Annotated in this window: 44 protein-coding genes (2 of these 44 cut by a window edge); 19 read left to right on the top strand and 25 right to left on the bottom strand. The window is 66.9% G+C overall.

Annotated elements, in window-relative coordinates; translation table 11 throughout:
* Window positions 1–145, top strand: the 3' end of a protein-coding gene (locus AC0J5J_RS06570; protein ID WP_474900041.1) for a type II restriction endonuclease. It extends 956 nt beyond the left edge of the window; 145 of the gene's 1,101 nt are visible here — the last part of the coding sequence; its start codon lies beyond the left edge, outside the window; it ends in the stop codon at window positions 143–145.
* Between the two features lie 68 nt (window positions 146–213).
* Here AC0J5J_RS06570 and AC0J5J_RS06565 read toward each other — a convergent pair whose 3' ends face one another.
* Genes AC0J5J_RS06565 through AC0J5J_RS06550 form a run of 4 tightly spaced genes read right to left on the bottom strand, consistent with a single transcriptional unit; the run spans window position 214 to window position 7,460 of the window.
* Window positions 214–2,292: an AIPR family protein gene (locus AC0J5J_RS06565; RefSeq protein WP_474900040.1), complete on the bottom strand. Its 2,079-nt coding sequence runs from the start codon at window positions 2,290–2,292 to the stop codon at window positions 214–216.
* Between the two features lie 21 nt (window positions 2,293–2,313).
* The gene (locus AC0J5J_RS06560) at window positions 2,314–3,267 is read right to left on the bottom strand and encodes a PD-(D/E)XK motif protein (protein WP_474900039.1); all 954 of its coding nucleotides are present in this window, start codon (window positions 3,265–3,267) and stop codon (window positions 2,314–2,316) included.
* Between the two features lie 10 nt (window positions 3,268–3,277).
* Window positions 3,278–5,977, bottom strand: a complete 2,700-nt coding sequence (locus AC0J5J_RS06555) for a Z1 domain-containing protein (RefSeq protein WP_474900038.1) — start codon at window positions 5,975–5,977, stop codon at window positions 3,278–3,280.
* Window positions 5,970–7,460, bottom strand: a complete 1,491-nt coding sequence (locus AC0J5J_RS06550) for an ATP-binding protein (RefSeq protein ID WP_474900037.1) — start codon at window positions 7,458–7,460, stop codon at window positions 5,970–5,972. The genes AC0J5J_RS06555 and AC0J5J_RS06550 overlap by 8 nt, the downstream gene beginning before the upstream one ends.
* A gap of 66 nt (window positions 7,461–7,526) precedes the next feature.
* Here AC0J5J_RS06550 and AC0J5J_RS06545 point away from each other — a divergent pair, with 66 nt between their 5' ends.
* From AC0J5J_RS06545 to AC0J5J_RS06535, 3 genes are all read left to right on the top strand, one after another.
* On the top strand, window positions 7,527–8,102 hold the full coding sequence (locus tag AC0J5J_RS06545) for a very short patch repair endonuclease (RefSeq protein WP_474900036.1): 576 nt from the start codon (window positions 7,527–7,529) through the stop codon (window positions 8,100–8,102).
* Window positions 8,099–9,130: an NADPH:quinone reductase gene (locus tag AC0J5J_RS06540; protein WP_474900035.1), complete on the top strand. Its 1,032-nt coding sequence runs from the start codon at window positions 8,099–8,101 to the stop codon at window positions 9,128–9,130. The genes AC0J5J_RS06545 and AC0J5J_RS06540 overlap by 4 nt, the downstream gene beginning before the upstream one ends.
* Window positions 9,131–9,372: 242 nt before the next feature.
* Entirely contained in the window at window positions 9,373–10,446 is a 1,074-nt protein-coding gene (locus AC0J5J_RS06535) for a hypothetical protein (protein WP_474900034.1), read from the top strand.
* A gap of 46 nt (window positions 10,447–10,492) precedes the next feature.
* Here AC0J5J_RS06535 and AC0J5J_RS06530 read toward each other — a convergent pair whose 3' ends face one another.
* From AC0J5J_RS06530 to AC0J5J_RS06520, 3 genes are all read right to left on the bottom strand, one after another.
* The gene (locus tag AC0J5J_RS06530; protein ID WP_474900033.1) at window positions 10,493–12,592 is read right to left on the bottom strand and encodes a nuclease-related domain-containing DEAD/DEAH box helicase; all 2,100 of its coding nucleotides are present in this window, start codon (window positions 12,590–12,592) and stop codon (window positions 10,493–10,495) included.
* A gap of 88 nt (window positions 12,593–12,680) precedes the next feature.
* On the bottom strand, window positions 12,681–13,400 hold the full coding sequence (locus tag AC0J5J_RS06525) for an esterase/lipase family protein (RefSeq protein WP_474900032.1): 720 nt from the start codon (window positions 13,398–13,400) through the stop codon (window positions 12,681–12,683).
* Window positions 13,397–14,242 (bottom strand): alpha/beta fold hydrolase, encoded by an 846-nt coding sequence (locus tag AC0J5J_RS06520; RefSeq protein ID WP_474900031.1) that lies wholly within the window; start codon window positions 14,240–14,242, stop codon window positions 13,397–13,399. Before AC0J5J_RS06520 ends, AC0J5J_RS06525 begins: the two co-directional genes overlap by 4 nt.
* 135 nt (window positions 14,243–14,377) lie before the next feature.
* Between AC0J5J_RS06520 and AC0J5J_RS06515 the strand changes: the two genes are divergently transcribed.
* The 4 genes from AC0J5J_RS06515 (at window position 14,378) to AC0J5J_RS06500 (ending at window position 18,949) form a co-directional block, all read left to right on the top strand.
* Window positions 14,378–14,788, top strand: a complete 411-nt coding sequence (locus AC0J5J_RS06515; protein ID WP_474900030.1) for a DUF3253 domain-containing protein — start codon at window positions 14,378–14,380, stop codon at window positions 14,786–14,788.
* A 377-nt stretch (window positions 14,789–15,165) separates the two neighbouring features.
* A complete protein-coding gene (locus AC0J5J_RS06510) occupies window positions 15,166–15,648 on the top strand; it encodes a hypothetical protein (protein ID WP_474900029.1) in 483 nt (160 codons plus the stop codon).
* A gap of 280 nt (window positions 15,649–15,928) precedes the next feature.
* Window positions 15,929–16,825: an aggregation-promoting factor C-terminal-like domain-containing protein gene (locus AC0J5J_RS06505; RefSeq protein WP_174722402.1), complete on the top strand. Its 897-nt coding sequence runs from the start codon at window positions 15,929–15,931 to the stop codon at window positions 16,823–16,825.
* A 201-nt stretch (window positions 16,826–17,026) separates the two neighbouring features.
* Window positions 17,027–18,949, top strand: a complete 1,923-nt coding sequence (locus AC0J5J_RS06500; protein WP_474900028.1) for a DUF2207 family protein — start codon at window positions 17,027–17,029, stop codon at window positions 18,947–18,949.
* Window positions 18,950–19,009: 60 nt separating this feature from the next.
* On the opposite strand, the gene AC0J5J_RS06495 is transcribed toward AC0J5J_RS06500, so the two are convergent.
* A complete protein-coding gene (locus tag AC0J5J_RS06495) occupies window positions 19,010–19,393 on the bottom strand; it encodes a cupin domain-containing protein (RefSeq protein ID WP_474900027.1) in 384 nt (127 codons plus the stop codon).
* A gap of 117 nt (window positions 19,394–19,510) precedes the next feature.
* Window positions 19,511–20,599 carry a diacylglycerol/lipid kinase family protein gene (locus AC0J5J_RS06490; protein ID WP_474900026.1) on the bottom strand — a complete coding sequence of 363 codons (1,089 nt, stop codon included), beginning with the start codon at window positions 20,597–20,599 and terminating at the stop codon, window positions 19,511–19,513.
* Between the two features lie 225 nt (window positions 20,600–20,824).
* On the opposite strand from AC0J5J_RS06490, the gene AC0J5J_RS06485 reads away from it, so the two are divergent.
* From AC0J5J_RS06485 to AC0J5J_RS06470, 4 genes are all read left to right on the top strand, one after another.
* Window positions 20,825–21,499, top strand: a complete 675-nt coding sequence (locus tag AC0J5J_RS06485; RefSeq protein ID WP_474900025.1) for a hypothetical protein — start codon at window positions 20,825–20,827, stop codon at window positions 21,497–21,499.
* A complete protein-coding gene (locus AC0J5J_RS06480; protein WP_474900024.1) occupies window positions 21,496–23,118 on the top strand; it encodes an FAD-dependent monooxygenase in 1,623 nt (540 codons plus the stop codon). The genes AC0J5J_RS06485 and AC0J5J_RS06480 overlap by 4 nt, the downstream gene beginning before the upstream one ends.
* 185 nt (window positions 23,119–23,303) lie before the next feature.
* On the top strand, window positions 23,304–24,188 hold the full coding sequence (locus AC0J5J_RS06475; protein WP_474900023.1) for an alpha/beta fold hydrolase: 885 nt from the start codon (window positions 23,304–23,306) through the stop codon (window positions 24,186–24,188).
* 172 nt (window positions 24,189–24,360) lie between these two features.
* Window positions 24,361–24,750: a DUF7715 family protein gene (locus AC0J5J_RS06470; RefSeq protein WP_134425848.1), complete on the top strand. Its 390-nt coding sequence runs from the start codon at window positions 24,361–24,363 to the stop codon at window positions 24,748–24,750.
* 97 nt (window positions 24,751–24,847) lie between these two features.
* Here the strand turns inward: AC0J5J_RS06470 and AC0J5J_RS06465 are convergent, their stop codons facing one another.
* The 3 genes from AC0J5J_RS06465 to AC0J5J_RS06455 all read right to left on the bottom strand — a co-directional run bounded on the left by AC0J5J_RS06465 (window position 24,848) and on the right by AC0J5J_RS06455 (window position 26,889).
* Entirely contained in the window at window positions 24,848–25,303 is a 456-nt protein-coding gene (locus AC0J5J_RS06465) for a GyrI-like domain-containing protein (RefSeq protein WP_474900022.1), read from the bottom strand.
* A gap of 137 nt (window positions 25,304–25,440) precedes the next feature.
* Window positions 25,441–26,244 (bottom strand): heliorhodopsin HeR, encoded by an 804-nt coding sequence (gene heR, locus AC0J5J_RS06460; RefSeq protein ID WP_474900021.1) that lies wholly within the window; start codon window positions 26,242–26,244, stop codon window positions 25,441–25,443.
* Window positions 26,245–26,316: 72 nt separating this feature from the next.
* Window positions 26,317–26,889 (bottom strand): MOSC domain-containing protein, encoded by a 573-nt coding sequence (locus AC0J5J_RS06455; protein ID WP_474900020.1) that lies wholly within the window; start codon window positions 26,887–26,889, stop codon window positions 26,317–26,319.
* A 118-nt stretch (window positions 26,890–27,007) separates the two neighbouring features.
* On the opposite strand from AC0J5J_RS06455, the gene AC0J5J_RS06450 reads away from it, so the two are divergent.
* Window positions 27,008–27,754, top strand: coding sequence for an endonuclease/exonuclease/phosphatase family protein (locus AC0J5J_RS06450; protein WP_134425845.1), 747 nt, complete (start codon window positions 27,008–27,010; stop codon window positions 27,752–27,754).
* Between the two features lie 33 nt (window positions 27,755–27,787).
* On the opposite strand, the gene AC0J5J_RS06445 is transcribed toward AC0J5J_RS06450, so the two are convergent.
* Complete coding sequence (locus tag AC0J5J_RS06445; RefSeq protein ID WP_474900019.1) at window positions 27,788–27,988, bottom strand: hypothetical protein; 201 nt, start codon at window positions 27,986–27,988, stop codon at window positions 27,788–27,790.
* Between the two features lie 248 nt (window positions 27,989–28,236).
* Entirely contained in the window at window positions 28,237–29,214 is a 978-nt protein-coding gene (locus tag AC0J5J_RS06440; protein ID WP_474900018.1) for an NAD(P)H-quinone oxidoreductase, read from the bottom strand.
* Between the two features lie 241 nt (window positions 29,215–29,455).
* On the opposite strand from AC0J5J_RS06440, the gene AC0J5J_RS06435 reads away from it, so the two are divergent.
* On the top strand, window positions 29,456–34,252 hold the full coding sequence (locus tag AC0J5J_RS06435) for an NAD-glutamate dehydrogenase (protein WP_474900017.1): 4,797 nt from the start codon (window positions 29,456–29,458) through the stop codon (window positions 34,250–34,252).
* A gap of 38 nt (window positions 34,253–34,290) precedes the next feature.
* Here AC0J5J_RS06435 and AC0J5J_RS06430 read toward each other — a convergent pair whose 3' ends face one another.
* Window positions 34,291–34,920, bottom strand: coding sequence for an MBL fold metallo-hydrolase (locus AC0J5J_RS06430; protein ID WP_134425841.1), 630 nt, complete (start codon window positions 34,918–34,920; stop codon window positions 34,291–34,293).
* On the bottom strand, window positions 34,920–36,014 hold the full coding sequence (locus AC0J5J_RS06425; RefSeq protein WP_474900016.1) for an S-(hydroxymethyl)mycothiol dehydrogenase: 1,095 nt from the start codon (window positions 36,012–36,014) through the stop codon (window positions 34,920–34,922). Before AC0J5J_RS06425 ends, AC0J5J_RS06430 begins: the two co-directional genes overlap by 1 nt.
* Before the next feature lie 449 nt (window positions 36,015–36,463).
* Between AC0J5J_RS06425 and AC0J5J_RS06420 the strand changes: the two genes are divergently transcribed.
* Complete coding sequence (locus AC0J5J_RS06420) at window positions 36,464–37,909, top strand: short-chain fatty acid transporter (protein WP_474900015.1); 1,446 nt, start codon at window positions 36,464–36,466, stop codon at window positions 37,907–37,909.
* Between the two features lie 38 nt (window positions 37,910–37,947).
* Here AC0J5J_RS06420 and AC0J5J_RS06415 read toward each other — a convergent pair whose 3' ends face one another.
* Window positions 37,948–40,230, bottom strand: coding sequence for an FdhF/YdeP family oxidoreductase (locus AC0J5J_RS06415; protein ID WP_474900014.1), 2,283 nt, complete (start codon window positions 40,228–40,230; stop codon window positions 37,948–37,950).
* Window positions 40,231–40,493: 263 nt separating this feature from the next.
* Here AC0J5J_RS06415 and AC0J5J_RS06410 point away from each other — a divergent pair, with 263 nt between their 5' ends.
* Together AC0J5J_RS06410 and AC0J5J_RS06405 are read left to right on the top strand one after the other, a co-directional pair.
* On the top strand, window positions 40,494–41,354 hold the full coding sequence (locus AC0J5J_RS06410) for a DarT ssDNA thymidine ADP-ribosyltransferase family protein (RefSeq protein ID WP_474900013.1): 861 nt from the start codon (window positions 40,494–40,496) through the stop codon (window positions 41,352–41,354).
* Between the two features lie 23 nt (window positions 41,355–41,377).
* Window positions 41,378–42,025: a thermonuclease family protein gene (locus AC0J5J_RS06405; protein WP_134425836.1), complete on the top strand. Its 648-nt coding sequence runs from the start codon at window positions 41,378–41,380 to the stop codon at window positions 42,023–42,025.
* 46 nt (window positions 42,026–42,071) lie between these two features.
* On the opposite strand, the gene AC0J5J_RS06400 is transcribed toward AC0J5J_RS06405, so the two are convergent.
* Together AC0J5J_RS06400 and AC0J5J_RS06395 are read right to left on the bottom strand one after the other, a co-directional pair.
* Complete coding sequence (locus AC0J5J_RS06400) at window positions 42,072–42,572, bottom strand: DUF6328 family protein (RefSeq protein ID WP_134425835.1); 501 nt, start codon at window positions 42,570–42,572, stop codon at window positions 42,072–42,074.
* A 45-nt stretch (window positions 42,573–42,617) separates the two neighbouring features.
* A complete protein-coding gene (locus AC0J5J_RS06395; protein WP_474900012.1) occupies window positions 42,618–45,449 on the bottom strand; it encodes a cation-translocating P-type ATPase in 2,832 nt (943 codons plus the stop codon).
* A gap of 391 nt (window positions 45,450–45,840) precedes the next feature.
* On the opposite strand from AC0J5J_RS06395, the gene AC0J5J_RS06390 reads away from it, so the two are divergent.
* A complete protein-coding gene (locus AC0J5J_RS06390; RefSeq protein WP_474900011.1) occupies window positions 45,841–47,322 on the top strand; it encodes a DUF222 domain-containing protein in 1,482 nt (493 codons plus the stop codon).
* A gap of 43 nt (window positions 47,323–47,365) precedes the next feature.
* Here AC0J5J_RS06390 and AC0J5J_RS06385 read toward each other — a convergent pair whose 3' ends face one another.
* From AC0J5J_RS06385 to AC0J5J_RS06370, 4 genes are all read right to left on the bottom strand, one after another.
* Entirely contained in the window at window positions 47,366–47,857 is a 492-nt protein-coding gene (locus AC0J5J_RS06385) for an AMIN-like domain-containing (lipo)protein (RefSeq protein ID WP_474900010.1), read from the bottom strand.
* 67 nt (window positions 47,858–47,924) lie between these two features.
* On the bottom strand, window positions 47,925–48,083 hold the full coding sequence (locus AC0J5J_RS06380) for a hypothetical protein (protein WP_474900009.1): 159 nt from the start codon (window positions 48,081–48,083) through the stop codon (window positions 47,925–47,927).
* A gap of 205 nt (window positions 48,084–48,288) precedes the next feature.
* Window positions 48,289–50,547, bottom strand: a complete 2,259-nt coding sequence (locus tag AC0J5J_RS06375; RefSeq protein ID WP_474900008.1) for a putative bifunctional diguanylate cyclase/phosphodiesterase — start codon at window positions 50,545–50,547, stop codon at window positions 48,289–48,291.
* Window positions 50,544–52,799 (bottom strand): putative bifunctional diguanylate cyclase/phosphodiesterase, encoded by a 2,256-nt coding sequence (locus tag AC0J5J_RS06370; RefSeq protein ID WP_474900007.1) that lies wholly within the window; start codon window positions 52,797–52,799, stop codon window positions 50,544–50,546. The genes AC0J5J_RS06375 and AC0J5J_RS06370 overlap by 4 nt, the downstream gene beginning before the upstream one ends.
* Before the next feature lie 195 nt (window positions 52,800–52,994).
* Between AC0J5J_RS06370 and AC0J5J_RS06365 the strand changes: the two genes are divergently transcribed.
* A complete protein-coding gene (locus AC0J5J_RS06365) occupies window positions 52,995–53,522 on the top strand; it encodes a flavodoxin domain-containing protein (RefSeq protein WP_134425829.1) in 528 nt (175 codons plus the stop codon).
* A 32-nt stretch (window positions 53,523–53,554) separates the two neighbouring features.
* Here AC0J5J_RS06365 and AC0J5J_RS06360 read toward each other — a convergent pair whose 3' ends face one another.
* Together AC0J5J_RS06360 and AC0J5J_RS06355 are read right to left on the bottom strand one after the other, a co-directional pair.
* A complete protein-coding gene (locus AC0J5J_RS06360) occupies window positions 53,555–56,716 on the bottom strand; it encodes a DEAD/DEAH box helicase (RefSeq protein WP_474900006.1) in 3,162 nt (1,053 codons plus the stop codon).
* Window positions 56,717–56,859: 143 nt separating this feature from the next.
* Window positions 56,860–57,671, bottom strand: partial view of a S9 family peptidase gene (locus AC0J5J_RS06355; protein WP_474900005.1) — the end only. The gene runs 1,354 nt beyond the window's last position; only the last 812 of its 2,166 coding nucleotides appear in the window; its start codon lies off the right edge, out of view; the stop codon is at window positions 56,860–56,862.

Raw genomic sequence — 57,671 nt, 5'->3', positions numbered from 1 at the left:
CATTTCGAAGAGTCAGACCGACGAGATGATGCGTCAAAATGTCCGCCTTGTTATCCCTGGGGCTCTCCAAGACACATTCACCGAGGCCCAGAGGACGCAGCTCACCACTGTCAAGCAGTTTCTGGAGCTCGTAACCACCGGCTGACCTCAAATCTCGTCTTGATTTCCTGCTCGAGACCGATACGCGAAATGTATGGAAAGAAGCTGTTCTGACTAGCTGCCGGTAAACCCGAGTAATTCCATGCTGGCGCTCATCTGCATCAGCGTGCGCGCCTGCAGTTCTGTCGGAACTCGCCCGGCTTCCCCAGTAGCGAAGGAGAGGATGCTGATGTCTTTGGGTGACAGCGACTTCATTTGCCGGCCAAAGAATCGAAGGTTCACCCAATATTTGGGGCCGAGCTTCATCACCCTCACCTGAGCGTCTATGCCTGAGTCCATGCGCTGCTCTCTTTTCGCGTCGCGCACAACAGCCCGGCGCTCCTCAGGAATCAGGATGAATTCAGCGAGTGCATCGCTTAACGGGGTTCGGTCGGCCTTAACTGCGTCCCAGCATTTCTCGCGCTTCGCCCACTCAGTCACGTTGACTACCGGGCGGTCCTCGTCTGTGAGGACGTTGAAGACGCTCCTCGCGATCGGTTCGATCTCCCGTAGGAGGGATTCCGGCACGTTCTGCGAATCCCAGATGGCCGCAAAGTCGAGGTCCCCTCCTCGGCCCGATGTCTGGATCATTGACGAAAGCTTGGCGAGGGCGTAGGTCACGATGTTCGCTAGATACCCGCTCGAGTACCAGTCTGCCTTTTGCACCATCGCTCGAACTGAGTTGAAGAGAATGCCCTTCGCAACGAGTCCGCGATAGTACTCATCGCCAAAGGCTGCGCCGTCGGCACCCCACGCTTTTGAGATCTCGTCAGCGAAGGAAAGGAAGTTCTTCTGAGCTCCCGAGCTGACGATGTGCGGCCGCTGGCTCCATGTCGTGATGAACTTTGCCGCCTCGGTCTTTGTGACGACTTGGGCTTTGGGGTTCTCCGTTTCGAAGCGACGAGCTTCCGCAATTCTCAGCTTCGATTTCTCGTTGAGGTACTGACCACGGGTGCGCTCATAGAACCACTTAGTCTGGTAGTGAGTTCCTGCCCTGGCTGGAGCCAGCATCCGCCGAGATTTCTCTTCCATCCGCACGTGGAAGGGGTGGTTGGAGAAAAAGTCGGCTTCGCTTACGCGGTTCTGCGTGTTGGCGAAGCGGCTAATCTTTGGGACGATCTCGGCAGCGTCCGACTCCTGAACGACGATCAGCTTCATCTGCACGTGAACGTCGGTTAGATCAGCCGCAGGGTCGTCCTTTTTGACGTAGAAAAGGGATGCCGTTGTCTGTCCACCGTTGACGATCTGCAGATCCTTGACGTTGGTGAGCCACAGGGCCCCATTCTCGGACCTGGTTGACACGGCGGTTGCCGTGGCGGTGATTCCGTTGTTGTACGCCAGAAAGCGTTCGGGCTGCTGCATGACAGTCCCACGGATTCCCTTGTTCACGTTACCTCGCACGCTGAGGAAGGAGCGAACGTTTGCCTCAAGAACGCGCCCGCCATACTTTCGATAGACGCCGGCCAGCAAGCTTCCCGGCAGCACCGCGAGATACGTTTCGAGATCTGCTGATTCGAACTTGGCCTGCAAGCATTGCACGCCTAGTGGCGCCCATTCGGTCAGATCTATATCGATCTCCTCGCGGCCTAACTGCGATGCCTCAACGCGGTGGAATCGCTCGATGTCCCACAGATGGAACTCGACGCTGATGCCGCCTATCTCGACCGAATCAAAGCTGCGTGCTCGAGAACTGAGCTTCGCGTTTGTGATCAGGTAGAGCCGGATTTTGAAAGTCGTGGGCTTGCGATCACGGAGTTCGACAGCCACTTGGAAAGCCTGAGAACTTTCCTCGAGGTAGTTCGAGAACGAACCGTCTAATGAGGCTTCGACGAATGCTTCTAGAGTTCCGAATTTGCGTCTGGCCTCGCTGTCGGTGAGCGTCGCGATCTCGTCACCCGCGATGTAACCAGCGACAGCGAGAACCACATGGCCAGTTTCGTCTCCGAAGTCGACGCCATCGAGCTCAAGCTTCTTGTTGCGTGCTCCAGTCCCTTCAAAATGACAGGCGATGAGGCCATCGACTTCCTCCACTGCGGACATGCGCTTCGCGATCTCGTCGACGAAGGCATTCTGGGTGAACGTGCCATCCGAGGCAGCGGCGGCCCGAACCGTGTTCTGGAGGTCGGCGTAAAACACTTGGAGATCGTCTGACATCAGGAGCATGATCCGTTTCTTCTAGCGCGCTTCAAGTGATACGGGCTGGGCGCGAATTTCGAATTCATTGAGAGAGGCCAACTTGAGTTGGTAACGAACGGCATCTATGGCCAGCGGAACGTGCTTCCGGAGGAGTCGGGGGAAGCCGACAGCCACGTCAAACGCACGGAGCCCGCCAATCATGAAGAATTGGTCCGCGTAGACCTCATCGGCAGAATCGAATCCCAGTGCCGCGAATCTGTCTTCCAAGTCTTCGAGGGGCTTCGGCATCCCGGCTAGTCGGGTTCGGAACTTGTCAACCAAGCCCATAAGGGACACGCTAGCGCCTGTCGGAATCTCGATTTCTTCAACGGTAACAAGGCACAAGGCAAGGGGCGCCCCATCGATTGGGTCGAGCTGATCGACTGAGGAAATGTCGACAAACTTCGACCCGCCGTGAACGGACTTGACTTCGTAAAGGCGCCCGTCGGGAGTTCGGTAATCCTGCGGTGCACCATAAGGCCCGTGCCATGACATGAGGATCTCGGCAGGCGAGTAGCGATCGCTGAGGTGTTCCAGCCCAAACCAGAGCTCAGCAACAAGGCCGCGAACCTGCTCCTTGGAGAGGCGCCTTGCGTATCTATGACTTAGAAGCGTCTTCCACTGGTGCAGAGTTTCGAAAAACAATTTGAGGGCACGTTCGGCATCGTCCGTTTCGCCGGAGCGACGAGCCAATTCCATGCACATCCCCATGAAGGCGTCGGAATACTCGCGGTCCTGAAGGGTCAGAACCACAGCCCAAGTCTTGTCGGCTAGTCGCTCACGCCGTTCCACCGTCACGATGGTCGACATCTCCGGTATCTGCGGTTTATTAGCCGTGATCAAGAAGAAGACTGGCTTCGACGCCGCGTCCGCGCCGAAGTACAGGTGAAGGGGATGACCATCAAGGAGGCGCTGTCGTGGACCTCCGGCGTCGAGCAGCTTCCGCCACGTCATAGTGTTCGCGTTAGCCGACATTGTTGGTGTCCTCGGCATCGTCGACAACGTCTGCTGCCAGCCAGAGGCGCTGAGCCGCCTTGGTGAGAATGTAGGTGACGCCGGGCTCTGCGACGGCACGCCCGTCTGCGTCACGAATTCCTGGGATGGCAATCTTGATGGCGACGAGCGGGTCCTTGGGAAGAGCTGCACCGGTTGATGAGGTTCCTTCCACGAAATAAAGCAAGAGCGTCGGACGCTCCAGTTCGAAGACGTACTCGGAGTCAGGAACATTGGCATTCATCGGATTCGCGTCTTTGTAACGCATATCGATCTCGACGACCCTTGCCCGATCAAGGGAAGTCGCGACATCACCGCGCCCCGCGACCCTCTGCTTGTCGCCAACCAGCCATGAGTCGACCTCGGGCCCGGGCTTTATGGCTCGGCGTGGCCTGAGGATTTCAACACCGCCCGCGAGAAGCTTCGACCCGCTGCCACCGATAACGACGACGTCCCATGTCTGCAGATCGCTGGCAGCCGCAGATCTCACAAACCTGCCCAGGGCTCCCCTCTGAAACAGGCCAAGCGACTCATGTGCTTGAAACTCGTCGAGGAACGCCGCGACCCTCTTCTTGTCCACGGCTCGCCAGATGGGTCGGTTCTGCCGAGCGAGCATCGGCGCGCCATCACTAGCAGTTAGGGAATCCATCAGGACCTGTGAGGCGACATGGTTCGCCGCGATCACAACGGGGTCAGACGAGAGCTTGAAGGACTCAATTGATCTGCCTCGGAGCGAGATACTCTTTTCACCAATCTTTGCCGCGCGCATCTTGTTACGGGCAGTTATCATCAAAGCTCCGGGATGGTTCCTCACTGCAAGCCCGTACTCCTCTGGGGTCAGCTTCTGTGCCTGCATTCGCACGAGTTCGAGTCGGAGCTCGTCCAGTGAGTCGGCCGCATGTGTGTAAGCCGACGCCATATCGTCGTCTATCCAAAGACGACAGAGATCGCCGTAGCCTTCCCTGTACCCAAACCAGCGCCCCATCTGCATGAGAGTGTCCGATGCAGCCGTGTGGCGATAGAAGTAGCTGACCATGAGGCCTTCCAAAGTGAGCCCTCGACTCAGGAGATCTCCGCCCACTGCGATGAGGCGCGGTGGCGAATCAAGGCTCAACTCGTCCTGTTCCAGTTTCTTGTCCGTCTTGGAGTTGACGAGGCGAGCCTGGATTTCCTTGACCGCTGACGGCAGTTGATCAAGAACTTCCGACCAGGTGTAACCGGAATTCTCGAATTCCCGACCAAAGGTGTCTTCAAGAGCGCGAAGCGTCTCATTTTCAACGCCTTGGCTGTACATTCTGGAGTGATGCAAGATGGCGTTCCTATGAGTTGCCAGTACTTCGGAAACAAGATCGAAAACTTTGCTCTGTACCAGATTGAACCTCGATACATTGATGAGCATCGCGCGCGGTTCACTTGTGTGCTGACGGAGATCTCTGATTGCGTTGGCGAGAAGAAAAGTTCTGACTGCCTCTGGGAGCGAATCAGGTAGACCTGTCACAGCATGCGTGCTCTTGTGCTTCACCGGGAAGAACCGCTCTGCGTCATCCAGAACATGCAGAGAGCTGGCGGCACTGTCGCGACCGAAAATGGTCTGTGGGCCCACATAGTTTGACGGCGCATCGAGACCGTATATGAAATCACGGGGGAAGAGGTCAGTGTCTTTCTCGTCATCGATGAAGATATTCGCAAACGGGGTGGCGGTGAAACCCACGTAGGAGCTTCTTGAAAACTTGCCCAGGATTTTTTGGATGGCAGCATTTATCGCTGTTGGATCTTCGTCCTCATTCGCGGTATTCACGGAGGCATAGTCTGCTTCATCGTCGATCAGGAGCAGCGGCGCGGACACCTGCCCATTGGCTTGAGCCTGTTTTCCAAGCCACTTTGCCACCTCGTCCAAAACGGTCTTGTTCTTCTTCGTGACGAACACGACGATCATTTCGGGGCCGGGATTGATATTGATCGCCTGATGACTGTTTTTCCGGAAATCGGTCGTCATAGTCGTCATGCTCACCGTGGCGTGATTGTCGGCCAGAAGCGCTCCGATGCCCACGACCTTGGGCTGGTGCGCCTGAGCTGGCCCGACCCGGTGCATAAAAAGCGAGTCGCGACCGATCACGCCCTGATCAACCCGGGACTGGGTCTGTTGGCGGAGGGACTCCGTATTGCCGGTGAGGAGAATGAAATAGCGATAACCAGCATCGGCAGCCTTATCCATCAAACCGATGTAGGTACCCGTCTTGCCCGACTGCACATCGCCAATTACGAGCCCTCGACGCGCCCAAGCACCCTTCTCGGCGGGGTTGCCCAAGTGATCCAGAATTATGTCCAGCGATTGATCGAGCTTGTCAATGACCAGTGCTGGCCTTCCTTGGTTGGTCATTAATTGCGAATAGGCATTCCAGAGCCGCCAGTCGACACTACTCCGACGCTCCTTCAGCCAAGACTTGTGATCTGCAGCATCGACGTAGCCTCCGATTTCCATGATGATGTCATTGCGTTTTGATATTTCATCGAAGATCGCGTCGAAGTGAAGGGCCTCGAGATTCGGTCCCAGGAATTTCAATCCGGCAAGAATGGTCTTCAGAATCGCCTCCGTAGGGACGATTTTGGGGATTGCCGCGTTGAAGACTTTCTTCACCGTGTCGTATTGACCCTGTTGTGCTTCATTCATAGCTAAGTGATTCCTTCGTGATTGTAGAGAGGGAGGCCACGATGCTTTCCTTCTCTGACTTGAGTCGATCGAAGGGTTCCACAGACAGCATCCGCGACACGAAAGACTCGACCGTTTCGAGGGCAGGCTGTGTGCTCGTCCAGATTTCGAGTAAGACGACTCGCAGGTCGCCAATGCCCGACTCGGTTTGAGTCGAAACGCGATCGCTCGACATCCGGTTAAAAAGGTCCTGAACAGGAAATGTGCTCTCAAGTGTTCGGATTATGGTCTCGAGGCCCGAGAGCCCCTCTGTAGTCAGTGAGCCCGTGAGCGCCTCAACAACCGGATGGCTCCTGTTGATCGAATACCGGAATGTGTCGCGGTCTTCCACGAGCTCCCAGGGGCGGATCACGGAATCGTCTGCCCGGTTCTTTCTACCTCGCCAGTTCTGCGTCCTGTGGCTCGGCTCGATCATGGTTTCCGCGAGTATCTTGAGTCGAGCGCGCACGGCTGCGGGCGGAACGGCAGAGGACTTCTTGATATCCAGACTCCAAAGGTGGTCCAGTGCATTCGGGATATCGACCTTGACCCGTGCCAACTTCCCACCTTCTCTTTTCGGCATGAGGCGGAACCATGTTCCCCAGATCACAAGCCGACCGCCGCGGTAGATATAGAAGCCCTGCGATTCCCGAAGCCCCCCTGCTACTTGCGCTCTACGTCGATCACCTGCGGTCATGTTGTTAAGGAACGGGAGAGTGAATGACTGGACCGTGATTTCCTGTCCAAGAAGATCGATGCTCTCCTTGGGAGCAATCTGGATTCCCTTTGCCCTAGTTAGGAACGGATCGGCTCCTACAACGGCAACGCGATTGATGTGCAGGGTGACTTTCGGGAAACCATCGCCAGAGAGAAAACGATGGAAGACCAGCGACAAGTGCTCCCGGGCATCCGCCATATGGCCGTCAAGAAGGGCCGATGGATTCTGGCCTTCCTCCAAGAGACGGTCGAGATTCTGCCAGACCACCAATGTTCCAGATTTTAACTTCAGCAGATCTGCAAAGTGAGGCACGTCGCCGAACTCGCTCTCACCCAGAACAATGAGGCTCCACCGCTGTGTAGCGGCGATGTGATCCAAGTCCCAGACGAGTCCCGTGATGGCGTCACCTTGCTTGCTGATGATCGTCAATCGCCGGCACTGTGAGAGCGATGCCGTCTTCAGCCCGAGCCCAAACCGCCCCAAGTCCCCTTCGTCGCGCTGTGTGACAGAACTCATGCCCGCCAGTTGCATTGCGCGTCTGGCCGACTGGGCATCCATGCCCTTGCCGTCGTCCAGGAATGCCAGGTAGGGGCGATCAGTCTCCGCCGAGAAGAAGATGTCGATATTGTGCGCGGTAGCCGCAATCGAGTTGTCGATGATGTCCGCAAGAGCGGTTCGCAGTGAGTAGCCAACGGCCCTCATCGATTCCATGAGTTGAGCGCCGGGCGCCCAGATCTCGTCCTCCAAAGCACGCCCCCCGACCGTGTGACTCGGTTCCATACCGCGTCGTTGATTCGATCCTAGCGTTCAGAAATGCTGGTCCGCGCAAAGGTTTTGCCCTCCCCGCTGGAGGTCAATCAGCGGGAGAAGTATCGACATCTGTTGTGGGCTGATCATCGGGAGCAGCCCCTCAACCGAGGTGCGTATTCTGGACGCATGATCGACGTGCTGACTCCGGAGCAAAGACGGCTGAACATGTCGAGAATCCGTTCAAAAGACACCAAGCCCGAGATGGCAGTCCGACGGCTCCTTCACGCTCGCGGCTACAGATACAGGCTCCACGTTCGAAATCTCCCGGGCTCCCCGGACCTCGTCTTTCCTGGACGGCGACGGGTCATCTTCGTGAATGGGTGTTTTTGGCACATGCATTCGTGTCGATTTGGCATGGTCGTTCCTGCAACCAACCCAGATTTTTGGGCCGAGAAGCGGCGTGCCACAGTGGCGCGTGATAGCCGAATGATGGGTGAGTTGAACTCGCTCGGGTGGGAAGTCCTGACCGTCTGGGAGTGCGAAGTCAGGGACATGAACGATCTCGAGCGGCACCTCATGAGCTTCCTCGAAGCAGGCCAAGGAAACATTCCACCCGCACCCGCGTTGCCCCTGATATGAAGTCAATTGTGTACAGCCAGACCGGTGACCCGACCGTGCTCCAGCTCGTCGATCGGCCGGTGACCGAACCCGGAGCTGGCGAGGTGCGGGTGCGGATCGTGGTCAGCGGCGTGAACCCCACCGACTGGAAGTCGCGCCGCGGCTCGGCACCGGGCCAGGTGCTCGCGTTTGACGACGTCGTGCCCGGACAGGACGGCGCCGGCATCGTGGAAGCGGTCGGCGCCGATGTGCAGCACGTCAGCGTGGGTGACCGGGTGTGGCTGGCGCTCGCCGCGTACCAGCGCGCGAACAGCGGCTCGGCTCAGGAGCATGCGGTGCTTCCCGCGGAGCGGGTCTTCCTGCTGCCGGCGAATGCGAGCTTCGACCAGGGTGCGAGCCTCGGAGTGCCGGCGATCACGGCGTACCGGGCGCTGACGGTGGCCGAAGACGGACCGCGGCGGCTGCACCCGGGCGCCCTGGCCGGCAAGGTCGTGCTTGTGGCCGGGGGAGCGGGTGCGGTCGGGCACGCGGCGATCCAGCTGGCCCGGTGGGCGGGAGCATCCGTCGTCACGACTGTGAGCTCGCCGGCGAAGGCGGCGCTGGCCACGGCGGCCGGCGCGCAGCACGTGCTCACCTACACCGCCCCGGACGTCGTCGAGCAGATCCGGGCGATCACACCGGAGGGGGTGGACCTGATCGTGGAGGTCGCACCGGCCCAGAATGCGCGGCTCGACCTGGCCGTCATGCGCAATCGGGGGTCGATCGCGGTCTACGCCAACAACGGCGGCGACCAGGTGACGCTCGACGTGCGGCAGCACTTCAGCCTCAACGTGCGCTACCAGTTCGTGCTGCTCTACACGGTGGGCGCCGACGTGATTCGGGCGGCGGCCGAGGACATCAACGCGGCCCTCGTCGATGGCGCGCTGGGCGTGGGGGAGGAAGCGGGGCTGCCCCTGCACCGCACCAACCTCGCGCACACGGCGGATGCCCACGCTCTGGTCGAGAGCGGGGTTGTGGGGAAGGTGCTGATCGACGTTTCGGTGGAGTGAGCATCGGATTTGTCCCGCTTTGTCTGCGTTCGCGTGGCGGTTTAGGGCCTGCGTCGCAGCAGTCCATGGTTGATCAAGCCCCAATCACCCACGGCGCGATTCAGGTGTCTCGCAACCGGTGCAATGCCCAATAGGTTAGGGCTATGCCTACGCCCTCGGGAACTGAAAACCTCTCCGCAAGTACCGCGGTTGCCGTTGCCGTGAGAATCACGCATGGATCCAAAAGGTTCAGCTTCACTGAGATGGATGACCGTATTCAACGGGATTACCTCGATCAGAGTGATTCGCCGAGCGTGGTCCGGGTTGTTCCCCTCCTCAGAGTTTTCACGGAGGAGGGGTCGAGGCGCATTGCGGTTGGGAATGTTCGAATCGTCGTGAGCGGAGCCCGCCACGTCGCCCTCGAAGTATTCCTGGATGGTACGTGGACGGAAGGAAACGTGAAGGATTGCTTCGTGCCGCTGAATCTGGATGTTCCGGGGGAAGCCGAAGACCTCCTTCGTGCGACAAACGTACTCGAACAGATACTCGTCGATTCGATTGATCCGCAACCGGGCCTCACGGATACGACCAATGAGTTTCATGCCGCATACATCGCCAAGGGTATTGCCGAGTGCTCGCGCAATGCGATCGCGCACGTCAGAGAGGTTCGTTACGGCCTGGAACGACAACTCGCGGAAGCAAGCGCGAAGTCGAATATCCAAGGGTCGCAGGCATCCATCGTCTCAGCCCTGTTGCAGCTGGGGATCATTCTTGGGCGGGGCGCGGACAATGCTCGAGAGGTAATCAGGGAGGGTCTGTGGGTCTTCCTTACGGACTCGTCTGCTTATCACTCGTACCGTGTCGTACAAGACCCACGCATCATCAACGGCGCCCCGCCGGCAACGGAGCTGACGAGACCATGGATGAGACTCCACGACGCGGCGATTCGTCAATGCACCGAGTTGCGCGGACAACTCGACGCTGAGTCCGCGAGTGTGCATGCGCTGCTCTCTGCTGCCGCGTCCGTGTCGAGTTCGCGGGAAGCCGACGCGCAGAGCAATTTCAATACTTTGGCTGCGGTTGCCTCTCTTGGCCTGGGTATTCCGGCGCTGGTGCTGGCACTGTACGGAGCCGATAGATTGCTGCCGTTGGATACGCTGCAGAGGCAGTTTGCCTTCCTGCCCGTGGCTGCAGGCCTTGTATTCGCTACGGTCCTGGCAATGAGGAGATCTCCAACCGGAAAGCACCGTCGGGTGTGGCTTGCGGGCGCGATGACCGCCTTGCTCTCGCTGCTCGGGTTGCTCATCGTCGCTGGGCTGATCGCACCCGGTTCGTAGTCATACGCTTTCCGCGGCTGCTGGTGCAGCTGGGGATTGCGTAGGTTTACGCAGATGATCCCTGCGCGACGATGCAGCCGACCCACACCCCGTCGCGAGCTCGGGTGATACCCACGAACAGTTCGCGACGGTCGCGCTCGTCACGTTCGATCTGGGAGTCGGTCCACCCCGCTCCGGTGACGCCCGGGGACATCAGGTGTTCGGTGATCCAGGGCAGCAACACCTGCTTGAACTCCAGCCCCTTGGCACGTTTGATCGTGCCGACCTTCACGGCCTCCGTTGGGCAACCGTCGTAGTCGGTGAGCTCGACCACGGGAATCCCCGCTGTGCGAAGCAGCATCACCGCGTCACGCACCTGCCAGGTGGTGGAGCAGAGCACGCCCACGTCACCCCAGCCCACACTCACGCTCTGCGTGGCCCGGCGGATGTGCTGCACGAGTTTGCCGTCGTGCTCTGTTCGGGTGCGCGCCCGGGCGAAGAGGGGACGTTCTCCGTGTCGCGGCGAGGTGATCGCGGCGGTGCTGGCTGCGGTGCCTTCGATGTCGACATAGCTGTCGCCGTCGACGACGCGGGCCGCCAGGGCGAGGATCTCGGCTGTGTTGCGGTAGTTCACGTCCATGATCACACCCCGGCCGGCAACGGAGAGGCCGGCCTCGGCGAGGGTGTAACCGCCGGGGTAGATGGTCTGCTGGCCGTCGCCGATCAGGGTGAAGGCATCCGCGCCGTCACCGGGCACCACAGAGGCGAGCATGCGGATCATTGCGCACGACAGATCCTGCGCCTCGTCGACGATTATGGCGGTGTAGCCGACCATCGGTTTGGCGCGCAGGGACGCTTCGGCGAGCAGGATCAGGTCGGCGAAGTCGTGCACCTCTCGAGTGCGCAGACGCGATTCGTAGCGCTGGTAGAGCGCCCAGACCGAGCGGCGCTGGTCGAGGGTGAGGCGGCGGCGCCGGCCGATGCGGGCACAGTCGGCGTACTCGTCGAAGGTGGTGAGACCGCGGCCCTTGATCACGTGGTCGAGTTCCTCCCGCCAGTAACGGGAGTTCGTATCGATTTTTGTCAGCGGGTCGCAGGTCTGCTTCCAGGCCTCGTCGAATGACTGATCGGCCAGCTTGCTGTTGACACGCACGTCGATGCCGCGCTCGTCGAGCACTTTGCGGGCGAATTGGTGCACGCCGCTGAACTCCACGCGACCTGCGACATCCGGTGCCATGCGGCCGAGCAGGTTGCTCAGCACATCGGGCAGCGTGCGCACGAATGTGGTCACGAGCACGCGGGCGTTCGCCTGCGACCGTGCCAGGTACGCGGCACGGTGCAGCCCCACGACGGTCTTGCCGGTGCCTGCAGCCCCACGGATGCGAGAGGGCCCGTTGAAACTGCGGCGCACCAACTTGACCTGGTCGGGATGCAGGAACGTCATCCACTCCTCGATCGGAGGGGCGAGGAGTCCCTCGAGGATCGCAGCCTCGATGTCGCTCTCGCTCGGGAGATGGTCCAGATCAAGAGCTGGTTCCGGGCCGATGATCGGTTCGGGCAGGGTCACGTCGACTGGGGCCGGCGCGCCGATCAGGGGGAAGTGCTTGATCGCGGCGGCCAACACCTGCTCGACGGCAGACGCGGTGAGGCGCTGCCCGCGGCGGGCGATGTGGCGCACGATGTCCCCTTCGCCGACAATCTCGACCCCGCCGACCGACGCGTTGACACCCTTGTGCCCGGCGAAGACGACCACGGGTCGCACCTCACCCGGGGCGAGGCCGATCTCGGCCAGAGCCGCCTCCGTCTTCCAAGCGAGGTCGGCCAGACCATCGAACTCGTCGGTGACATCGGCTTGCCCGCGGAACACCCGGCCCGCCGCGATGATCGGGTCCTTCCAGGCCTTGGTGTCCACGATGAACAGGCCGCCCGGCCCGACGACGACCATGTCGACCTGAGCACGACGGCTGCCGGGCCACTGACGATCGGGCAGGAAGTGGTAGCCGGCCGCGGCGAGAGGGGCGAGAACGTGGGCGATGCGTTTTTCGCTGTCGGCGGCGGCGAAGTAGTTGGCGGCCTTGGCCCGTGAGGATTCAGCGGCGAGCGCGTGAGCTTCTGAGAGCGCCAGTTGACGCGTCGCTTCGCTCCATGCCGATCCCCCTGCCGACATTCGTTCCCCCGAGCCTCGATATCGCTGAGCTTATCGGCACGGACGGGGTCGGGGCCTCCAGGCCGGCACGACGAGCCACGCGACAGGGTCAGACGGCCGGCGCCGCGGCATCCGTCACAGCGTCGAGCACGGCCCGCACCGTCGCCGGATCACCGAGGATGCGGAAGTGCCCGCCGACCCGCAGCCGGATGTTGCGGGCGCCGACGAGTTCGCTGCCCTCGGGAATGTGCGGGTCGAACACCCCGTAGATCGACGTGATGCGGCCGTTGACCCGGCGGTCCAGACCCAGGTCGTGCAGGGCCGCGTTGGCGGGAGCGAAGGCACGGATGGCTGGCACCACCCAGTAGCGCGCGTAACGGGAACCGCCGAAGGGAGCACTGATCGCGGTCATCGCGCTCACCCGATGCTCGGGGTCGGCGGTCGTCATCAGCTGCTTGCCGATCAGGCCGCCCTTGCTGTGCGCCACGATGATGACGCCGGTCAGGTTCTCGCGCTCGAGGTAGTCGGCGACGGTGGCGGCGGCATCCGTCAGTGAACGCCGGTTGCGGCCCAGCTTCGCCACCACGTGCACCGGATGCCCGTGGTCATGCAGAGTCTGGATCAGCGGCCGCATGAACTGCCAGGATTCGTACACCCCGGGGATGATCACGATCGGGGCCCCGGCGCCCGAGCGGAAATCCGCCGGCCGGGCGCGGGACAGGAAGGCGCGCGTCTGCCCGATCCCCGCGTAGACGTAGTCGAGCAGCCACCACCGGCCCTCGCGCAGATGCCGGGTCAGCAGGCGCGGGCTCAGCAGGCGGCGGATCATCGTTCCGGCAGCGCGATTTGTTCCGGGCGCGCGATCGACGGATGCCGCCGAGCGTGCCCCTCGATCTGGGCGGCAGTCTGCTCGGCGGCGCTGTGGTGCACCAGATGGCGATGCCCCGCCACCTCGAGGAGGTGCCCGTCGGGCGCGGCGGCGGCGAGGCGCGCGCACCAGTCGCTGCCCGACACAGGGTCGTCGACGCCGCGGATCACGAGGGTGGGGGAGCGCACCTCGCGGAGGGCCAGGTCGGTGCGGTAGTCGAGCATGAGCGCGAGCTCGGTGGAGAACCAGCGCGGGCCGCACTCGAGGTAGTCCTGGAAGACGATCAGGTTGCCCGACGGGGACTCCTTCACCACATCACGGGTCAGACCCATCGCCTGCTGCACGGCCGTGGCGCGGCGGGGATCGGTGACGGGGCCGATCAGAACCAGGTGGGAGACGGCATCCGGTCGCTGCCGGGCCAGCTCCGTGACGAACTGGGCACCCATCGAATGGCCGATCACGACCACGCGGGGCACCTCGAGGTGATCCAGAAGCCGGCCGATCAGGGTGCCGTACTCTTCGACCGCGAGCGGCCGTTCGGGCCGACGGGTGCCGCCGAATCCGGGCAGGTCGAGCGACAGGGTGTGCCCGGTCACGGCCAGGCCCTGCTGCATCCGGCGGAAATACCGGTACGACGCCCCGATGCCGTGCACCATCAGATACGTCGGCAGCTCCGGCGCACGCGAGGTGCTGGAGAGGGAGTGCACGGTGAACTGATGCCCGTCCAGTTCGACGTGGCGAACCCGGGTGTTGTCGGCGGTCACACGCCGTCGTTCGGCACTCGCACGGTCGGTGGTCGTCACGTGGTTTCCTTCGGGTTCAGGTGCGGGAATCCTAGCAAATCGCAGATTCGGGCGGCCGGGGTGGTGGCGGGAGCTGGGGCATCCGTCACTGATAAGACGGATGCGGAACGGATTCGTCACGCCATGATTGAAGGCATGGCCCATCGTCAACGCACACCCGCTGAATCCGACCCGTCTCGCGACCGGGCGGACAAGACCTGCGCCTCGTGCGGGCGGCGCATCGAGTGGCGCGCGAAGTGGGCGAACAACTGGGATTCGGTGAAGTACTGCTCCACCGCGTGCCGGGCACACGGAGTCACCGCGACCGACCTCCGGCTCGAAGCGAGCATCGCCGCACTGCTCAGTGCGCGCGCGACGGATGCCACGATCTGCCCGTCCGAAGCGGCAAAAGCGGTCGGCGGCGAGGCGTGGAGCGACCTGATGGAGCCGGCCCGCCGCGCCGCACGCCGCATGGTCGCCCGCGGCGAACTGCAGATCACCCAGGGCGGGACCGTGGTCGATCCGTCGACCGCGAAGGGCCCGATCCGGTTGCGGCGGGTGCGGTAGCCGGTCCGGTGACCCGAGCGACGTGAGCATAACTCCTGCAAATTCTGCCGGACGAGTTACTCACCCGCGCAATCACGCGGCACGGGCGCAGAGACTCACCCAATTTGCAGGAGTTATGCGAGAAGGGCGGGCTTTATCGGCGCCAACTGACCTGGTCGCCGCCGCTATGGGTGAGCTCCCTCGTGGCTCGTCAATGCCCTCGTCGCGGACTGCCCTCGTAGCGGACTTCCCTCGTCACGGACTTTCCCCGGTTGCTGGTGCCGCTGGGGATCGCGTAGGGCGAGCGCCGCCCGACCTGCGGCATTGACGACTCGGCGACCCGCGCACACACTGTCAGGGCAAACACTCGCGCACCAGAATCTCGGGGAGATGGCGAAGTGGAACGAGTTGTTGTGGCCCTGGCGGTGTACGCGGCCCTTGCCGGTTTGGCCCTGTGGCGCCCCAACGTGGGGCGCATCGCGATCGGAATCTTCTTTGCGCTCATGGCTCTGGTCGTGAACGGGCTGGTGCTCACCGTGGCCCCCGGGCTGTTCGTGGCGATGGCCGAGGAGGTGCCGTTCCTCTGGTACCGCGAGCTCATGCTCGCGGTGGTGTCGCCCCTGCCGCAGGCGTTCGGCGTCTTCATGGTCGTGTTCGAACTGACCATCGCCGCGCTCATCCTCAGCCGGGGAACAGCCCGGCTGACCGGCCTGCTCGTTGGTGCCGCCTTTCTGGTGGGAATCACCCCGCTGGGTCTGTACACCGTGACGAACCTGCTGCTGGCGGCGACGCTGGTCTACCTGTTCTGGATCGACCCGGCGAATCCCTGGCGCCAGGCGCCGACTCCGCTGGCCACCGGGTCCGCCAGGCGCGATCCCTGACACCGGTCCGAGCACTGGGTGGGCCGCCGATCGGTCGGGTGAGCACCGACCTGATATTCCTGGCCACCGAGCACGGGTCCACACCGATGAAGACCTGTCGAAAGCGGTGTCAATCCCCTGCTGCCCATGACTCTCTCAGGTAAAAATGAGGGTTTGTCCAGAAACGTGGGGCATGGTTGTCGTTTCGTCTGCGCCGCCCTCCGAGAGCGCAGATCCGATGCTCAGTGAGCCGGTGCGCTCACGCGCGCGGGCTTGCGTAACACGGAAGTCACCGTCTTATATGCCCGAGTCACCCGAAGAACTCCGCGTCCGCTTCGCTGCCCAGAACAAGCGAAGCAACGGCACACCCAGCAGGAACAGCACCACCAGCAAGCACGGCACCAGCACGATCAAGGGCCCGCGCCGCATCGCGCTCATCGCCGGCAGCGTGCTGGCCGTCTCCGGCCTCGCGGTCGGCGCCGGCTTCGCGGGCCAGGCTGCAGCGGCCACCCAGGCCCGCGTCTCGGCCACGGCCGAGCTCGCCGACAGCACCGGTCTGCACCGGGAACAGCTCGGCGCCTACAGCGCGGTCGCCAAGGCGCACGCCGACAACTCGGCGTCCGTCACACTGGACGAGGCCAACCAGGTTCTCGCCGCCAGCCAGAACAAAGTGGATGCCTCCGGCCTGACCAAGGCGGCCAGCTCGCTGGCCGGCTACGAGGTTCTGCCCCTCGACGAGATCGCCGCGCTGACGGCGCAGACCAAGGCCGAGACCGCCGCGGTCAGCGCCGCCGCCGCCGAAGCCGACCGGGTGGCCGCCGAGGCCGCCGCAGCGGCATCCGCTGCCGCCGAAGCCGCCCGTGCCCAGACCCTGGCCGCCGGCAACACGCCCGCCGGCGCGCGCGCCACGGCTCAGGCCATGGCTTCCTCCCAGTACGGCTGGGGTGCCGACCAGTTCTCCTGCCTGAACCAGCTGTGGCAGAAGGAATCCGAGTGGAAGTTCGACGCGGTCAATTCCAACGGCGGCGCCACCGGCATCCCGCAGGCGTTGCCCGGCAACAAGATGGCCACGGCCGGCAGCGACTGGGCGACCAACGCCACCACGCAGATCGCCTGGGGCCTGGGCTACATCAAGGCCTCGTCCTACGGCACTCCCTGCGCCGCCTGGTCGCACTCACAGGCCAACAACTGGTACTGATTCCCTGAGCGGGGATCCCGCCCGGTGACACGACAACTTTGAGGGGTGCGACGCCCAGTCGCACCCCTCAAAGTCGTCGGTTCGTCGGTTCGTCGGTTCGTCGGCGCTTCGCGGGCAGCGGGCGCGATGCGACGCCGGGCTGCACTAGCCTTCGAGGAGCGGATGTTGTGGGGACAGCCGGCACACCAGGGGAGCGGCAGCATGCAGGGGAACGCATCGACCAGACATCCGTTGCGGCGATTCGCCCAGGTCATTGCGGGGCTTGCTGTGACAGCGCTGCTGGCGCTCGGGATGCCGCTGGTCGCGAACGCCGGCACCGGCGACTTCACGTTCACCTCGTTCGAGGCCGACTACTACCTCTCCCGGGACGACGCCGGGCACTCCACCCTGCGCACCGTGGAAACGTTCGTGGCCGAGTTCCCGGACTTCGACCAGAACCGCGGCATGGTGCGCGTGATTCCGAACGACTACGACGGGGTGCCGCTGAACACGACCGTTCAATCGGTCACCGACGCCGCCGGCGCACCCGTCTCCTTCGAGGTCATCGACCAGGGTGACAGTCTCGAGCTGCCTCTCGGCACCGACGATTTCGTGCGCGGCACGCAGACCTACGTCATCGAATACACGCAGCAGAATGTGGTGCGCGCCTTCGCCGACACCCAGAACGACGAGTTCTACTGGGACACCAACGGCACCGGCTTCGACCAGCCGTTCGGCTCGGTCACCGCGCGCGTGCACGTCGACCCGAGCGTCACCGAGTTCCTCACCGGCGACACCGCCTGCTATTCCGGCGGCCAGGGTGACACCGCGGCGTGCCCGGTGACGGATGCCGCCTCACCCGACTTCGGCGCGATGTTCACCTCCACGGTGCAGGGCCTCGGCCCGCGGCAGAACGTGAGCGTGGCCATCGGCTTCGCTCCCGGCACCTTCCTGCAGGTGCCGGCCTCCGCCGGGGGCAGCAGCGACAGCGGCGACGGCGATGAGGGCATCCCCGCTCTCGTCCTGCAGATCCTCGTGCTGCTGGTGTGCGTGCTCGGGGCCGTGGCCGCGGGCATCCGTCGCCTGTTCGCCCGGCGGGACGCTCGGGGACGGGGCACCATCATCGCCCAGTACAGCGTGCCGGAGGGCTACAACCTGTTGGAGGCGGCCGACCTCGTCGGTCGGCCGAAGACGGCCGTCGCCGCACAATTGGTGAGCTTCGCGGTGCGCGGCAATGTGCGCATCCTGGACTACCCGGTCAGTGACAGTTCCGCCGAGTACACGCTGCAACTGCTGTCGGTCGACGGTGTGGACACGCAGGAGCGCGAGCTGTTGGCGACCCTCTTCTCGGGTCTGACGGTCGGCGCCGTGCGGGAACTGGGCACCGTCGACAAGATTCTCGCCCGCCAGCTGACCGACCTCCGCCCTGCCACCAGGCGCCTGGTCACGGCCCGCGGTGGGCGGGTCAAGGCCACCAGCCCGGCCGGCAAGAAGATTCTCAAGGCGATGTACATCGTGGCGGGGATCGGAGTCGCCGGGGTCGTTCTGGTGTCGATCATCGACTGGGCCTGGCCGTTGATCGGCGTGATCCCGTTCTGCCTCCTGATGGGGGTCTTCATCGGCGTGGCGGAGTTCTTCGGCCGCTCGCAGTTCGTGCTCACCGACGCCGGCGCCGAGCAGCGCGACTACCTCAAGGGGATGAAGGTGTACCTCGAGCTGGCCGAGGAGGAGCGGTTCCGCATGCTGCAGAGCCCGGAGGGCGCGCTGCGGGTCACGGTTCCGGCGGCGGTGCCGGGGCAGGCGACGGTCGGCAGCGCCGCACCGGACACCCTGGAGCGGGTCAAGCTCTACGAGAAACTGCTCCCGTTCGCGGTGCTCTGGGGTGTCGAGCGGGAGTGGGCCAAGGAACTCGTCTTCCTCTACGAGCAGGGCGCGCCCGAGCCGTCCTGGTACGGGTCACAGAACGGTTTCAGCTCCCGGGGCTTCGGGAACGCCCTCGGTCACATGGCCGGGGCCGTGGCGACCTCCTCCACACTGCCGCACAGCTCGGGCGGCGGCATCGGCGGTGGCAGCTTCTCCGGCGGATCCTTCGGCGGCGGGTTCTCCGGCGGCGGTGGCGGCGGAGGGGGCGGCGGCGGCCGCTGACCGAGTGGCGCCGGGTCCTCCAGCTGCCGGCGGACTTCGCTGAGGGGGCGTAAATCGACCTCAGGTCACGTCGGACTGCACGTTGCGACGCACGACTTCCGTGATGCGCGCGACGACATCCGTCGGGGTGAATTCCACGAACTCGGTGTTGTCGCCCACCTCGGGGGTGTGGCCCGGGGTGATCACGAACGCGTCTCCCGCCGAGTAGACCTCGTCACCCTCCGGACGGTGCATCGTGAGGCGACCGCTGATCACGTAACCCCAGTGGTGGCCCGGGCACAGGTCGTCGGGCAGACCGCGATACAGCGGCGTGAAGTCCACTCCGGTCTCATACTTCTCGAAGGCCACGATGTATCCGTCGGCCTCGATCTGGCGGCCCTCGTAACCGGGCATCCGGGCGTAGTGCGCGACGTTCGTCTGGTCATCCCTGGCGATTTTAGGCATGGGCTGTCTCCGTCCGTTCGGGCGCCCCCGGGGCGAGGTCGCCCAGCCATGGTGCACCTGCGGGCACGGCCGGTCGAGGGGTTGCGCGCGCGCATCCGACGGATGCCGCGCTGCGGCCTACGCGGCGTCGCGCGGCATCCGCACGGTGAGGCTGGCGGCATCCACCCAGGTCTTGAGCGCGACGGCGGTGCCGAACCCGTCACCGTCGAGTTCGATCTCTTCCGGGCCGCTGAGGCGCAGGATGAGCTTCGTTCCGGTGGCGTAGTTGAGCGCGTCGACCTCGCCGGAGCGCAGTTTGCGCCCGAGCTTCGTGCGGCTGAGCACACCGTTCTCCCAGATCACCTTCGTCAGGATCTGCACCCAGCCGCCGAACCCCTCCGGCTTCAGCACGACCACGTCGAAGACGCCGTCGTCGAGCGCCGCGTCGGGAATGAGCTCGATGCTGGCCGGCAATGATCCGCAATTGCCGACCATGATGGTGTGTGCGCGCAGCGACCGTTCGGGCTGGTTGTTGAGGCGATACCGGAAACGCAGCTCGCTGTCATCCTTGCCGACCGCGATCAGGGCCTTCACGTAGGCCAGCCAGCCGGCCTTCGCCTTCAGGGCGTCGTCGGTGTTCGCGAGCATCTTGGCGTCGAGACCGAGCCCGGCCATCACCAGGAAGGTGTGCCGGTCGACCGACCGGTCCGCGCGTTCGATGTCGATCAGGCACACGTCGATGGCCCGGTCCCGACCGGTGAAGGCGGTGCGGATGGAGAGCGCGGCATCGTCGAGGGGCAGTTGCAGGTTGCGGGCGAGCAGGTTGCCGGTGCCCGACGGCAGCAGCGCGAGAGCGCAGTCCGTGCCGTGCACCGCCTCCGCCACGGCGCGCACGGTGCCGTCGCCGCCCGCCACGATGATCACGGTTGCTCCGGCCTCGATCGCGCGGCGAGCCGGACCCTGACCGGGATCCTCCGCCGACGTCTCGAACCACAGCGTCTCCGGCCAGCCGGCCTCGGCCTGCTCGGCCGCCACGGCGGTCTTGAGATCGTCGAGGTTCACCTTCACCGGGTTGTACACGACAGCGGCGAGCCCGTGGTCGGCCTGTGCGTCGCCCGCCTCGTCGGCCTGTGCGTCGCCCGTTGCATCGCCCGGTTCGGCGGCGTGCGCATCGTCGCTCAGAGCGTGCTCGGGAAGGGCGTCGTCGTGCAGGTCGGTGCTGGTCATGGGATCCGTTCGGGTGGAAGCGGGCAGATCGGTCTCACTGATCGGTCTCACTGATTAGACGCATACCGGCGCCCATTCGTCACACGGCGCTGCCGGGGGAGGGTCTTCCCAGGCGCGGACCGCCTCCTTATGCTGGCAGCAATCGCGTCCCCCACGCCATCGCACACGCTATTGCACCCGCCGTTGCACACGCCGTTTCATTTCGCCCCAAGGCTGGAGACTGTCATGAACCCGGAACGCCTGCCGAAACCCCCGGCCGACCCGTGGCCGACCGTGAAGAACCTGACCCGCTCCGTGGCGGCGACAACGGCGCTCCTCGCCCGCGGCCGCGTGCACCTGCCCCGGCCGAACGTGGGCCGCCGGCTGCCCTTCACCGACGGCAGCGAGGCGGTGGTGTACCGGGAGACCGTCGTCGGCCGCGGGCCCACGCGCCGGCCGGCCGTGCTGCTGGTGTCGTTCCGGCTGCTGTACGTGCGGGGACGCGGCCATGATCTGTTCCGGGCCGAGAGCATCCTGAACACGCCGCTGTTCGTCGGTTTCCCCGGCTACGTGTCGAAGCTGTGGCTCGGCAACGACCAGAACGGGGTCTACCGCGGCATCTACGAGTGGGACGGCCCGGTGCGCGCGGAGAACTACGCGCGCACGCTCTGGCGGGTGCTGGCGCTGGTCTGCGAGCCCGGTTCGATCCGCTACCGGGTGCTGCCGGGCATCCGTCGGGACGACTTTCTGGCCAACCCCGTGCTGGCGACGGATGCCGGCGCGCCCGCCCCGCGCACGGCCGCCGAGGCCTGGTGGCTGCCCGCGCAGCCCGTTCCGGCGGTGCGGAGAGCGGGGCAGGACGCCGCGCAGGGCGCCGCGCAGAGCGCACGGCGCGGCGCAGGTCGGGGCTCGCGGCGGTGAGCGGGTCGGCCGCCGAGATCCTCGTGGTGGGGGCCGGCCCCACCGGGCTGGCCCTGGCCCTGCAGGCGCACGACCACGGGGCCCGGGTGCGCGTCATCGAGCGCCGGGCCGAGCTGTTCCGGCCGTCGAAAGCGCTGTTGATGCATCCGCGCACGCTCGAGCTGCTGCGTCCCCTGGGCGTGACGGATGCCCTCCTCGCCCGCGGCGACACCACCGCCTCCGCGCAACTGCACCTGCGTTCGCGGGTCGTGACCGTGCACGTCGAAGCGCTCGACCTGCCCGGCACGGCCTTCCCGCACCTGCTCGTGATCCGCCAGGCCGATGTGGAGGCCGTGCTCGCCCAGGCGCTCGAGGCACGCGGTGTGAGCATCGAGCGGGGAACCGAGCTGCGGGGGTTCCGGCTGCAGCCCCGGCGCGCGGTCATCCGCCGGGAGGGGGTGCAGGAGGAGATCCCGTACCGCTACCTGGTGGGCTGCGACGGCGCCGCCAGCATGGTGCGCGGCCGGGTGGGGGCGTGGCGCGGCGGCGACTACGCCGAGGAGGTCGTGTTCGCCGACCTCGAGCTGGGCCCGGAGCCGGGCCCGGACCTGGGCCCGCACCTGGGCCCGCAGGCCGGCGTCGGCGACTCGCTCGAGCCGACCGTTGCGCATGTCGCCGCCGCGCGAAGCGGGGTGCTGTTCCTGTTCGCGCGTGGTGAGCGCGCGGTCTGGCGGATGCTGGCCTCCCGTCCCGCGGGCCGGGCGCCGGCCGCGTTCGGGCAGCCCGGTGCTCACGTGCCGCGGGCCGAACTGCAGGCGCTGCTCGACGCCGCCCGGCTGCCGGCCCGCATCAGGACGGTCGTCTGGTCGGCCCCGGTGCGACTGCAGCACCGGCTGGCCACGCATTTTCGTCGCGGGCCGTTCTTCCTCGCCGGCGATGCCGCCCATGCGCACTCCCCGGCGGGCGGCCAGGGCATGAACCTCGGTATCCAGGACGCCCTCAACCTCGGCTGGAAGCTGGCCTTCGCGCAGAATGCTGCGCGCCCGCCGCAACTGCTGCTGAACTCCTACGAGGCCGAACGGCGCCCCGTCGACCAGCGGGTGCTGCGCGCGACGCACGTCATCTTCTGGGCCGAGGCCAGCCGGCATCCGTTGGCCCAGTTCCTTCGCGCGGTGCTCGTGCCGATCGGCGCCCCCGTGCTGCCGTGGCTGACACGGCGGCGGCGCCTGATGGCGGCCGGCGCGCACACCCTGTCCCAGTTTGGGCTGCGCTACCGGCACAGCCCGCTCTCGGTCAACGGCGGACTGCCGGCCCCGACCGGCCCGCACCCGGGCGACCGGCTGGCCGACACCGAGGTCACCTGCGCGGGAGTGCGGGTGCGGCTGCACAACCTGCTCGCGCGGCCGGGAGTGCACATCCTGCTGCAGGCGGCGGCGGCCGACCCGGCGATCCCGCCTCTCGCCCCGGCGCTGACGGATGCCCGCGTCCACGTGCACCGCCTGACCGACCGTCCCGGAACGGGCGTGCTCATCGTGCGACCCGACGGCCATGTCGGGTTCCGCGCGGCATCCGTCGACCCCCTGCAACTGCTCGGCTGGCTGCGCCTGATCGGCCTCGGCCCGAGCGACCCGCTGGGCTGAGCGGCTTGGCTGAGCGTCCGGGCTGAGCGGCTGGGCTGACCACCGACGCTGGTGCCGTGCCGGGCGATCCGGGGCGGCGGTTTCGGGCGTCTCGGGGCGCGGGTACTGTCACCAACGGTTCCCGCGGAGCCGGCTGTGCGCCTCCGAACAGTCACCGACACGAAAGGGTCGATTCGATGCCCCCCATGACAGAAACGAAGAAAGCCACCGATGCGCGCTCCCAGGTGCGGCGAACCGGCACCCTGCTCGGCGGGATGCCCTATCTGAGGTTCGGCACGGGCACGCCGCTGGTGGCGATCCCCGGCCTCCTGCAGAACTACGAGCCGGCGGTCGGCTTGGAGCGCATGTTCGCCGCCCAGATGCTGATGCCGCTGGCGACCCGGCACCGGGTGCTCCGGTTGACCCCGCATGCAGGCCTCGACCCGAACGCCGGGATGGCCGACATCGCGCGGGACTACGCCGACGCTCTGCGCCTGGAGTTCCCGGGGCCCGTCGACGTGATGGGCACCTCGACCGGAGGGAGCATGGCCCTGCAGCTCGCCGCCGACCACCCCGATGTGGTGCAACGGCTGATCCTCGTCTCGGCGGCCTACGCGATGGGGCCCAATGCTCGGAAGGTCATGCGACGCGTCGCGGAGGAGGTGCTCGCCGGGCGACCGCGGCAGGCCAGCCGGGAGATGTTCCGCATCAGCGGCGACAATTCGCCGAGCCGGCTGGCGGCGGGAATGGGGTGGTTGCTGGGCCCGATGATGTTCGGCCGGTCCAGTCCGGACCTGATCACCACCATCCGCGCGGATGACGCCTTCAACCTGCGCGGACGGCTGGGAGAGATCGAAGCGCCCACTCTGGTGATCGGCGGCGACCGGGACGGCTTCTATCCGCCCGACCTGTTCCGGGACACGGCGGCGCTCATCCCGAACGGCCGGCTGATCCTGTACCCCGGCAAGGGCCACCTGGCGGCGAGCACGGATCCCCGCCTCATGCCGGACGTGCTCGAGTTCCTCGACGGTCCGGGCGCAGCGGGCCGGGGTGCTGCCGGGCGCGCGGGCAAGCGCTCCTCGTCTCTGTAGGGCCGGCATTGCCGGTGAGACGACAGGTTTGAGGGGTGGCGGCATCCGTCGGCCCCTCAATCTCGTCGTCTCACCGCGTCAAGGCTGTGCCGAGCGGCCCAGTGTCGGTGGCTGCACCTAGCGTGATTCGTATCTACTCACAGACACTCGTGCCGAGAATATGGAGAAGACGATGAAGGCTCTAGTGGCCACCGAGGCAACCCAGGGCGCGCACCCGCGGGACTTCACGAGCTGCATCCCGGGGGAACTCGTGTGGATGCTCGACCCGTGCCCGACCAGCGCGGCCAATCCGAACGGCCGGTGCCCGTGCGGGCGCTTGTTCTCGGGTTTCAGTTCTGACGGCACCACCACGACAGCCGTCGTGCGGGAGATCCCGGGGTTCACCCGGGACGACTACGAGGTGGCGCTGCGGGCCAGCTTCGAGGCGGCGGGGTGGTGCTCCTGCCGCACCCGCACATCCGTGCCGACGGCCGTCGACGCGTTGATCCGACTGGCCGCCGCCTGGGCCGACGGCACCGTCGTCAGCCGCCGGCTCGACGTGATCACCCCCCGCCGTCGTTGATGCCGCCGCTGGTCGAGCCTGCACCGGTGGTCGAGCCTGCACCGGTGGTCGAGCTTGCCGAGACCCGCCTCGCCGCCTCGCACTGCTCGCCCCCCGCTCAGCTCAGCGGGAATACGATCCGGGTCCGCCATTTGGCCGGGTCCGGTTCGCTGTCGGGGCCAACCACGTACTCCTCCCACATATCGGGTGAAAGGGTCAGCTTCTGCTCCGTGAGCCAGACGGTGAGTTCGGCGTAGGTCTCGGTCAGGGTGTCGTACGACCCGGTGTGGATGGCTTCTATCGCCGGGCCGCCCGGCAGCGTCTCGACCACCACTCCGGGAGTCGGCGTGACCGGCTCGGCCACGGGGAACCCGGCCGTGACGTCCACGGTATCGGTCGGTACGCCGTGATACATCGAGATCGGAGGGCCGGCCGGGTGGGCTCCCTGCTTGCCGATCTCGGTGGCGGCGGTCTCAAAGGCCCGCCCCATGAACTCGGTGAGGTTATCCATTCGGGGCGTTTCGTGCACGCCCACCAGGGTGCGCGGTTCGAGTTGGATTCGTTCGGCTTTCATCGTGGGCTCCTCGCCGGTGGCTGGGACTGACAACGGATGCCGACCTCGGCCGAGGCCGACGGCCCCCAATGTAGTCCCCGCGTCCGGCCCGCGGTAGGGCGCCCGCCCGCCGTGAGAACCCGACGCGGGCGCCTGCCCTAGGTGAGGGCCGGGATGATCGCTCCGGAGAAGACCTGCCACGCCAGCGCGGTTTTGGCGACCAGGCTCAGCGTGATGTAAGCGCGCTCGCCGCGGAGGTAGTCGCGCCAACCACCGATCTGGCGGTACTGCAGAACCTGGTTCACCGCGAACGTGTTGAAGAACAGGAACAGGGAGATGATGATGCCGTAGACGAAGGCCGGTGGTTCGGCCTCGCTGGTCGAGCCGGGGCCGATGAAGTAGATCAGGATGACGACCCACGGCACCACGCCCACCATCGACCCGAAGATGAAGGGCAGGAACTTGCCGTTGCCGGGTGTCTCGTACTTTTCCTGCAGCGCCCCGAACATGATCATGGCGGCGTTGGCGGCGAAGATCGAGAACAGGGCCGCGATATCCGTGATTCCCGTGATCTGGGCGATCAGCCAGATCATGATCGAGGAGCTCAGGGAGTATTCGACCCAGCGGAAGTAGTTCCGGTTGGCTTTGAGGCCGGCCGCGTAGCGGGGGAAGAACTTCGGCGACGAGATCAGGAAGTGGAAGAAGGCCGACAGGGCCAGAAAGGAGACGACTCCGATACCCACGTTGACGTCGAAGAGCGTGACGCGCTCGGGCGGCAGCGGCACGCCGGGCGGACCGGACAGGTAGTCGGCGGTGACCGCGAAGGTGACCTGCGTGCTGAGGAGGGTGAGCACGTAGGCGAAGCCGAGAGCCTGCACGAGGTGCAGGGAGCCGGCCACGATGTTGTAGATCCTGAGGCGGGAGATCTTCTGATCTGTGGTGTACGTCTTGCGTGCCATCATGGCTCCTTAACGGGCGGGTGAGGCCGAGAATAGCAGGATCCCGGCCCCGGCTCCCCGTAGGCGTCGCCGCGCTCAGACCACGCCGAGCGGAACCTGTTCCCCGGACGGCACGTCCACCCGTATCCCGTCGCCGGGCGAAACCGTTCCGCCGACGATGACGACGCCCATGATGCCGGCCTTGCGGATCACCTGGCCCGAGGCATCCGTGGTGATCAGGCGTTTCATCAAGCCCTTCTGCAGGCCGTTGATCTTGGAGCACGGGTTGCGCATTCCGGTGATCTCCACGACGGCGTCGGCACCGAGCCGAAGCCGGGCGCCCCGCGGAAGGCTGAACAGATCCAGCCCGCGGGTCGTGACGTTCTCGCCCAGTTCACCGGGGGAGACCTCGAAGCCGGCGCCCTGCAGCTCGTCGAACAATTCGGCGGCCAGGAAGTGCACCTGGGTGAGGTTCGGCCGGGTCGGATCCGTCCGCACCAGGTAGCGGTGCTGCGTGGTGGTTCCGGCGTGAGCGTCGCCCTCCACCCCGAATCCGGCGATCAAACGGATGCCCGGCACCGTGGCCTTGCTGAAGCGGTGCCGGTCATCGCGGCTGACCGACTCCACCGTGGCTGTCACCGTAACCGGGCCCATCGCATCCTGCTTCATGCCCCGAGTCTCGCACGGGCGTCACCGAGAATTCACCCTGCCGATATAGCATTTCGCCGTCGCAAACGTAGGCTGGGTGGGTGTTCATCGAGTCGAGTCGAGTCGAAAAAGGTCAGTCGTGAAAGTCATCAGCTACAACCTCCGCAAAAATCGTGCCAGTGGAGAGCTCATCGCCCTGTCCGATCACTACGATCCGGACGTCCTGTGTCTGCAGGAGTGCGACACCCTGGAACTTCCCGAGGAGATCGGTCGTCTGCACCTGGCCGACTCCACCGTGCGCAATCGCCTGGGCCTGGCGATCTACTACCGCAAAGACCGGTTCACCAACGAGAAGACCCAGACCTTCGCGTTGAAGAAGTCGCTGCACGACCGGGTTCTGACTCCCGCGCACGAGCGCCTGATCGGCACCCGGCTGACCGACATCGTGGCCCACCGTGAGCTCGTCGTCGCGTCGTTCCATGCCGCGCCGCTGACCGCGCTCAATTCCCTGCGGCGCAACCAGATCCGTACCGCGCACGAGGAACTGAACCTGCTCGGCCCGGGCCTGCCGACCCTGATGGTGGGCGACTACAACTACCCCATCTTCAAGGGGCGCCTCGGCGACCACGTCACCCAGTCCGGCTACGACCTCACCTTGAGCGACACCCGCACCTACACGCGGTACAAGTTCTTCCGCGGCCACTTCGACCTGGCCACCTCCATCGGTCTGACCATCGACAGCGTCGAAACGCTGCCGCTGGGCACCTCCGACCACCTGCCCATCCTGGTCACGTCCACCTACAGCGACGAGCCGGTGAACGCCACGAACATCCCGGCCAGCCTGGCCGAGGTCGAGCGCGCCCCCGGCGGCAACTTCGTCATCTAGCGGCACCCGGAACGGTGCCCGGAGCGTCGGCAGCTAGCGGCTGCCGCCGCGGGACCAAAGGAAGTGGGCGCGTACCGAGAGCGCGCCGCCGATCAGCAGGGACAGCCCCGCCAGAGTCAACAGCGGCGTGAGGAACTGGTTGGCCGTGACCGCATTGAAGATGACCAGCGCCACCGCGAAGGTGCTGAAACTGAACCCGGCGATCGCGCAGGTGTTGAAGGACCAGTTCTTCATGCGGGTGGTTCCTATCCGGTGGGAATCAACGGCCGGGAGGGCGTGAGTCTTCACGGTAGCAGGGCGTGCGGGCCCGGCCCGGCGGCAGTGGCTGAGCCGTGCGTGCATAACTCCTGCAGATTCTTCGGGAGAGCCCCGAAACGGGCGAAAATGGGCCGTTCGCAGCCGAATTGCAGGAGTTATGCCCGGGGGCCGGGTCGGCAGGGGGCAGGGGGCCGGGGCCGGCCGGGGGCCGGACGGAGGCAGGGTCAGGGGGTCAGGAGGATCTTGCCCACGTGAACGGATGCCTCCAGCCGGCGGTGGGCGTCCGCGGCCGCCTCGAACGGGAAAGTGCTGTCGATCACCGGGCGGAAGCGGCCGGATTCGAGCCAGGGCCAGACATCCGTGCGGAGGGCCTGCATGATCGCCGCCTTCTGCTCGAACGGACGGGCCCGGAGGGTGGTGCCCCAGTAGCGACCGCGCTTCAGCATCAGGTGGAACGGGTTGAAGTCGGCGTGCTCGCCGCTCTGGTTGGCGATCACCATGATGCGGCCGTCGACGGCGAGTGCCGCCACATTGCGGGCCGCGTAGGAGCCGCCGATGATGTCGAGGATCACGTCCGCGCCGTGCCCGTCGGTGGCGGCGGCGATCTCGGCCGGGAAATCCTGCTCGCGATAGTTGATCAGGATCTCCGCGCCCAGGCTGCGGCACACCGCGAGCTTCTCCGCCGACCCGGCCGTCACCGCCACCCGGGCGCCGGCCAGCACGCCCAGCTGCACGGCGGTGGTGCCGATGCCGCTGGCCCCGCCGTGCACGAGCAGGGTCTCGCCCGCGGCCAGCCCGGCGGAGAGGAACACATTCGACCAGACCGTGGCCAGCGCCTCGGGCAGCCCGGCGGCCTCGATTAGGTCGACGGAATCCGGAACCGGCAACGCCAGATCCTCGTGCACAACGGCCTCGGTGGCGTAACCGCCGCCCGCGAGCAGGGCGCACACCCGGTCGCCCCGCGCGAACCGGGTGACGGCGTCGCCGGCCTCGATCACCACCCCGGACACCTCCAGCCCGGGCCATTCGGGCGCGCCGGCCGGCGAGGGGTAGCTGCCCTGCCGCTGCGCGACATCCGCCCGGTTCACGCCCGCCGCGGCCACCTGAATCCGGATGTCCCGGGCCCCGACCACACGGTCGGCCACCGTCGTGAGGGTGAGTCGTTCGGGGCCGCCGGGGGAGTCGATCAGAATCGCGCGCATCCGCCCATCCTACGAGCGCCGAGGGTTCCCGTTCCGGTCGAGAGTGACCGGTAGAACGGGCACTCTCGACCGGAAAGGTGACTCTCGCGCGCCCGATTCGGGGACCCGCCGACGGGCGAGTGGCGGATCAGCGGAACAAAACTACGATGGATGAGGGGCCCACGTTCGCGTCGGAGAACCCACGGCTCGACGGTGACCGCAACGACGCGGAAGCCGGATATCTGATGGAGGCTATTTTTCAATGACGTCTGAGTCCACCCGTGCGGGTCTGCCCCCGCAAGACACGCTCGACGCTTTCCTCCTCGACTACTACGAGCACCTCGCGGGCGAAGACCGCCAGAACTACGACGTGGAGTTGCTGCGCACGCGGGCCCTGCAGCACTGGCAGGTCGCCCGGGACCGGATGCCGGGCGCCGCCCGCGTCGAGATCCGGAACGAATCCGATCGCAGCGTCATCTACGTCGTCATGGACGACATGCCGTTCCTGGTCGACTCGGTCACCGCCGAGATCGTGCGGCAGCACGCCGCCATCCACCTGGTCGTGCACCCGCTGCTGGTCGTTGCCCGGGACCGTGACAGCCACGAGCTGCAGAGCGCCGCCCGCGTGTCGGCGACCGCCGCGAAAGATGACGCCAGCCAGCGCGAGTCGTGGATCGCGATCGAGATCGACCGCGCCACCGACGAGGCCCAGGTGCGCCTCCGGGCCGGCCTGCTGAAAGTGCTCGGCGATGTGCGGGCCGCCGTGGAGGATTGGCCGGCGATGACCCGGAAGGCCCAGGAGATCGCCGCTGCGCTCGACGAGGTGGCCCACGCCGAGGGCATCGAGGACATCCGGCAGGCTCAGGAGCTGCTGGGCTGGCTGGGCGGCGACAACTTCACCTTCCTCGGTTACCGCGAGTACGACCTGGAGACCGTCGACGGCGAAGACGTGCTGGTCATCCGCGAGGGCAGCGGCCTGGGGCTGTTGCGGTCCGAGGATGACGGCCACCAGATCCAGCACCTCACGGATGCCGGCCGCCAGAAGGCGCGCGAACGCGCCGCCCTGGTGATCACCAAGGCGAACTCCCGCTCCAGCGTTCACCGTCCGGCCTACTTCGACTACATCGGCATCAAGAGTTTCGACACCGAGGGCAGAGTCGTCGGAGAACGCCGTTTCATCGGCCTGTTCGCCGCCACCGCCTACACCAGCTCCGTGAGCGACGTTCCGATCCTGCGCGACAAGGTCGACGCCGTGATGACCCAGGCCGGGTTCCCGGCCGGGTCGCACAGCGGCAAGGACCTGATGGGGATCATGGAAACCTACCCGCGCGACGAGCTGTTCCAGATCGACGTGCCCACCCTGCTGACCACCGCGCTCGCCATCCAGCGCCTGCAGGAACGGCGCCGCACCCGGCTTTTCCTGCGACCGGATGTCTACGGCCGTTTCATGACCGCCATGGTCTACCTGCCGCGTGACCGGTACACGACCGCCGTGCGGCTGCGGATCGAGGAGGAGCTGCGGGTCACCTTCACCGCGGAGTCCGTCGACTTCGAAGCCCGCATGACGGAATCCGCCCTCGCCCGGCTGTTCTTCCGCATCCGTTTGCCGAAGGACGCCCCGGCCGTCTCCGTCGACGCCGCCGCGCTGGAACGCCGCCTGGTGATGGCGGTGCGTTCCTGGTCGGAGGGTCTCAGCGAGCAGCTGCGCGAGAGCCGCCCGGTGGATGAGGCGGAGCGCCTGTCCGACCTGTGGGCCGAGGCCTTCCCCGCCAGCTACCGGGTGGACTACGAGATCGAGAACGCCCTGCAGGACATCGGCCGGTTCGAGGCGGCCGACGCCGCCGCGCAGGACGCCCTCCGCGCCGGCGTGGGCACGGCCCGCCCGGGCCTCTACGTCTATCTGCCCACCGGTGCCGGGGAGATCCCGGAAGAGGATGCCCGCATCAAGCTCTACATGATGGAGCCCAAGAGCCTCAGCCAGATCCTGCCGTTCCTGCAGAACCTCGGCATCGAGGTGCTCGATGAGGTGCCCTTCGAAATCGAGACCGCGGACGGCCGCGCCTTCTACCTCTACGACCTGGGCCTCAACTACCCCGAGGGCGTGGACCCGATCACGACCGGCGCGCTCCTGGCCGACTCCTTCGGCGCCGCCGTCAGCGGGGCCATCCAATCGGACGGCCTGGACCGCCTCGTGCTGCGGGAAGGCATGCCCTGGCACCGGGTCGTCATCCTGCGCAGCTACGCCAAGTACCTGCGCCAGGCCGGCAACACCAACTCCTACGGCTTCATCGCCGACACCCTGCTCGCCAATCCGGCCGTCACCCGGGGGCTGGTGGAGCTCTTCGAGGCCCGGTTCGATCCCGACCTGGCGGAGACGGAACGCATCCGTCGCAGCCTGCAGGTCACCGAGGAACTCACAGCGGCCATGGAGCAGGTCACCACGCTCGACGCCGACCGGGTGCTGCGCACCCTGATCAACCTGATCGAGTCGTCGCTGCGCACGAACTTCTTCCAGGACAAGCCCTACCTGAGCATCAAGCTCGACCCGACCTTGATCGACCTGCTGCCGTTCCCGCGGCCGAAATACGAGATCTGGGTGTACTCCCCGCAGGTGGAGGGCGTGCATCTCCGCTTCGGCAAGGTGGCCCGCGGCGGGCTGCGCTGGTCGGACCGGCGGGAGGATTTCCGCACCGAGGTGCTCGGCCTGGTCAAGGCGCAGACGGTCAAGAACGCCGTGATCGTGCCGACCGGCGCCAAGGGCGGCTTCTTCGCCAAGCAGCTGCCCGATCCGGCTCTCGACCGCGCGGCCTGGATGGCTGAGGGCATCGCGAGCTACAAGACGTTCATCCGGGGGCTGCTCGACCTCACCGACAACCTGGTGACCACGCCGGAGGGGGAGATGCTCGTGCCGCCGGCCCGGGTGGTGCGACACGACGACGACGATTCCTACCTCGTCGTCGCCGCCGACAAGGGCACGGCCACCTTCTCGGACGTGGCCAACGGGCTCGCCGCCGAATACGGTTTCTGGCTGGGGGACGCGTTCGCGTCCGGCGGTTCGATCGGCTACGACCACAAGGCCATGGGCATCACCGCCCGCGGCGCGTGGGAGTCGGTCAAACGCCACTTCAGCGAGCTGGGCGTCGACACGCAGGCGGAGGACTTCACGGTCGTCGGGGTGGGCGACATGTCCGGCGACGTCTTCGGCAACGGAATGCTGCTGTCGCAGCACATCCGTCTGCTGGCAGCCTTCGACCACCGGCACATTTTCCTGGACCCGAATCCGGATGCCGCGACCTCCTTCCAGGAACGCCGGCGCCTGTTCGCGCTGCCGCGTTCCTCCTGGGCGGACTACAACCCCGGCCTGATCAGCGCCGGCGGCGGGGTCTTCCCGCGCCAGTCCAAGGTCGTGCCGATCTCCGCCGAGGTGCGCGCCGCCCTCGGGCTGCCGGAGGGCACTGTGCGGCTGAGTCCGCCGGAACTGCTCCGCGCGATCCTGACCGCCCCCGCCGACCTGCTCTACAACGGCGGCATCGGCACCTATGTGAAGGCCAGCACCGAGACGGCCGCCGAGGTCGGCGACAAGGCGAACGACGCCATCCGGGTCGACGGCAAGGACCTGCGCGTCAAGGTCGTCGGTGAGGGCGGCAACCTCGGGATGACCCAGCACGGGCGCATCGAGGCGGCCCTCACGGGTGTCATCCTCAACACCGACGCAATCGACAACTCCGCTGGGGTGGACTGCTCCGACCACGAGGTCAACATCAAGATCTTCGTCGACCGGATGGTCGCCGCCGGCAAGTTGGCCGAGTCGGAGCGGTCGGAGTTCCTCGCCTCCATGTCCGACGAGGTGGCCCGGCTGGTGCTGGAGGACAACGTCGACCAGAACATCCTGCTGCTCAATGACCGGGCCAAGGTGACCACCTGGAGCCCCAGCTACGAGCGGCTGATGGACTGGCAGGAGACCTCCGGTGACCTCAAACGCGAGCTGGAGGCGCTGCCCACCACCGCGACGTTGCGGGAGCGCCTCGAGACGGGGCAGGGTCTGACCTCGCCGGAGCTCTCGGTGCTCGCGGCGTACGCCAAGATCGAGCTGGCCACGTCGCTGCGGGACAGCGACCTGCCCGACGACCCGTGGTTCGGCCGCACGCTGCGCCGCTACTTCCCGAAACAGCTGTCCGAGCGTTTCGACGCCGAGCTCGACACGCATCCGCTGCGCCGCGAGATCATCGCCACCGTCGTGGCCAACGACATGATCAACCTCGGCGGGGTGACCTTCGCGTTCCGGGCCATGGAGGAGACCTCGGCGAACCAGGCCACGGTCGCCAAGGCGTTCGTCGCCCTGCGGGAGATCTTCGAGATCGACGTGCTCGTCGGCGAGGTCAACGCCCTGCCGTCGTCGTTCCCGACGAAGCACTGGACGGCGATCCACCTGGACATCCGTCGCCTGCTCGACCGGGCCGTGCGCTGGCAGGTCAACCAGGGGGCGTCGCGCCCCGTCGGCGAGGTGGTCGCCCAGTACAAACCGCAGATGGACCTGATGCGCGCGCACCTCGACGACTACCTCAAGGGCGGCGACCTGAAACGCGTGCTGTCCCTCCTGGAGACGGCCCAGGAGTGGGGAGTGCCGGAGAACCTCGGCCGCCGCTGGGCCGAGCTCTTCGAAGCGTTCGCCCTGCTCGACGTGGCGCAGATCGCTGCGCAGGTCGACGAGCCCATGACCGACGTCGCCGGCCTCTACTACACGGTCTACGACCGGTTCAAGGTGGACAACCTGCTGGAGCGCATCACCGTGCTGCCCCGCAAGGACCGCTGGCAGGCCCTGGCCCGCGCCGCCCTCCGCGACGACCTCTATGCGGTCGTCGCCGACATGACGCGCGCGGTGCTCACCGAGACGGATGCCGGCACCGCCGACGAACGCGTCGTGGCCTGGGAGACGCTCAACGCGGAACAGCTCGGCCGGGCCCGCAGCGTGTTCGAGGAGGTCAACGCCCTCGGCCAGGACGACATGGCGTCCCTGTCCGTGGTCGTGCGGCTGCTGCGCTCGATCGTGCGCCGCTGACCGGCCGGCGGCGGGCATCCGTCGCGGCCGGACACGTCCTAGTGGCCGCGGGCGATCCACTCGTCGAGGTGCACGGCTTCGGCGCCGATGGTCGTCGACTCGCCGTGGCCGGTGAGTACGACCGTGCTCGCCGGCAGCGTCAGCAGCGTGCCCGTGATCGACGCGATGATCGTGGGGAAGTCGCTGAACGAGCGGCCGGTGGCGCCGGGTCCGCCGTGGAACAGGGTGTCGCCGCTGAACACGGTGCCCAGCGCTGAGGAATAGAAGCAAACGGCGCCGGGGGAGTGGCCGGGGGTGTGCAGCACCTCGAGATCGATGCCGGCCACCTGGATGTGCTGACCGTTCTCGAGCGGACGGCTCGGCGGCGCATCCGGGTAGACCCGGTCCCACAGCATCATGTCGTCGGGGTGCAGATACGTGGGCGCGGTGTGCGCCTTCTGCACGCCGGCGACGGCGCCGATGTGGTCGTCGTGCGCGTGCGTGCAGAGGATGCCCACCAGCTTGCGGTCGCCGACGGCCGTGAGGATGGCGTCGACATCGTGGGCGGCGTCGATCACGACGCACTCGTCGTCGTCGCCGACGATCCAGACGTTGTTGTCGACGTCCCAGGTGCCGCCGTCGAGGCTGAAGCTGCCGGAGGTGACCAGGTGCTCGATGCGGGCGGCCATCAGAGCACGACCACGGAGCGCAGCACGTCGCCGCGGGCCATCTTCGCGAAGGCCTCCTCGATGTGTCCGATGCCGATGCGCTCGCTGACGAATTCGTCCAGCGGCAGGCGGCCCTGCAGGTAGAGGTCGGTCAGCATCGGGAAGTCGCGTTCGGGCAGGCAGTCGCCGTACCAGGACGACTTCAGCGCGCCGCCGCGCCCGAACACGTCGAGCAGGGGGACCTCGAGCATCATGTCGGGGGTAGGCACGCCCACCAGCACGACCGTGCCGGCCAGGTCGCGGGCGTAGAACGCCTGCCGCCAGGTCTCGGGACGCCCGACGGCGTCGATCACGACATCCGCGCCGAAGCCGCCGGTGAGGTCCTGCACGGCCGTGACCACGCCATCCTCGTCGAGGCCGGCGGAGTCGATGCTGTGCGTGGCGCCGAGCGCTACCGCGGTGGCGAGCTTCTTCTCGTCGCGGTCGATGGCGATGATGACGGATGCCCCGGCGAGCCGGGCCCCGACGATCGCCGCGTTGCCCACGCCGCCGCATCCGATCACGGCGACCGAGTCGCCGCGGGTGACGTTGCCCGTGTTCATGGCGGCGCCGATGCCGGCCATGATGCCGCAGCCGAGCAGTCCGACGACCGCGGGGTCGGCCGCCGGGTCGACCCTGGTGCACTGCTTCTCGTGCACGAGGGTCTTCTCGGCGAACGCGCCGATGCCGAGGGCCGGGGTGAGCTCGGTGCCGTCGGTGAGGGTCATCTTCTGGGTGGCGTTGAAGGTGTTGAAGCAGTACCAGGGCTCGGCGCGCTTGCAGGCACGGCAGTCGCCGCAGACCGCACGCCAGTTCAGCACCACGAAGTCGCCCACGGCGACGTGCGTGACGCCCGCGCCGATCACGCTCACCCGACCGGCGGCCTCATGGCCGAGCAGGAACGGGAACTCGTCGTTGATGCCGCCATCACGGTAGTGCACGTCGGTGTGGCAGACGCCGCAGGTCTCGATATCGACGATGACCTCGCCGGCAGCCGGGTCGGGGATGACGATGTCGACGACCTCCACCGGTGCACCCTTCGATCGAGCGATGACGCCTGAGACGGTGACCGACATGGAACTCCTCTGGTAGCTGCGTGGGGTGCTGGTGGAACCCGTCCACACTACCCAACCTCTCCGGCAGGCTGCCCCAGTGGCTACGCGAATTCCTCGCAGTGATCGCACCACCAGCCTCCGCCGACCGGCGCCATCGCGGCGTAGCAGGAGGCACAGGTGGGAGTCGGAAGCATATGGTCGTCGTCGTTCATCTGGAGATCGGTGTCGATTCTGAAGACGAGTTCCCCAGCCCAGGAAAGGGCATTCGCAGGTTTAAGTGTAGGCAGACCCCGCCACGGATGTCTAGGAAAATTGACAACCCTGAGCGTGGCCTGCCAGCGGCCGATCCGGACAGGCGTTTTGACACCCCCACTCAGGGCACCTAGCCTTGGCCGGGTTGCGGACCTGGTCTGCGTTCAGGCACTGACTCACTCAATGAAACTGACTCACTCAATGAAGAGGACCGACCCATGACCACGGCCATGCCCCGCACCGAGATCGTCTCCGAGAAGGGGCTGGCCCGTGTGGCGCAGTCCATGGCGCGGTGGACCGAGAAATGGTTCCCCGACGCCTACGTCTTCGCGCTCGGCGGCGTCATCATCGTCGCGATCGCCGCGCTGGCCAACGGCTCCTCGCCGGTCGCGGTCGTCACGGCATTCGGAGACGGTTTCTGGGACCTGACCGCCTTCACCCTGCAGATGGCCATGGTCGTGCTGACCGGGTATGTCGTGGCCACCTCGGCCCCGGTCGCCCGCCTCATCAACAAGCTGGCGGCGGTGCCGCAGACCGCGGCGACAGCCGTGAGCTTCGTGGCCCTGCTGTCGATGTCGGTGTCATTCTTGAACTGGGGGCTCAGCCTGGTCTTCGCCGGGCTCCTGGCTCGGGCGATCGCCCGTCGGGTCGACCTGCGCGTGGACTACCGGGCCCTCGGGGCCGCCGCCTTCATGGGGCTCGGCGCGGTCTGGGCGCTGGGGCTGTCGTCGTCCGCGGCGCAGTTGCAGGCCACGGCCACCTCGCTCCCGCCGGAGCTGCTGAAGGTCACCGGCGTGCTCGACTTCGGCACCACGATCTTCACCTGGCAGTCGCTTGTGCTGCTCGCGGTGATGATGGCTCTCACCGTGACCGTCGCTCACCTGTCAGCACCCCGCGGCGTCGCCATCCGCACCGCTGCCGAACTCGAGGTGAGCCTCGACGACCAGCCCGAACCCACCCAGGCCCGCACCCGCCCGGGCGAGTGGCTCGAATTCCACTGGATCCTCCCGGCGATCCTCGGGCTGATGACCCTCGGCTGGCTCGTCGCGCAGTTCCTGACGAAACCATTCCTGACCGTGATCAGCAGCCTCAACGGCTACCTGCTGGTGTTCCTCGTGCTCGGCCTCGTGCTGCACAAGACACCGCGCAACTTTCTGCAGGCCGTGACCAAAGCGGTGCCGGCCACCGCCGGCATCCTGGTGCAGTTCCCGCTCTACGCCGCGATGGCCGCCGTGCTCACCCGTGCCGTCGGCAGCGACGGCCTCACGGTCTCCGAGCACCTCGCCGAGTTCTTCACCAGCCTGGGCGGTGGCGGCGGCTTCGCCGTGATCATCGCCGTCTACACGGCGATCCTGGGCATCTTCGTGCCCTCGGGCGGTGGCAAGTGGCTGGTCGAAGCACCCTATGTGATGCAGGCGGCGACGGATGTCCAGATGAACCTGGGCTGGACGGTGCAGATCTACAACGTGGCCGAGGCCCTGCCGAACCTGATCAACCCGTTCTTCATGCTGCCGCTGCTGGCCGTTCTGAAGCTGCGGGCGCGCGACCTCGTCGGCTTCACCTCGCTGCAGTTCCTCTTCCACCTGCCGGTGGTGCTGCTGCTGGTGTGGCTGCTCGGCATGACCTTCAGCTTCGTGGAACCGGTCATCCCGCCGACCCCGTAGCAGCCCGCCCCGGCCGTCCCGGGCCGGGTGCGCCCGGGTCAGCGCGACGGTTCCAGGCGCACCAGCACCGCCTTCGAGACGGGAGTGTTGCTGCCCTCCGCCGTGGAGTCCAGGGGCACCAGCACATTGGCCTCGGGAAAGTAGGCCGCGGCGCAACCGCGGGCGCTCGGGTACGCGACGAGCCGGAACCGGCGCAGCACCCGGTCGACGTTGTCGCTGAACTCACTGTGTACGTCGACGAGCATTCCGCTGATCAGACCCAACTCGACGATGTCCTCCGGGTTCACGAAGATGACCTGGCGGCCGTTCTTGATGCCGCGGTAACGGTCATTCGGGCTGTAGATCGTGGTGTTGAACTGGTCGTGCGAGCGCAGGGTCTGCAGCAGCAGACGCCCCGGCGGGCGCTCGATGGGCTCCAGTTCGTTGACCGTCAGCAGTGCCTTGCCGCTGGGGGTGGGGAAGGTGCGCCGGTCGCGGGGCCCGTGGGGAAGGGAGAAGCCCTCCTGCTGGCGGATCCGCTGATTGAAGTCGGCGAAGCCCGGAATGACATGTGCGATGTGCTCACGGATGCCGTCGTAGTCGTTCTCGAAACCGGCCCAGTCGATCGAGGTGGTGGTCTCGAGCGTGGCCCGGGCGAGGCGCGACACGATGGCGACCTCGGAGAGCAGCCGGTCCGACACCGGTTCGAGCCGGCCGGTGGAGGAATGCACCGCGCACACCGTGTCCTCCACGGACACGAACTGCGGGCCGGTGGCCTGCCGGTCGATCTCGGTGCGGCCCAGCGTGGGCAGGATCAGCGCCTGTTCGCCGACCACCGCGTGGGACCGGTTCAGCTTGGTGGAGATCTGCACGCTCAGCGCCGTCTTCGAGATCGCGGCCTCGGCGACGGCGGAATCGGAGATCGCCGCCACCAGGTTGCCGCCGAGGGCGATCCAGACCTTCACTCGCCCGTCCCGCATGGCGCGGATGGCGCCGACGCTGTCGAGGCCGTCGGCCCGGGGTGGGTCGAAGCCGAACTCCCGCTCCAGGGCGTCGAGGAAGGTCGTGGGCATCCGTTCCCAGATGCCCATGGTGCGGTCGCCCTGCACATTGCTGTGCCCGCGGATCGGGGAGGCGCCGGCGCCGGGTTTGCCGATGTTGCCGCGCAGCAGCAGCAGATTCATGATCTCCTTGATGGTGGGCACGGCCTTCTTGTGCTGGGTGATGCCCATCGCCCAGGTGATGATGACCTTCTCCGCGCGCAGGTACCGGTCGGCCAGCTCGTCGATCTCGGACTCGGTCAGGCCCGTGGCCGCGGCGACGGCGGCATCGTCGAGCCGGGCCAGATGCGCGCGCAGCTCGTCGAGGCCCACGCAGTGCTCCCGCAGGAATTCGTGGTCGAGGACGGTTCCGGGCCGGGCGGCTTCGGCGTTGAGAACCCGTTTGGACACGGCCTGCAGGAGCGCCATGTCGCCCCCGAGCCGGATCTGCAGGTGCTGGTCGGCGATCACGGTGCCGGCCCCGATGACGCCGCGCACCGTCTGCGGGTTCTTGTAGCGCAGCAGTCCGGCCTCCGGCAGCGGGTTGACCGCGACAACGGATGCGCCGGCCGCCTTCGCCTCCTCCAGTGCCGTGAGCATCCGTGGGTGGTTGCTGCCCGGGTTCTGCCCCATGATGATGATCAGGTCGGCGCGGGCGAAGTCGGCGTAGGTGATGGTGCTCTTGCCGATGCCCACGGTCTCGAGCATCGCGTAGCTGGTCGATTCGTGGCACATGTTCGAACAATCCGGCAGGTTGTTGGTGCCGAACGCCCGTACGAAGAGCTGGTACAGGAACGCGGCCTCGTTCGAGGTGCGGCCGCTCGTGTAGAACGCGGCCTGATCGGGGGAGTCGAGGCCGCGGAGGGTGTCGCCCACCAGCTCGAATGCCGCGTCCCAGGTGATCGGCCGGTAGTGCTCGGAGCCGGCCGGTTTGTAGACCGGTTCCACGAGGCGGCCCTGCATGCCGAGCCAGTACTCCGACTTCGTCAGCAGCTCGCTGATCGGGTTCTCGGCCCAGAACGCGGTAGGCACCGTGACCGGTGTGGCCTCCCAGGTTGCCGCCTTGGCCCCGTTCTCGCAGAACTCGAACGTCTTGCGGTGATCCGGGTCCGGCCACGCGCAGCTCATGCAGTCGAAGCCGTCGCGCTGGTTCATCGCGGTCAGGGCACGCAGGCTGCGCGGCACGCCCATCTGCCGGAAGGCCGGCCCCATGGCATGGGTGACGCCGGGGACTCCCGCCGCCCACGTTCTGGGCCGGGAGACCTCGATGGCGTCCTCGTTGAAATCGTCGACGCTGCTCATACGTCGGTAGTAGCATCGCTCACCGTTACCGGCAAGGCGTAATGATCCCGGCTGAAATGGTGCCACGAATCCCGACAACGGTCACCACCGGGTGCGAAATGACCGTACCGTTGATATGTGGTCTTCGAGCATCGGACTTGAAGAGTGTGGGGGCCACGCACACGAAAGGTTTTTCCAGCTTGAGCGACGAATGCATCCATGGACTTGAGGGCGGGCTTTGCGCCAGCTGTTACCCGAAAGCCGCTCCCGAAATCGTGCCCGGTGTGGCCACCCGAGCCACTCGGAGCAAGTCCGCGGGCCGCGCCCCGTCGCTTCGCAGCTCGCCGTCACCACGCACCGTGACCCTGGGCGGACCGAACCCCACCCTGGGCGCCAAGACCGCCGCCGTGAAGCCCGTCACGACGCGGGCGGCCACCGCGGTGAAGCCCGTCACCAGCTCGAAGTCCGCCGCCGACAACGTCGGTGAGCAGCGCATCTACCACGTCACGCACATCCGTAACCTGGCCGGCATCCTGAGCAGTGGCCGCCTGCTCGCCGACACCAGCGACGCCTGGACGACCCGCCCAGCCGTCGACCTCTCGTCGGCACCCCAGCGAGCGGCCCGGCGTGCAGCGCTCGTGGCGGGCGATGACAGCCCCAGCGTCGCGAGTTACGTGCCGTTCTACCTCTCGCCCAACGCCCGCCTGTGGGACAGCCTGCTCACCGAGTCCAACGACCCGCGTCTGTCGAAAGAGGCCCACGGTTCACAGACCTACGACTTCGTCATCCTGGTCAGCACGGTCAAGAAGCTCCGCGACGCCCACGACGGCGCAGAGACGTCCGCGGCGGCCGTCGCGGTGGCCAATGGGGATGCCGCCGGGTCCTTGACCCGGTTCGGCGCCGCGCCGGAGACCGCCGATCGCATGCTGCGGTCTTTGCGTGCCGACCAGGAATCGCAGAAGATCCGGGAGGCGGAACTGCTCGTCACCGAATCATTCCCGTTCGAACTGGTCACGCTCGTCGGAGTCGCCAACGACAAGGTGCGCGACGCCGTGCGCACCATCCTCGCGGCCGGGGCCTACAAGCCCAAGGTCGTCGTGTACCCGCCGTGGTTCCACGCGGTGGACGAGACCGCGGCGGTCTAGGCGTACTGCCCTAGTCTCGGAGAATGGGTAGACAACAGGGTCGTTCGGTCGTGCTGGTCGGCGTTCTCGTTCTGGGAGCAGTCGGATTCGCCTGGGCGCAGCAGTCCGGCTCTCTGGCGACCGCTTTCCAGGGCGCGCTGGGTTCGCTGAGCGAGACCGAGAGCTCCGGTGTGAGCGCCGCGCCGGCGGTGACCGCCGCAGACCCTGTCTCTCCGGCGGCGGTCGGCGAGATTCCCGCGCGGCCCGGCGACGCCGTGCCGATGACGGTGGAGTACGTGCACGACGGTGACACGCTCTTTCTGCGCGCAGACCAGCCGAACGCCCTGGTGGCCACGACGGATGACGTCAAGGTGCGACTGCTCGGAATCGACACACCGGAGGTAGGGGACAACGCAGAATGCTTCGGCGACCAGGCCACGGAGGCGCTGCGGGCCCTGCTGCCGGAGGGCAGCCAGACCTGGGTCACCGCCGATCAGGATCCGACCGACCAGTACGGGCGCAGCCTGTTCTATCTCTGGACCGAGGACGGGCGATTCGTCAACTACGAGCTGGTTTCCGGTGGTGCGGCCGAGTCGCTCACGATCGCGCCGAACGACACCTACTTCCCACTGCTGAGGGCGGCCGAGGAGGCCGCGATGAGCGCGGGCGCGGGCCAGTGGGGCGTCTGCTGACGCGGCAGCGTGTCAGCGTGTCAGTGCTTCAGATCAGTGCTTCAGATCAGCGCTTCGCCAGCCGCGGCAGGATCAGCCAGACAACAACGATGATCAGCAGCACTGCGGCCCCGGCCGTCTGACCGGCCGCCCGGCCCAGTACCACGTCGAAGACCAGCAGAGCGGTGCCGGACAGGATCACAGCGACTCCGACCAGCGTGGCCCGCACCAGCACATCGGCGACCCGCACGATCTGCTTCATCGCGTGCTTCCCGAACAGCACCCGGTGCAGGCTGACCGGGCCGAGCGCCAGCACCGTGGTCACGGCGGCCGTGGCCACGAGGATGAGGTACACCGTGAGCTGGTAGCCGTCGAGTTCGGTGAAGCGCGGCTGGAAGGCCAGGGCGAGCAGGAAACCACCGACGATCTGCGTACCCGTCTGGGTGACCCTGAGCTCCTGCAGCAGCGACAGCCAGTTGCGGTCGAGGCGCTGAGCATCCGTTTCACCCCGCCGCAGACCGCCTATCGGCTCCTCGGCCGGGGACGATGACGGATCGGGCACGCTCATGGCCCGATGGTATTGCGCTTTGCGCAAATAGATGCGGGATCAGGATCAGGATCGGGTGCGCGCCCGCAGGATCCACTTGCGCAGTTCTTCGGCCCACAACACGATGGATGCCATCCCCACGCAGACGGCCCAGTGCACGGTGTCCATCGAGGCCGTCCCGAACGCGGCCTGCAGGAAGGGGAGTTCGACCACGGCCACCTGAAGCAGGACGCCGAGCAGGAGCGCCCCCCACAGCCACCGGTTCACGAACAGGCGGTGGAACGCGGTGGTCAGTTCGGAACGCGAGTTGAGCGTGTTGAACAGCTGGGCGAAGACCAGCGTGGTGAAGCCGGCGGTGCGAGCCACGGTGAGATCGTCACTGCCGGGATCCAGCACCGGGAGCAGCCCGCCGGGCAGGAACAGGTCGATGGTGGCGAGGGTCACCACGGCCATCACCAGGCCGGTCGACATGATGCCCATCCACATGCGCAGGTCGATCATCCGCTCATTGATGGGCCGGGGCGGGCGCGCCATCACGTCGTCGATCTCCGGGTCGACGCCCATCGCCAGGGCCGGGCCGGAGTCGGTGATGAGGTTGATCCAGAGGATCTGGGTGACCAGCAGCGGCAGCACGACGGTCTCGCTGCTGGCACCGGCCAGGCCGAGCACCCCCGCCAGGAGCACCCCGAGGAACACCGTGAGCACCTCGCCCATGTTCGAGGAGAGCAGGTAGCGCAGGAACTTCTTGATGTTGTCGAGGATGACCCGGCCGCCCCGCACGGCGGCCACGATGGTGGCGAAGTTGTCGTCGACCAGGATGATCTTCGCTGCCTCCTTGGTCACCTCGGTGCCGGTCACGCCCATGGCCACGCCGATGTCAGCGGATTTCAGCGCCGGGGCGTCGTTGACGCCGTCTCCGGTCATCGCGACGATGTCGCCGTTGGCCTGCAGGGCGTCGACGATGCGCAGCTTGTGGTGGGGGGAGACGCGGGCGAAGACGGATGTCCCGCGCACCGCTTCCCGCAGCCCCGGCTCGTCGAGGAGGTCGAGATCCGCTCCCGCCAGCGCCGGCGCACCGGGTTCGACGATCCCCAGGTCGCTCGCGATCCGTGCGGCGGTCGTCGGATGGTCACCCGTGATCATGACCACCCGCACACCCGCCCGGTGGGCTTCCTTGATGGCAGGGGTCACCTCGGTGCGGGGTGGATCGATGATGCCCACGACCCCGGCGTAGATGAGGCCCTGCTCGTCGGCCTCGTCGAGCGGGGCCGTGTTCTCGTCGGCGCGGCTGTAGGCCACACCCAGCGTGCGGAAGGCCTGGGCGGAGAGCGCCTGGATGTCGGCGAGCATCCGTTGTCGCCGCTCGTCGGTCAGGGGTACGACGCTCTCGCCGACCTGAAGAAAGGTGCACCGCTCAAGGAGAATGTCGGGTGCGCCCTTGCTGAAGATGCGCAGGCTCCCGTCGCTGGTCTCCTGATGCAGGGTGGACATCATCTTGCGCTCCGAGGTGAAGGGCATCTCGTCCAGACGGTCGAACCGGGCCATGTGGCCTGTGGTTCCCTCGAGCTTGGCCGCCGCCACCAGGAACGCCGCCTCGGTGGGGTCACCCTGAATCTCCCACTCGCCGTTCTTCTCGGTGAGCTGGGCGTTGCCGGCGAGGGATCCCGCGCCCAGCACCAGCTGGGCCTCGTACCGGAGGCACAGGTCGGTGAGCGGCGCGTCACCCTGACGCACGTCGCCTTCCGGGCGGTAGCCCACCCCGGTCACGTCGACCCGGCCGGAGGCCGTCAGCAGCTGCTGGATCGTCATCTCATTGCGGGTCAGCGTGCCGGTCTTATCGCAGCAGATCACGGAAGCGGAGCCCAGGGTCTCCACGGATTTCAGGTTCTTGACCACGGCGTTCTGCCGCGCCATCCGTTGCACGCCGATGGAGAGGATGACCGACAGAATCGCCGGCAGACCCTCGGGAACGGCAGCGACGGCAAGGGACACCCCGAGCAGGAACACGGTGACGAAGTCGGCCGGGGTGGACACCCCCTGCACCAGCACGATGGTCAGCATCACGACGATGGCGATCACGATCACCACGACGCTGAGCAGCTTGCCGATGTGGCCGATCTCGACTTGCAGCGGCGTCGGGTGCGTCTCGGTGCGCTCGAGCATGGAGGCGATGGCGCCCACCTCGGTGTTCATGCCGGTCCCGGTGACGATGCCGCGGCCGACCCCCTGGCTGACGGCCGTGCCCTTGAAGACCATGTTCAGGCGGTCGCCGAGGGCGGCGGGGGCAGGGAGTGTGCGTGGGTGTTTGGTGACAGCCGAACTTTCGCCCGTCAGGGAGGCCTCGGCGATGCGCAGCGAGTTCGCCTCGGTGAGCCGGGCATCCGCCCCGACGCTGTCTCCCTCGCCCAGCACCAGCAGGTCCCCGCGCACCAGCTCGGTGCTCGGCAGGGTGGTGAGCAGGCCGTCGCGCATGACGGTCGAGGATGCCGCGGTCATGGTGGACAGGGCGGCCACCGCGTTGTCCGCGCGCGCCTCCTGCACCAGGCCGAGCACGGCGTTGAGCACCACGATGGCGGCGATCACCAGGGCATCGACGGGCAGGCCCTGGGAGCCTTCGATCAGCCAGGCGCCGAGCGACACCGCGGTGGCGACCAGCAGCAGGTATATCAGAGGGTCGTTGAACTGGGCCAGGATTCTGCGCCAGACCGGAACCGGGCGCACGGCACGGAGTTCGTTCGGGCCCTCGGCGGCGAGGCGGCGGGCGGCTTCGGCCGCGGTCAGGCCCAGGTGGGCATCGGCCTCGAGCCGGCGGGCGATCTCGGTGGCATCGGCCAGTGAAGGGTCGAGGTCGAGGGGGTCGATCCGGTCCAGTTGTTCCGATTGAGCAGGTGCGTCCATCGGGTGGGTTCCTCTTTCCGCGAAATACCGGGTCAGTCTGGCCCGCGGCACCTTCCAGTGTAGAACCGCTGGGGCAACGACCCGGCGGCCCCCCGTCAGTGGCGGTCCGCCGGTGGTCGAGCCTGTCGAGACCTGAGGCACCGACACCCGGAGGTGCCGGCAGCTTCCGACACCAACTGCGACACCAACTGCGACACCAACTTCGGAGATTTTCGAGAAACGCCGCCCATCGAGGTGCCGCGAACGGCGCGTCGCGACAATCTCCTCAGTTGCGAGCGGTCGGCCTGCAGCACGCCACGCGCACAGATGTCGTAGAACACTACTTCGAAAACCTTTGACTATTAGGTGACAGACTCTCGACTTCGCGTACTATTCCTGCTATTCTCGACGCATGACCACCACCGCAGACGACCTCAGAACGGCAACGGATGCCGTCGCCCGGCTGGGCTCCTCCTGCGCCGACTACGAGGCACTCGCCGATGCCGAAGTGCTGGCCGGTCAGAAGCAGATCGCGGCAGCCCGGCGGCTCCTCGACACCCGGTCGGCGTGGATGGCCGCAACCATCGCCCGCCGCTCCCGGCCCGAGCTCGGCCATTCCGGTCTGGCCGCCCAGCAGGGGTTCCTCTCGCCCGAGGCGCTGATTCAGACGGTGACCGGCTCGACGAAGAACGATGCGTTCAAGCTCGTTGCCGTCGGCACGATGATGGCCGATGCCGAAGCAGCGGAGAAACTGGTCGAGGCCGCCGTGGAATCATCCGATGTGGATGCCGCCGCGGTCGCTTCGTTCGCCGCGAAGGTGCCGTGGCAGGCGCCGATCGCCCGGGCCGTCACCGACGGCACCCTCTCGGTCGATGCGGCCGAGTCGATCCGTTCCGGTCTGGGGCAGATCGACGCCGCGGTCACTGCGGAGAAACTCGGCACCGCCCTCGAGACCCTCCTCGCCGAGGCCGCGTCGCTGAATGTCGACCAGGTCTTCAAACTCGCCCGCCGGATGCGCGACCAGCTCGACGAGGCCGGCATCGCCGCCCGGGAGAAGCAGGCCCACGACGATCGGTTCCTGCGGGTGTACCGGCTTGGCAACGGCAAGGTGCGCCTGAATGGGCTCTTCGCCCCGGAAGACGGCGAGTTCGTGCTCTCCACGTTCGACTCGATCACGAGCCCCCGCCGCGGCGGGGTGCGCTTTGTCGACAAGGAGAAGGCCGCCTGGGCCAAACGTGTGCAGGATGACCCCCGCAGCACGGAGCAGATCGCCGCCGACGCCCTCGTGCAGTTGCTGAAGATCGCCGGTGAGGCCGACCAGGGACGCGTCTTCGGCGGCCGCCGCCCTTCGGTGCGGGTGATCGTGACCGAGAAGGCCGTGAAGGAGGGCCAGCCGGCCCCCGGCCAGGCCGCCCAGGGTGGCCCGGTTCCCGCCGCAGCCACCGAAACCCGCGAAGCCGCCGCCCACGGGCAGATCGAAGGCAACCCCGTGCCAATATCACAGGAGACCATCGACCGGTTGCTCTGCGACACCGGAACCCGCGGCATCCAGGTCGACGACACCGGGCAGATCATCAACGTCGGACGTGACCAACGACTCTTCACCGAAGCGCAACGGGCGGCGATGGGAGTGCGCGACGGAGGCTGCCGGTGGGTGGACTGCGATAGATCACCCGCCTGGTCTGAAGCACACCACATCAACGAATGGCTTGCCGACAACGGGTACACCGACCTTGCCGACGGGGTGCTGCTCTGCCATCCGCATCACCTGTTGCTGCACAACCAGCACTGGAACATCATCCGCACCGGAAACGACTACTGGCTACGACCACCGGTGGAAGTCGACCCGCAGCAGACGCTGATCGCACTGCCGAGTAAACGAGCGGCGCTGTAACCGGAAGCCGGGTCGCAGGGTACGTTTGCTGTCTTTGCCGGACTCAACGCCAGAGGCTGGCATCGATCTGAATAGCGACGACGAAGAGACGTTGACCCTGCTCGATCTTCTCCACCTCGTAGACGCGAACCAGCGTCTGCGGCACGGTATCCATCGGACGACCGACACCGATCCCGTAGGTGACGTAGCCCTCGAAATCGCCCGCCGGCGCGTAACGGGTGATCGCGTCGTAACCGATGAAAGCCGGCGGCGCCGAAACGACGCTCGACTCACCCTGCTCGGTGTGCGCCTGGGCAACGGTGAAGACCGCCCGCAGAATGCGGCTGGTCCCGGGCATGGGAACCGGCAATCCGCTGGCGTCCGAGTCCAGTTCGGGCACGAACATCAGCTCGTAACCAGGAAAACCGCCCTTGAATTTGAAGCTCATCTGGTCGTACGGCGGGGTATCCGACGGATGCTCCCCAACCCCGATCGAATACAGATAGGGAATCGGAGGCTCGGGCGGTGGCGCGATCGGCACCGGGTTGTCATGCACGACAGAGATCGGCTGATCCGGGCCGGGCCACACCCAGTCCTGGCTGATCCGGGAGGAGATGACCCGGTCACCCGACTGTGGCGGGCTCGTCTCGTCCGGTGGAGGCGTGCCGGGGGAGGGTGACGCCGGTGAAGTCGGCGTCGGCGAGGGGGAAGCCGTGGCCGTGGCGGTACCCGTGGCGGAGGGAGAGGCGTTCCCGCCGAGATTGGGATCCCAGGGTGAACACGCCGACGCGGCCAGCGTGGGAATCAGCAGCAGGGGCACCAGCAGCATCCGTCGCAGTGCTGAATATCGCCGTGCTGAATATGGACGTGCAGACTGCGCCAGTGCAGAGTGTTTCGGTGCGGCCGGTCGAAGCGTCATCATGAACCTCAATCCGCGTCCCGGTGAACCGGTGGACCCGCTGGATCAGGGCGCTCTTTCAGGGCGGTCTACACCTCGGCAGGCTCCACGACAAGGGCGGCGTGCGTGCGGCGCCGTTCGGCGAGCCAGCTGTCCAGCGTGGCCGCGGAAACGGGCTCCGACAGGTGAAATCCCTGGGCGAAGTCGCACCCGTAGCCGACCAACTGGTCGTAAGCGGCGCCGGTCTCCACCCCTTCGGCCACCATGCGCAGCCCCAGACTGTGGGCGAGGGCGATGGCCGATGACACCAGGGTTGCAGCGCGCTCATTCTCGGCCATCGGGAAGACGAAGGACTGATCCAGTTTGAGCTCGTCGATCGGCAGGTCGCGCAGATACGCCAACGAGCTGTAGCCCGTTCCAAAATCGTCGACGGAGATCCGGATGCCCTGCTCGCGCAGCCGGGTCAGGATGCCCCGTGCCCGGTCACGGTCGTTGAGCAAAAATTCTTCGGTGATCTCCAGTGCCAGAGTGGACGGCGCCAGCCCCCGGGCGGCGATCATGGCGCCGATTCGGTCCGGCAGCTCGATGTCGACCAGGGATGAGGCCGACAGGTTCACCGCAATGGTCAGCGGATGCCCCTGCGCCTGCCAGACGGCCGCCTGATCCAGTGCCTGGTTCAAAACCACCTGAGTCAGGGCGTGCATCAGCCCGGCCTCCTCGACGATCGAAATGAACTGATCCGGCAGCAGCAGCCCACGCGTGGGGTGGTTCCAGCGAACGAGGGCCTCGACGTCGCAGACCACCCCGGTGCCGAGGTCGACCTTCGGCTGATAGTGCAGAACCAGCTGTCCCTCGGTGAGGGCGAGGCGCAGCTCCTCCAGCGTGCGTAACCGAATCTCACCGTGGCTGTCGTCGTCACTGTCGAACACGTGGTGTCCGCCGCGGCTCACCTTCGCCTTGTACATGGCCATATCGGCCTTGCGGAGCAACGCCGTGAAATCGGAACCCTGGTCGGGATACAGGGCGATGCCGATGCTGGCGCTGGTCTGCAGTGTGATGCCCGCGAGCAGGAACGGCTCGGCCAGGGCTGCACGCAGTTTGACGGCAACCGTCACGGCATCATGCCGGGCGGCATCCGTGAGCAGGATGGCGAACTCGTCCCCGCCGAGGCGGGCCAGCAGATCGCCGGAGCGCAACTGCCGGTTCAAGCGGTTGGCGACCTGAATCAGCAGCCGGTCACCCACGTCATGGCCGAGGCTGTCATTGACCTCCTTGAACCGGTCCAGGTCGAGCAGGAGCAGGGCACCCTTCCTGCCTTCGCCGTCGGCAAGGCGGGCAGGGACATCCGCGTTGAAAGCGCGGCGATTGCGCAATCCGGTGAGGTCATCGGTTCGGGCCAGCCGGTTCAGCACCCGCTGGCGGCCGACCAGCGGCACCACAGCCACCGCCATGGTCGCACCGGCCAACGCCACCGCGAAGTTGGACACCGCCATCTGGCTGGCCAGGACCAGCACCCCGAGCCCGGCCACCGTGGCCACCATCGGGACCGCCAGAGCGGACACGGCCCGGCTCATGCCTGTGCGATCCGGCACCGGGCGGGGACGGGCGGAACCGTCCACCCAGAGCGCAATCAGTGCCATGCCGACGTTCCAACTCGCGTCGAGAGAGGTGCCGACCCTGTAAGTGTCGCCCTGCAGGGCGAAGACGGTGTCGGCTCCCGCGATGACCACCAGACCGGCGATGAGCAGCAGCCAGCGATGACCGCCGTCTCGGCCGTGCGACGCCACGATCCCGGCGATCGCCGCCACCAGCAGCAGATCGAGCAACGGATAGGCGGCCGCGATGACGGAGCCGAGACTCAGCGGGTTCGCGGCGACGCTATCGAAGACAGGACTGAGGACGACGGCCAGGACGGCTGCGGCCCCCAGCGAACCCACCGCGCTGTCGAGGAACACGGACCAGGCCGAGCCTCGCAGCTGCCGGTGCACGAGCACTCCCAGCGCAGCGAGCAGCAACACATAGAACAGGAGATAGCCGATGTCGGCCAGCGAACTGAACGGCGCATTGCCGTCCGCATCCGTGAGAACGAGGTAGTAGCTGTCCGCCAGGGCCGTCGACGCCAGTGCGGCAGTGGCGAGGGCCACCACGATGTTCCCTCGCGCCGCCCGGCGGAGGGCGGTGATTCCGACCAGAACGGGCGCCCACACCGACAGCATGGCCAGCCAGCCGTCGACCAGGGGGCTGAATCCATCACCCTTCAGGGCCAGACCGACGGCATAGGCGACGACCAGCACCAGCATGAGCGTCAGCGCTCCGATGCGGAACCGCTCGCGGGTACCGCCGGTCATGGCACGGCCGCCGCGTTCAGCCGGGCGGTCAACCACTCGTCGAGCGCTGCGGCAGAGATGGGGCGCGACATGAAATATCCCTGGGCGAAGTCACATCCGTAGCGCACCAGCTCGTCGTAGGCGACGCTGTTCTCCACTCCCTCGGCCACCATTTTCAGTCCGAGGCCGTGCGCCAGGTCGATCGTGGAAGCAACCAGGGCTGCCGCCCGGGCGTCGTCCGCCATCGGGAAGACGAAGGACTGGTCGAGTTTGAGCTCGTCGATGGGCAGGTCGCGCAGATAGGCGAGCGAGCTGTAGCCGGTGCCGAAATCGTCGACGGAGATCTTGATTCCGCTGGCACGCAGCCGGGTCAGGATGTCCCGGGCACGGTCCCGGTCCGCCATCAGGAAGTCCTCGGTGATCTCGAGCATCAGGGCGGTGGCCGGCAGGTCGCGGGCCGACAGCATGGTGCCCACCCGTTCGGGCAGGTCCCCGTCGATCAGCGAACTGGCGGACAGGTTCACCGCGACCGTCAGGTTTCGGCCCTGGGCGGCCCAGAGTACGGACTGGTCCAGCGCCTTGCGCAGGACCTCCTGGGTGAGCGCGTGCATGAGCCCGGCCTCTTCGACGAGGGTCAGGAACTGGTCGGGGAACAGGAGCCCACGATCGGGGTGCTCCCAGCGCACGAGGGCTTCGACACCGGAAACCGACCCGGTCGTGAGGTTGATCTTCGGCTGGTAGTGCAGGATCAGCTGGTCCTCGGTCAGGGCCAGGCGCAACTCCTGCAGCGTGCGCAACCGCACGTCACCGTGGCGGTTGTCCACGCTGCGGTAGACGTGGTGGCCGCTCAGGGTCGACTTGGCCTTGTACATCGCCATGTCGGCCTTGCGCAGCAGGGCGGTGCGATCGTCGCCCTGATCGGGGTAGAGCGAGATTCCAATGCTGGCGCTGGTCTGCAGGGAGATGCCCTCCAGCGTGAACGGCTGGGCCAGAGCGGCGCGCAGTCTGACGGCGACGGCCTCGGCCTGCGCCTGGTCGGAGTGCTCGAGAAGGATGGCGAACTCGTCACCGCCGAGGCGCGCGAGCAGGTCGTTCGGCCCCAGCCCGGCCTGGAGGCGACGGCCGACCTGCACGAGCAACCGATCCCCGGCGTCATGCCCGAGACTGTCGTTGACCTCTTTGAAGCGGTCCAGGTCCAGCAGGAGCAGCGCACGATTCGGGCTCTGGTCGGTGGCCAGTCGCCTCGAGATCTCGGCGTACAGGGCCCGCCGGTTCGGCAAGCCGGTCAACTCGTCGGTGCGGGCCTGGCGCCGCAGGGCCATCTGCCGGGACACCAGCGGAACGGCAGCGAGCGCCAGGGTGGCGGCGGCCAGGCCGACGGCGACGGCGGGCACCGTCGTCTGGCTGGCGAGGAGGAGCACACCCAGGCCGGCCGCTGTCGACACGGCCGGCATCGCCAGTGCAGCCAGGCTGTTGGTCGAGCTGTTCTGCGCCACATCGGGGCGTGAGGAGGCATCCGCCCACAGCGCGATCAGGGCGAGGCCCACGGCCCAGCCGGCATCGAGCGGAGTGCCCAGAACATAGTTGGCCTTGAGCGCGATGAACGCGAGGCCGGTGGCGGTGAAGATCAGCAGCCCGAACGCGAGAAGGATCCAGCGCCGACCGGCCACAGGTCCCTGCGAGGTGGTGACCGCGACGACGACCGCAACCAGCAGCAGGTTGAACAGCGGGTAGGCCACCGCAGTGGAGATCGCCGTATTCGCCCCGGCCGCGTCGAGCGCGGTCGCCACCGGCCCGAGCAGCACGGCCAGAACCGACATCGTGCCGAGGACCCCGATGGTGCTGTCCAGAACGACTGACCAGACCATGCCGCGCAACCGGCGGCGCAGCAGGATGGCGAGCACGGTCACCATGAGGAGGAAGAACACGAGGTAGGCGAACTCGATCACCTCGCGGAGCCCGCCGTCGCCCCAGAACCGCAAGACGAGGGAGAGCGAATCGGCGAACGCGATGGCGGAGATGGCCACGGCCGTCAACACGAGCTCCGGCTGACGGGACCGGATCGGGCCACCCGAGGTCGGTTCCGCACGGCTGCGCATGCGCTTGCGAACTACAGCGGTCCAGCACACGGCGACGAGAGACAGCTTCACCAGCGTGGCCAGCACCCCGTCGACGACGAAGTTGAGACCAGTGTCGGGCACGAGCAACCCGATCACGTACAGGCTCAGGAATGCGGACATCAGCCAGGCCAGCCCGGAGCCGGATCTGGCCAAAAAACCACTGAGCAGGCGCCCGTCGAGCGCCCTTGACTTCACCTGCACGGCACCCCCACGTTATCTCGGTTCAGATTAGCAGCGGCGGGGGGCAGGTGAGCTCCGATCCACGCAAATGGGGGTGGCCAACCGTCCGGGGCCGGGAGCCCGGCGGTCGTACCATGGAAGGGAATGTCCGACGAGTTGGAGGCGATCATGACGGTTTTGGTGGGTTTTTCGAGCAAGTACGGTGCCACCGAGGGAATCGCCGAGCGCATCGCCCGCAAACTCCGCGAGGCCGGGCAGGATGCCGTCGCCCGGCCGGCTGCATCCGTCGACAAGGCCGACAAGTACGACGCCTTCGTGATCGGCAGCTCCGCCTACATGGGATCGTGGCGCAAGGAAGCGACCGAGTTCGTTCGGCGCAACCGGGAACTGCTCTCGGGGCACCCGGTGTGGCTGTTCAGCAGCGGGCCGCTGGGCACGGCCGGCCAGGATGCGCAGGGGCGAGACTTGCTCAAGGAGAGCGAACCCAAGCAGTTCGAGGAATTCAGCGAGTCCCTCCAGCCGCGCGGCATGCAGGTGTTCTTCGGTGCCCTCGACCCGAACGTGCTCGGCCGCCGCGACCGGCTCGTGCGGCGCATCCCGAGCGGGCGTGAGCTCCTGCCCGAGGGTGACTTCCGCGACTGGGCCGCGATCGACGAGTGGTCGGCGGGCATCGCCCGGGAGCTGCGCGGCGAGTAGCAGGACCGGTCGGCCGGGGGTGGCCGTGGCCGCTAACGCTCGAGCAACCCGCGGATATCGTCGGCCGTGAGGCTGTCGCCGAAGCCGCGCGTGCCGGGGCCGTCCGGTGCCGGGTCGCCCAGCGCTCTGTCGCCCAGCGCCGGGTCGCCGAGCGCCGGGTCGCCGAGCACCGAGTCGAACAGCTCGGCCTTGCGCTTCTGCAGCGCCATCACCTTCTCCTCAATGGTGCCGGTGGCGACCATCCGGTAGACCATCACCGTCCTGGACTGGCCGATGCGGTGGGTGCGGTCGACGGCCTGCGTCTCGGTGGCCGGGTTCCACCACGGGTCGAGCAGGAAGACGTAGTCCGCTTCGGTCAGGGTGAGGCCGAACCCGCCGGCCTTCAGGCTGATCAGGAAGACCGGCTCGACGCCCGACTTGAACCGGTCGATCACCTCGGAGCGTCGCAGGGTGGATCCGTCGAGGTAGCAATAGGGAATGCCCTGGGCGTCCAGCCGGGCGGCCGCCTTCTTCAGGTAGCTCGTGAACTGGCTGAAGACCAGGGCGCGGTGGCCCTCGGCGACGACATCGCCCAGCTGATCGAGCAGGGCGTCGAGCTTGCTCGAGGGTACCCCCGCGTATTTCTCGTCGACCAGGGACGCGTCCAGGCTGAGCAGCCGCAGCAGGGTCAGCGACCGGAACACGATGAACCGGTTCTTGTCCAGGTCGTCGATCAGCCCGAACAGTTTCTGCCGCTCCCGCTGCAGGAACGTGTCGTACAACGCGCGGTGCCGGGGGTTCAGCTCGATCTCGAGCAGTTGTTCCTGCTTGGGCGGCAGCTCAGGCGCCACGAGCTCCTTGGTGCGCCGCAACAGCAGGGGGCGGATGCGCCGCCGCAGCCGGGCGAGCACCGCCGGGGTGTCGCCGCGCTCGATCGGACGCACGTACTCCTCGGTGAAGCGGCGCAGCGACGGGAAGAGGCCGGGTGCGACGATCGCGAACAGGGCGTGCAGTTCACCGAGGTTGTTCTCCATCGGGGTGCCGGTGATGGCGAGTTTGAAGGGCGTTGTCAGGTCCCGCGCGCACTCATGCACCCGGGAGGCGCTGTTCTTCACGAACTGCGCCTCGTCCAGGATCAACCCGGCCCAGCCGTGAGCCTGGTAGGCCGGGAAGTCGAGACGGAACAGGGCGTAGGAGGTGACGATGACGTCGGCGCCGGCCGCGGCATCCGTCAGCGTGGTGCCGCCGGCGGCCTGGGTGGCAGTGACCACCCGCACGTCGAGGCCGGGCGTGAAGCGCGCGGCCTCGCTGCGCCAGGTGGCGACGACGGATGTCGGGGCCACCACCAGGAACGGCCGCCGGCGGTGCGGCTCGGCATGTTCGGCCTGCTCGGTCTGCTCGGTCTGCTCGCCCGGCTGCGCGACGGCGTGCGCCAGCAACGCGAGAGTCTGCAGGGTCTTGCCGAGGCCCATGTCGTCGGCGAGGATGCCGCCCAGCTGGTGCCGCCAGAGGAAGGCCAGCCAGGCGAAGCCGTGGACCTGGTACGGACGCAGCGTCGCGCGCAGGTCGATGGGCAGCGGGGGCGACTGGACCGGCTCGCTGTGCGCCGCAGGTCCCCCGTGCTCGGCGAGGCCCGCGTGCTCGAGTAGTCCGGACACCGCCGCCCGCCAGGCCACGGCCTGCTCGGTCTCGTCGGCGAGGTCCTCGAAGTCGTGCCACAGGGCAGCCTGATAGCGGCTGATGCGCAGCCCGGTGTCCCATTCCGCCAGGGCGCGGGCCTCCGTGATCAGCTCGTGCAGTCGTTCGAACGCGGGCTGCCGCAGCGAGAGGTAGCTGTTGTCGACGAGTAGCAGCTTCGCCTGCCCCTTGGCGAGGGCCTTGAACAGCGGGCCGAAGGGAACGCTCCGGCCGTTGATCGTGACGATCACGCCCAGGTCGAACCAGTCCCGCTGGTCGGTTTCCACGGTGGTGATGGTCAGCTCGGGCGGCTCGGTCAGTTCGCGGTAGTCGGGGCGCCGGCCGCGCACGTCCACTCGCACGCCGGGCAGCCGCTCGAGCCGCGGCAGCAGGTGCTCGGTGAATTCGGCCGCGTCGACGCCGTGCAGGGTGACGGATGCCGCGGCCGGGGCCGTATCGGCACGGTCGGCCTCCTCGAGCAGCCGGGTGACGCGCTCGTGCACGACCCGTTCGGCGGGCTCGTCTCGGGTCCCGGGCACCGGGACGGTGCCGGGGGTGGCGCCGGACTCGGGGCCGGGCGCCGGGAGCAGTGGCAGCCGGGCGACGCGGGCACCCTCGCGGTACTCCCAGTGCCAGTCGAGCGTGAGCGACTGCCTCGGCTGGAACTGCGCGGTGAGCACGAGCACGGGCGGGTCGGCCTGCGGGAAGCTGACGGAGGCATCCGTGCTCGTGACCGGCAGGGCCCGCCGCAGGGTCGGGTAGAAGTCGGTCAGGAACTCGGCCACCTCGTCGCCGGGCACGAGCGCGGAGGCAGGCCGGCCGAGCAGCCGGCGTTGCTGGGCGCTGAGCGGTGCCCCGGCCGGGGCGAGCGTGAACACGGGGTGTGGACCGAGCAGGTAGCCGTAGACGCCGTGGTCGCCGATGGCCCCGGCGTGCTCGGCGGGATGCGGCACGCCGTCGAACAGGAGCCGGGTGGTCAGGTTCAGGTCGGCGCCGTGCGTGCTGGCGTCCAGGCTCACGTGGGCCGCGCGGCCCACGCTGACGGTGGCATCCTTCTTGCTGCCGGCGAGGTGCAGGCCGAGCACCGCCGCCTGGTCGAACAGGGTCCACAACAGGGGACTTTCGAAGTCGTCCAGGTAGAGCCAGTCCGTTTCCTGGCTGGTGTAGACGCCGCGCACGGCCCGGTGCAGGGCGAGGACCTGGCTCAGCCAGCGGTGGTGCTCCGGGTTGAGGGTGAGCCGGTTGCGGTGGAAGGCGAGCTGGTTCCAGGACCCCGGCGTGTGCACCCAGTTGCCGCGGGCGCTCCGCATGACCGGGCGCACCCCGAGACGGATCTCGCCCGTGCCCGGTCGCACAGCAGTGAGGGGCCGGGCCGTCGCGCCCCGCCAGCGTTCGCCTGTGCGCGGGGTCTGCTCGCGCAACTCGAACTGCAGGCCCATCGGCACGAACGGTTCGGCGCCCGGATCCGGCTCGCCGGCGGCGGGTGCGGCGATCTGTTTCCAGTCGGCCCGCGCCGGTGCAGACCCGGGCTCAGACATGGCTCCATGCTCTCACGCGGCCGCCCCGGTCGAGCGCCGCTCCGCTGTTGAACCAATTCGACGGAGATTTTGCTCCAGAACTGTGTTTTCGAGCTGTTGGGCACCGATACGGGCAGAATCTCTGTCGAATTGTTCGGGGAACGCTACGCGGTGGTGGTGAGGCTGAGGGCCGGCTCGCCCGACGGATGCGCCCGCGCGGCATCGATGATCCAGGCGAAGTCGAACGCCGCCTCCCGCCACCGGCTGTAGCGGCCGGACACGCCGCCGTGGCCGGCCGACATCTCCGTCTTCAGCAGGACATCCGCCCCCACCTCACGCAGCCGGGCCACCCACTTGGCCGGCTCCACGTAGAGCACCCGGGTGTCGTTGAGGCTGGTCACGGCCAATATTCGTGGGTAGTGCGTGTCGCGGACGTTCTCCACGGGGGAGTAGCCGCGCATGTAGGCGTACACCTCGGGGTCGTGCAGCGGGTCGCCCCACTCGTCCCACTCGATCACGGTCAGCGGCAGCGACGGGTCCAGGATCGACGTCAACGCGTCGACGAAGGGCACGCCGGCCAGGATGCCCGAGAACAGTTCCGGGGCCAGGTTCGCCACGGCGCCCATCAGCAGTCCGCCGGCGCTGCGGCCCTCGGCGACGAGCCGGTCGGGGGCGGTGTCGCCCCGGTCGATCAGGTGCCGGGCGCAGTCGATGAAGTCCGTGAAGCTGTTGCGCTTGTGCAGCTTCTTGCCGTTCTCGTACCAATCGCGGCCGAGTTCACCGCCGCCGCGCACGTGGGCGATCGCGAAGATCATGCCGCGGTCGAGCAGACTGAGCCGGGCGATGCTGAACGTTGGGTCGATGCTGATCTCGTAGGAGCCGTAGCCGTAGAGCAGGGTCGGGGCCGGCTTGCCCGGCGTGACCAGGTCGCGGCGGTAGACCAGCGAGAGGGGGATGCGCGTGCCGTCGGCGGCGG

Source organism: Cryobacterium sp. TS_SC_7 (genome assembly GCF_056156285.1).
The sequence above is the reverse complement of the archived record's forward strand: the minus strand, read 5'-3'. Positions and strand labels throughout refer to the sequence as shown.

Coding starts and splice junctions, on each gene's coding strand:
- AC0J5J_RS06565 (WP_474900040.1), bottom strand. CDS start 2,292: ATGTCAGACGATCTCCAAGTGTTTTACGCCGACCTCCAGAACACGGTT.
- AC0J5J_RS06560 (WP_474900039.1), bottom strand. CDS start 3,267: ATGACGTGGCGGAAGCTGCTCGACGCCGGAGGTCCACGACAGCGCCTC.
- AC0J5J_RS06555 (WP_474900038.1), bottom strand. CDS start 5,977: ATGAATGAAGCACAACAGGGTCAATACGACACGGTGAAGAAAGTCTTC.
- AC0J5J_RS06545 (WP_474900036.1), top strand. CDS start 7,527: ATGCTGGTCCGCGCAAAGGTTTTGCCCTCCCCGCTGGAGGTCAATCAG.
- AC0J5J_RS06540 (WP_474900035.1), top strand. CDS start 8,099: ATGAAGTCAATTGTGTACAGCCAGACCGGTGACCCGACCGTGCTCCAG.
- AC0J5J_RS06535 (WP_474900034.1), top strand. CDS start 9,373: ATGGATGACCGTATTCAACGGGATTACCTCGATCAGAGTGATTCGCCG.
- AC0J5J_RS06530 (WP_474900033.1), bottom strand. CDS start 12,592: ATGTCGGCAGGGGGATCGGCATGGAGCGAAGCGACGCGTCAACTGGCG.
- AC0J5J_RS06525 (WP_474900032.1), bottom strand. CDS start 13,400: ATGATCCGCCGCCTGCTGAGCCCGCGCCTGCTGACCCGGCATCTGCGC.
- AC0J5J_RS06515 (WP_474900030.1), top strand. CDS start 14,378: ATGGCCCATCGTCAACGCACACCCGCTGAATCCGACCCGTCTCGCGAC.
- AC0J5J_RS06505 (WP_174722402.1), top strand. CDS start 15,929: ATGCCCGAGTCACCCGAAGAACTCCGCGTCCGCTTCGCTGCCCAGAAC.
- AC0J5J_RS06500 (WP_474900028.1), top strand. CDS start 17,027: ATGCAGGGGAACGCATCGACCAGACATCCGTTGCGGCGATTCGCCCAG.
- AC0J5J_RS06495 (WP_474900027.1), bottom strand. CDS start 19,393: ATGCCTAAAATCGCCAGGGATGACCAGACGAACGTCGCGCACTACGCC.
- AC0J5J_RS06490 (WP_474900026.1), bottom strand. CDS start 20,599: ATGACCAGCACCGACCTGCACGACGACGCCCTTCCCGAGCACGCTCTG.
- AC0J5J_RS06485 (WP_474900025.1), top strand. CDS start 20,825: ATGAACCCGGAACGCCTGCCGAAACCCCCGGCCGACCCGTGGCCGACC.
- AC0J5J_RS06475 (WP_474900023.1), top strand. CDS start 23,304: ATGACAGAAACGAAGAAAGCCACCGATGCGCGCTCCCAGGTGCGGCGA.
- AC0J5J_RS06470 (WP_134425848.1), top strand. CDS start 24,361: ATGAAGGCTCTAGTGGCCACCGAGGCAACCCAGGGCGCGCACCCGCGG.
- AC0J5J_RS06465 (WP_474900022.1), bottom strand. CDS start 25,303: ATGAAAGCCGAACGAATCCAACTCGAACCGCGCACCCTGGTGGGCGTG.
- heR (WP_474900021.1), bottom strand. CDS start 26,244: ATGATGGCACGCAAGACGTACACCACAGATCAGAAGATCTCCCGCCTC.
- AC0J5J_RS06455 (WP_474900020.1), bottom strand. CDS start 26,889: ATGAAGCAGGATGCGATGGGCCCGGTTACGGTGACAGCCACGGTGGAG.
- AC0J5J_RS06445 (WP_474900019.1), bottom strand. CDS start 27,988: ATGAAGAACTGGTCCTTCAACACCTGCGCGATCGCCGGGTTCAGTTTC.
- AC0J5J_RS06440 (WP_474900018.1), bottom strand. CDS start 29,214: ATGCGCGCGATTCTGATCGACTCCCCCGGCGGCCCCGAACGACTCACC.
- AC0J5J_RS06435 (WP_474900017.1), top strand. CDS start 29,456: ATGACGTCTGAGTCCACCCGTGCGGGTCTGCCCCCGCAAGACACGCTC.
- AC0J5J_RS06430 (WP_134425841.1), bottom strand. CDS start 34,920: ATGGCCGCCCGCATCGAGCACCTGGTCACCTCCGGCAGCTTCAGCCTC.
- AC0J5J_RS06425 (WP_474900016.1), bottom strand. CDS start 36,014: ATGTCGGTCACCGTCTCAGGCGTCATCGCTCGATCGAAGGGTGCACCG.
- AC0J5J_RS06420 (WP_474900015.1), top strand. CDS start 36,464: ATGACCACGGCCATGCCCCGCACCGAGATCGTCTCCGAGAAGGGGCTG.
- AC0J5J_RS06415 (WP_474900014.1), bottom strand. CDS start 40,230: ATGAGCAGCGTCGACGATTTCAACGAGGACGCCATCGAGGTCTCCCGG.
- AC0J5J_RS06405 (WP_134425836.1), top strand. CDS start 41,378: ATGGGTAGACAACAGGGTCGTTCGGTCGTGCTGGTCGGCGTTCTCGTT.
- AC0J5J_RS06400 (WP_134425835.1), bottom strand. CDS start 42,572: ATGAGCGTGCCCGATCCGTCATCGTCCCCGGCCGAGGAGCCGATAGGC.
- AC0J5J_RS06395 (WP_474900012.1), bottom strand. CDS start 45,449: ATGGACGCACCTGCTCAATCGGAACAACTGGACCGGATCGACCCCCTC.
- AC0J5J_RS06390 (WP_474900011.1), top strand. CDS start 45,841: ATGACCACCACCGCAGACGACCTCAGAACGGCAACGGATGCCGTCGCC.
- AC0J5J_RS06375 (WP_474900008.1), bottom strand. CDS start 50,547: ATGACCGGCGGTACCCGCGAGCGGTTCCGCATCGGAGCGCTGACGCTC.
- AC0J5J_RS06365 (WP_134425829.1), top strand. CDS start 52,995: ATGACGGTTTTGGTGGGTTTTTCGAGCAAGTACGGTGCCACCGAGGGA.
- AC0J5J_RS06360 (WP_474900006.1), bottom strand. CDS start 56,716: ATGTCTGAGCCCGGGTCTGCACCGGCGCGGGCCGACTGGAAACAGATC.